Annotated in this window: 44 protein-coding genes and 1 pseudogene (1 of these 45 running past the window's edge); 26 read left to right on the top strand and 19 right to left on the bottom strand. The window is 66.9% G+C overall.

What is annotated here, in order from left to right:
* Positions 1-160: 160 nt before the first annotated feature.
* Entirely contained in the window at positions 161-1,114 is a 954-nt protein-coding gene (locus ACEF39_RS12085) for a helix-turn-helix transcriptional regulator (RefSeq protein WP_500285220.1), read from the bottom strand.
* A gap of 319 nt (positions 1,115-1,433) precedes the next feature.
* Between ACEF39_RS12085 and ACEF39_RS12080 the strand changes: the two genes are divergently transcribed.
* The 7 genes from ACEF39_RS12080 to ACEF39_RS12050 all read left to right on the top strand — a co-directional run bounded on the left by ACEF39_RS12080 (position 1,434) and on the right by ACEF39_RS12050 (position 9,224).
* On the top strand, positions 1,434-2,192 hold the full coding sequence (locus tag ACEF39_RS12080; RefSeq protein WP_500285219.1) for an SDR family NAD(P)-dependent oxidoreductase: 759 nt from the start codon (positions 1,434-1,436) through the stop codon (positions 2,190-2,192).
* A gap of 143 nt (positions 2,193-2,335) precedes the next feature.
* Positions 2,336-2,785 (top strand): MgtC/SapB family protein, encoded by a 450-nt coding sequence (locus tag ACEF39_RS12075; RefSeq protein ID WP_500285218.1) that lies wholly within the window; start codon positions 2,336-2,338, stop codon positions 2,783-2,785.
* A 176-nt stretch (positions 2,786-2,961) separates the two neighbouring features.
* Positions 2,962-4,620, top strand: a complete 1,659-nt coding sequence (gene lldP, locus ACEF39_RS12070; RefSeq protein ID WP_500285217.1) for an L-lactate permease — start codon at positions 2,962-2,964, stop codon at positions 4,618-4,620.
* 52 nt (positions 4,621-4,672) lie between these two features.
* Positions 4,673-5,437 (top strand): transcriptional regulator LldR, encoded by a 765-nt coding sequence (lldR, locus tag ACEF39_RS12065; protein WP_500285216.1) that lies wholly within the window; start codon positions 4,673-4,675, stop codon positions 5,435-5,437.
* 4 nt (positions 5,438-5,441) lie between these two features.
* Positions 5,442-6,581: an FMN-dependent L-lactate dehydrogenase LldD gene (gene lldD, locus ACEF39_RS12060; protein WP_500285215.1), complete on the top strand. Its 1,140-nt coding sequence runs from the start codon at positions 5,442-5,444 to the stop codon at positions 6,579-6,581.
* Positions 6,578-8,284, top strand: a complete 1,707-nt coding sequence (dld, locus tag ACEF39_RS12055; RefSeq protein ID WP_500285214.1) for a D-lactate dehydrogenase — start codon at positions 6,578-6,580, stop codon at positions 8,282-8,284. The genes lldD and dld overlap by 4 nt, the downstream gene beginning before the upstream one ends.
* Before the next feature lie 67 nt (positions 8,285-8,351).
* Positions 8,352-9,224 carry a hypothetical protein gene (locus ACEF39_RS12050; protein WP_500285213.1) on the top strand — a complete coding sequence of 291 codons (873 nt, stop codon included), beginning with the start codon at positions 8,352-8,354 and terminating at the stop codon, positions 9,222-9,224.
* A gap of 49 nt (positions 9,225-9,273) precedes the next feature.
* On the opposite strand, the gene ACEF39_RS12045 is transcribed toward ACEF39_RS12050, so the two are convergent.
* Positions 9,274-9,567: a hypothetical protein gene (locus tag ACEF39_RS12045; RefSeq protein WP_025878511.1), complete on the bottom strand. Its 294-nt coding sequence runs from the start codon at positions 9,565-9,567 to the stop codon at positions 9,274-9,276.
* A 168-nt stretch (positions 9,568-9,735) separates the two neighbouring features.
* Here ACEF39_RS12045 and ACEF39_RS12040 point away from each other — a divergent pair, with 168 nt between their 5' ends.
* Together ACEF39_RS12040 and ACEF39_RS12035 are read left to right on the top strand one after the other, a co-directional pair.
* Positions 9,736-10,398, top strand: a complete 663-nt coding sequence (locus tag ACEF39_RS12040; RefSeq protein ID WP_500285212.1) for a decarboxylase — start codon at positions 9,736-9,738, stop codon at positions 10,396-10,398.
* Between the two features lie 93 nt (positions 10,399-10,491).
* The gene (locus tag ACEF39_RS12035; protein ID WP_500288017.1) at positions 10,492-11,241 is read left to right on the top strand and encodes a CDP-diacylglycerol diphosphatase; all 750 of its coding nucleotides are present in this window, start codon (positions 10,492-10,494) and stop codon (positions 11,239-11,241) included.
* Here the strand turns inward: ACEF39_RS12035 and ACEF39_RS12030 are convergent.
* Positions 11,238-11,843 carry a GNAT family N-acetyltransferase gene (locus ACEF39_RS12030; protein WP_500285211.1) on the bottom strand — a complete coding sequence of 202 codons (606 nt, stop codon included), beginning with the start codon at positions 11,841-11,843 and terminating at the stop codon, positions 11,238-11,240. The two genes, ACEF39_RS12035 and ACEF39_RS12030, sit on opposite strands and share 4 nt — an antisense overlap.
* Positions 11,844-12,062: 219 nt before the next feature.
* On the opposite strand from ACEF39_RS12030, the gene ACEF39_RS12025 reads away from it, so the two are divergent.
* Positions 12,063-14,789: a TonB-dependent receptor domain-containing protein gene (locus tag ACEF39_RS12025; protein WP_500285210.1), complete on the top strand. Its 2,727-nt coding sequence runs from the start codon at positions 12,063-12,065 to the stop codon at positions 14,787-14,789.
* Positions 14,790-14,851: 62 nt separating this feature from the next.
* Here ACEF39_RS12025 and ACEF39_RS12020 read toward each other — a convergent pair whose 3' ends face one another.
* Entirely contained in the window at positions 14,852-15,493 is a 642-nt protein-coding gene (locus ACEF39_RS12020) for a hypothetical protein (RefSeq protein WP_500285209.1), read from the bottom strand.
* A 184-nt stretch (positions 15,494-15,677) separates the two neighbouring features.
* Between ACEF39_RS12020 and ACEF39_RS12015 the strand changes: the two genes are divergently transcribed.
* Entirely contained in the window at positions 15,678-16,838 is a 1,161-nt protein-coding gene (locus ACEF39_RS12015; protein ID WP_500285208.1) for an amidohydrolase family protein, read from the top strand.
* 634 nt (positions 16,839-17,472) lie between these two features.
* On the opposite strand, the gene ACEF39_RS12010 is transcribed toward ACEF39_RS12015, so the two are convergent.
* The gene (locus tag ACEF39_RS12010; RefSeq protein ID WP_500285207.1) at positions 17,473-18,354 is read right to left on the bottom strand and encodes a LysR substrate-binding domain-containing protein; all 882 of its coding nucleotides are present in this window, start codon (positions 18,352-18,354) and stop codon (positions 17,473-17,475) included.
* Between the two features lie 94 nt (positions 18,355-18,448).
* Here ACEF39_RS12010 and ACEF39_RS12005 point away from each other — a divergent pair, with 94 nt between their 5' ends.
* The 6 genes from ACEF39_RS12005 to ACEF39_RS11980 all read left to right on the top strand — a co-directional run bounded on the left by ACEF39_RS12005 (position 18,449) and on the right by ACEF39_RS11980 (position 31,525).
* Positions 18,449-19,150, top strand: a complete 702-nt coding sequence (locus ACEF39_RS12005) for an ankyrin repeat domain-containing protein (RefSeq protein ID WP_500285206.1) — start codon at positions 18,449-18,451, stop codon at positions 19,148-19,150.
* Between the two features lie 49 nt (positions 19,151-19,199).
* Positions 19,200-20,663: an amidohydrolase family protein gene (locus tag ACEF39_RS12000; protein WP_500285205.1), complete on the top strand. Its 1,464-nt coding sequence runs from the start codon at positions 19,200-19,202 to the stop codon at positions 20,661-20,663.
* Between the two features lie 556 nt (positions 20,664-21,219).
* Entirely contained in the window at positions 21,220-26,928 is a 5,709-nt protein-coding gene (locus ACEF39_RS11995; RefSeq protein WP_500285204.1) for an Ig-like domain-containing protein, read from the top strand.
* Positions 26,929-27,014: 86 nt separating this feature from the next.
* The gene (locus tag ACEF39_RS11990; RefSeq protein WP_500285203.1) at positions 27,015-28,199 is read left to right on the top strand and encodes a TolC family protein; all 1,185 of its coding nucleotides are present in this window, start codon (positions 27,015-27,017) and stop codon (positions 28,197-28,199) included.
* Positions 28,180-30,342 (top strand): type I secretion system permease/ATPase, encoded by a 2,163-nt coding sequence (locus tag ACEF39_RS11985; protein ID WP_500285202.1) that lies wholly within the window; start codon positions 28,180-28,182, stop codon positions 30,340-30,342. The genes ACEF39_RS11990 and ACEF39_RS11985 overlap by 20 nt, the downstream gene beginning before the upstream one ends.
* Positions 30,335-31,525: a beta-barrel domain-containing protein gene (locus tag ACEF39_RS11980; protein ID WP_500285201.1), complete on the top strand. Its 1,191-nt coding sequence runs from the start codon at positions 30,335-30,337 to the stop codon at positions 31,523-31,525. The genes ACEF39_RS11985 and ACEF39_RS11980 overlap by 8 nt, the downstream gene beginning before the upstream one ends.
* A 27-nt stretch (positions 31,526-31,552) precedes the next feature.
* On the opposite strand, the gene ACEF39_RS11975 is transcribed toward ACEF39_RS11980, so the two are convergent.
* Complete coding sequence (locus ACEF39_RS11975; RefSeq protein WP_500285200.1) at positions 31,553-32,482, bottom strand: LysR family transcriptional regulator; 930 nt, start codon at positions 32,480-32,482, stop codon at positions 31,553-31,555.
* A gap of 93 nt (positions 32,483-32,575) precedes the next feature.
* Here ACEF39_RS11975 and ACEF39_RS11970 point away from each other — a divergent pair, with 93 nt between their 5' ends.
* On the top strand, positions 32,576-33,772 hold the full coding sequence (locus ACEF39_RS11970) for an MFS transporter (RefSeq protein ID WP_500285199.1): 1,197 nt from the start codon (positions 32,576-32,578) through the stop codon (positions 33,770-33,772).
* A 571-nt stretch (positions 33,773-34,343) separates the two neighbouring features.
* Here the strand turns inward: ACEF39_RS11970 and ACEF39_RS11965 are convergent.
* Positions 34,344-34,997, bottom strand: coding sequence for a response regulator (locus tag ACEF39_RS11965; protein ID WP_500285198.1), 654 nt, complete (start codon positions 34,995-34,997; stop codon positions 34,344-34,346).
* Positions 34,990-38,022 (bottom strand): sensor histidine kinase, encoded by a 3,033-nt coding sequence (locus ACEF39_RS11960; RefSeq protein ID WP_500285197.1) that lies wholly within the window; start codon positions 38,020-38,022, stop codon positions 34,990-34,992. Before ACEF39_RS11960 ends, ACEF39_RS11965 begins: the two co-directional genes overlap by 8 nt.
* A 96-nt stretch (positions 38,023-38,118) precedes the next feature.
* Between ACEF39_RS11960 and ACEF39_RS11955 the strand changes: the two genes are divergently transcribed.
* From ACEF39_RS11955 to ACEF39_RS11925, 7 genes and pseudogenes are all read left to right on the top strand, one after another.
* Complete coding sequence (locus ACEF39_RS11955) at positions 38,119-38,451, top strand: hypothetical protein (protein ID WP_500285196.1); 333 nt, start codon at positions 38,119-38,121, stop codon at positions 38,449-38,451.
* Between the two features lie 115 nt (positions 38,452-38,566).
* Positions 38,567-38,947 carry a helix-turn-helix transcriptional regulator gene (locus ACEF39_RS11950; protein ID WP_500285195.1) on the top strand — a complete coding sequence of 127 codons (381 nt, stop codon included), beginning with the start codon at positions 38,567-38,569 and terminating at the stop codon, positions 38,945-38,947.
* The gene (locus ACEF39_RS11945; RefSeq protein WP_500285194.1) at positions 38,944-39,600 is read left to right on the top strand and encodes a hydrolase; all 657 of its coding nucleotides are present in this window, start codon (positions 38,944-38,946) and stop codon (positions 39,598-39,600) included. Before ACEF39_RS11950 ends, ACEF39_RS11945 begins: the two co-directional genes overlap by 4 nt.
* Before the next feature lie 2 nt (positions 39,601-39,602).
* Positions 39,603-40,029 (top strand): annotated as a pseudogene (locus tag ACEF39_RS11940) (DoxX family protein).
* A 119-nt stretch (positions 40,030-40,148) separates the two neighbouring features.
* Positions 40,149-41,996 carry an amidohydrolase gene (locus ACEF39_RS11935; RefSeq protein WP_500288016.1) on the top strand — a complete coding sequence of 616 codons (1,848 nt, stop codon included), beginning with the start codon at positions 40,149-40,151 and terminating at the stop codon, positions 41,994-41,996.
* Positions 41,975-43,258, top strand: a complete 1,284-nt coding sequence (locus ACEF39_RS11930; protein WP_500285193.1) for an alginate export family protein — start codon at positions 41,975-41,977, stop codon at positions 43,256-43,258. Before ACEF39_RS11935 ends, ACEF39_RS11930 begins: the two co-directional genes overlap by 22 nt.
* Positions 43,252-44,898 (top strand): MFS transporter, encoded by a 1,647-nt coding sequence (locus ACEF39_RS11925; protein WP_500285192.1) that lies wholly within the window; start codon positions 43,252-43,254, stop codon positions 44,896-44,898. Before ACEF39_RS11930 ends, ACEF39_RS11925 begins: the two co-directional genes overlap by 7 nt.
* Before the next feature lie 122 nt (positions 44,899-45,020).
* Here ACEF39_RS11925 and ACEF39_RS11920 read toward each other — a convergent pair whose 3' ends face one another.
* Complete coding sequence (locus tag ACEF39_RS11920) at positions 45,021-45,845, bottom strand: alpha/beta fold hydrolase (RefSeq protein ID WP_500285191.1); 825 nt, start codon at positions 45,843-45,845, stop codon at positions 45,021-45,023.
* A gap of 191 nt (positions 45,846-46,036) precedes the next feature.
* Here ACEF39_RS11920 and ACEF39_RS11915 point away from each other — a divergent pair, with 191 nt between their 5' ends.
* Positions 46,037-46,426: a hypothetical protein gene (locus ACEF39_RS11915; RefSeq protein ID WP_500285190.1), complete on the top strand. Its 390-nt coding sequence runs from the start codon at positions 46,037-46,039 to the stop codon at positions 46,424-46,426.
* A 55-nt stretch (positions 46,427-46,481) separates the two neighbouring features.
* On the opposite strand, the gene ACEF39_RS11910 is transcribed toward ACEF39_RS11915, so the two are convergent.
* The 10 genes from ACEF39_RS11910 to cpaB all read right to left on the bottom strand — a co-directional run.
* Entirely contained in the window at positions 46,482-47,186 is a 705-nt protein-coding gene (locus tag ACEF39_RS11910) for a DUF2968 domain-containing protein (RefSeq protein WP_500285189.1), read from the bottom strand.
* A 100-nt stretch (positions 47,187-47,286) separates the two neighbouring features.
* Positions 47,287-49,437 carry a TadG family pilus assembly protein gene (locus tag ACEF39_RS11905; protein ID WP_500285188.1) on the bottom strand — a complete coding sequence of 717 codons (2,151 nt, stop codon included), beginning with the start codon at positions 49,435-49,437 and terminating at the stop codon, positions 47,287-47,289.
* An 8-nt stretch (positions 49,438-49,445) separates the two neighbouring features.
* Positions 49,446-49,901 (bottom strand): DUF3613 domain-containing protein, encoded by a 456-nt coding sequence (locus tag ACEF39_RS11900; RefSeq protein WP_500285187.1) that lies wholly within the window; start codon positions 49,899-49,901, stop codon positions 49,446-49,448.
* Positions 49,898-50,782 (bottom strand): tetratricopeptide repeat protein, encoded by an 885-nt coding sequence (locus ACEF39_RS11895; RefSeq protein ID WP_500285186.1) that lies wholly within the window; start codon positions 50,780-50,782, stop codon positions 49,898-49,900. Before ACEF39_RS11895 ends, ACEF39_RS11900 begins: the two co-directional genes overlap by 4 nt.
* 5 nt (positions 50,783-50,787) lie before the next feature.
* Positions 50,788-51,717 (bottom strand): type II secretion system F family protein, encoded by a 930-nt coding sequence (locus ACEF39_RS11890; protein ID WP_500285185.1) that lies wholly within the window; start codon positions 51,715-51,717, stop codon positions 50,788-50,790.
* 28 nt (positions 51,718-51,745) lie between these two features.
* On the bottom strand, positions 51,746-52,690 hold the full coding sequence (locus ACEF39_RS11885) for a type II secretion system F family protein (RefSeq protein ID WP_500285184.1): 945 nt from the start codon (positions 52,688-52,690) through the stop codon (positions 51,746-51,748).
* Positions 52,691-52,692: 2 nt separating this feature from the next.
* Positions 52,693-54,042 carry a TadA family conjugal transfer-associated ATPase gene (locus tag ACEF39_RS11880; protein WP_500285183.1) on the bottom strand — a complete coding sequence of 450 codons (1,350 nt, stop codon included), beginning with the start codon at positions 54,040-54,042 and terminating at the stop codon, positions 52,693-52,695.
* Complete coding sequence (locus ACEF39_RS11875; RefSeq protein ID WP_500285182.1) at positions 54,027-55,283, bottom strand: CpaE/TadZ family protein; 1,257 nt, start codon at positions 55,281-55,283, stop codon at positions 54,027-54,029. Before ACEF39_RS11875 ends, ACEF39_RS11880 begins: the two co-directional genes overlap by 16 nt.
* A 28-nt stretch (positions 55,284-55,311) precedes the next feature.
* Positions 55,312-56,670: a type II and III secretion system protein family protein gene (locus ACEF39_RS11870; protein WP_500285181.1), complete on the bottom strand. Its 1,359-nt coding sequence runs from the start codon at positions 56,668-56,670 to the stop codon at positions 55,312-55,314.
* 18 nt (positions 56,671-56,688) lie between these two features.
* Positions 56,689-57,671, bottom strand: partial view of a Flp pilus assembly protein CpaB gene (cpaB, locus tag ACEF39_RS11865; protein WP_500285180.1) — the 3' portion only. Its footprint extends 67 nt past the window's final position; 983 of the gene's 1,050 nt are visible here — the last part of the coding sequence; its start codon lies off the right edge, out of view; it ends in the stop codon at positions 56,689-56,691.

Here is a 57,671-nt window from a genome sequence, read left to right as displayed (position 1 = left end):
CTGGCCGGCAACGTGGCGGTGCGAAAGCGTGTCGACCAAGGTCGACACCTACCGGAACGGATCACCTGCAGGACCGGCGTGGTAGTGCGGCCGCTGGCCGGCAACGTGGTGGTGCGAAAGCGTGTCGACCAAGGTCGACACCTACCAGAGCGGATGGGCGTCAGCCGACCTTCGACGGCCCGGTGCGCCAGCGGCTGGGCACCAGCCCGAAGCGCTTGCGGAATGCGGCAGCGAAGTTGCTGGGATGCCGATAGCCGGTTTCCGCAGCCGCGCGCTCCACGCTCCAGCCGGATTCACGAAGGCCTTGCTCGGCATGGCGCATGCGCTGTTCGTGCAGGTAGTCGAATACCGAGCAGCCATACTCCTGGACGAAGTGCCGGCGCAGCGCGCTGGGGCTCATGCAGGCCAGCTGGGCCAGCTCGACCAGGCTGTGCGCATGGGCGGGATCGTCGTGCAGGAAGGCCCGCACGCGCTCGAGCCGGCTGCGCTGGCCGCTGCGCAGCGTGCGTGCGCCTTCGACGTGCAGGTCATCGGCCTGCAGGCCCACCGTCAGCAGCTGCAGCGCCACGCCTTCGCGCCAGAGTGCATCCAGATCGTCCTGCCAAGGGCTTTCGAACAACTGCGCGAGGGTCGGCAGCATCGCGTGCGGGATGGCCCAGTGCCTGCATTCCAGGTGTGAATCGAGCGCCTGCTGCAGCTTGGGTTGCCGCAGCATGTCCGGGTCCAGCTCGGCCGGGACCATCAGGCTGACGCCGCGCAAGCGCGTATTGCCTGGATGCACACCCACCATCGCAACGTGATCGCGGTGGCTGGTGGTCACCGCGGCGCCGGCGCGCAGGCTGAAGTCGCTGCGCTGCGGAACCTGCACGTCGACCTGGCCCTGCAGCATCAGGCGGATCGCCAGGCCGGGGCGTTCGTGGGCGGTGGCGGTGTAAGCGATCCGGTTGTGTACATCCGACGCGATCAGGCTCATTCCCCCGCGCAGTGTCTGTTCGTGCAGGTCGCCGTGGCCGGCCCACTGTTCTTCGCGCACGTGGCGGGGATCGGCGCGGTAGTCATAGCCATGGCGCTGGCCAAAACGGCGGTAATCGGCAAACGTGAAATATCGGGACATCGCTCGGCGCTCAACAATAAAAGACGGGTGCCGGCGACGATGTGCCCGCACGTTCCCTCGTGCACCTGCAGCGCGGATCGGTCTTGCGCTTTCAGAGTTGGAAAAAGCTACCTGTCATTTTCTCGATCCCCAACGCGAATGCGATGCCGAGTGGGTCAATCGATTTGCAATTACGGCCAAGTTGCCGGTTGCGTTGCAATGCGTGTGCGTACGGTGATCGTGCAGGGAAGCCGCAGGCAGCGCATTCGTCACAAGCGAAGGCGTATTGTGGATTCGGACGGATGTGTCCGTATCGATTTCCCACACATGGAGACCACAGATGATTGATTACCAGCTCAACGGAAAAACCGCGATCGTGACCGGCGGTGTTTCCGGTATCGGCCTGGCGGTAGCGGAAACACTCGCTGCATCCGGTGCGCGCATTTCGGTATGGGACCTGAAGCAGGAAGCGGTGGACGCAACAGTAGCCGCGCTGCTCAGCCAGGGTGCCGAGGCTATCGGCATCGCGTTGGATGTCACCGACGAGGCTGCGGTGGAAGCGGCGGTGCAGCGCACGGTGAAGGAACTGGGCGGCGTGCACATCGCGGTGAACAATGCGGGCATCGGCGGGCCAGCGGCAAGCAGCGGCGACTACCCGATCGATGGCTGGAAACGCGTGGTCGATGTGAACCTGACCAGCGTGTTCCTGTGCCAGCGGGCGCAGATCCAGGCGATGCGTGCGGCGGGCAGCGGCGGCAGCATCATCAACATGGCCTCCATCCTGGGCCAGGTGGGCTATGCCGGCTCGACCGCCTACGCGGCCGCCAAACATGGTGTGGTCGGCCTGACCCAGACGGCTGCATGGGAGCATGCCGCCGATGGCATCCGCATCAATGCGGTGGGCCCGGGCTTCATCAACACGCCGTTGCTTGAAAAGATGGACGCCAAGGTGCGGGCAACGCTGGAAGGGCGGCATGCGCTCAAGCGCTTGGGAACACCGCAGGAAGTGGCGGCGCTGGTGGCCTGGCTGGCCAGCGACGATGCCTCGTTCGCGACGGGTGCGTACTACGCCATCGACGGTGGCTATCTGGCGCAGTAACCGGGTGCGGGGTACGCATGGCGGTGATCAACAGGTCGACGCCATGCCTCGATGAATCCGCGCGGTGAAGAGGGCGTGCCATCGCCTTCACCGCCGTCCCACGGCCCCCGCGCAACGCTCCGGGAAACTTTCGGAGCCTCTCTATGGAACTCACCCAGGACATGTCCATTCTGCTGCGCGTGGCCGCCGCCATGGTCTTTGGCGGCGTGCTGGGCGTAGAGCGCGAGATGGGCAAGCACGCAGCCGGCCTGCGCACGCACATGTTGATTGCCGGTGCCGCCGCGCTGATCGTAGGCCTCGGTGACTCGGTGGCCGAACACTTCCAGCAGGAACGCTACCGCGATCTGCTGCAGGTCGACCCGGTGCGATTGATCGAAGCGGTGGTGGCCTGCGTGGGCTTCGTTGCCGCCGGTACCATCCTGCGCGGCAATCACGAAGACCAGGTCAGTGGGCTCACCACGGCCAGTTCGCTGGTGATGGCTGCGGCCATCGGTATTGCCGTGGGCATCGGCAAGTATGCGATCGCACTTGGTGTCAGCGTGCTGTGCCTGCTGGTGCTGGCGGTGATACGGAGGGTGGAGAAGAAGTTGTAGTCATAATTGGTACGGCCAATAATTCCGTGTAGCCCTATGGTCTAATAGGCTTTCGGCACGATTGGCGGTTCAATTCGCGCCTGTGGTCCGATCATTGGTTAATGTGGTACGACCAATATGTGACGGACACGACGCCCCCACGCGGTGGGGAACCTCCTGTTCCTGTCGAGAGCCCTATGCAGCCCTGGCAACATGTGTACGACCCCGCTGGCAACCTGTGGTTGTCGAGCCTGATCGCGCTGCTGCCGATCGCCTTCTTCTTCATTGCCCTGGCGGTGCTGCGCATGAAGGGCTGGATCGCCGGCACCCTCACCGTGGTCATCGCGCTTGCCGTGGCGCTGCTGTTCTATCGCATGCCCGTTGCGCAGGCGCTGGGCGCGGCCGGCTTCGGCTTCGTCTATGGCCTGTGGCCGATCGCCTGGATCATCATCGGCGCGGTGTTCCTGTACAAGGTCTCGGTCAAGACCGGCCAGTTCGACATCATCCGCGCCTCGATCCTGTCGGTCACCGAGGACCAGCGGTTGCAGATGCTGATGGTTGGCTTCGCCTTCGGTGCCTTCCTGGAAGGTGCGGCCGGGTTCGGTGCGCCGGTGGCGATCACCGCCGCGCTGCTGGTTGGGCTGGGCTTCAAACCGCTGTATGCGGCCGGCCTGTGCCTGATCGTCAACACCGCGCCGGTGGCGTTCGGCGCGATGGGCATCCCGATCATCGTGGCGGGGCAGGTGACCGGCCTGGACGCCTTTGAGATCGGCCAGATGGCGGGCCGCCAGCTGCCGTTCCTGACTGTCATCGTGCTGTTCTGGATCATGGCGATCATGGATGGCTGGCGCGGCGTCAAGGAAACCTGGCCGGCGGTGCTGGTGGCCGGCGGTTCGTTCGCCATCGCCCAGTACCTGACCTCCAACTTCATCGGCCCGGAACTGCCGGACATCACCGCCTCGCTGGCGTCGCTGGTCTGCCTGACCCTGTTCCTGCGCCGCTGGAAGCCGGTACGGATCTTCCGCTTCGATACCGAAACCAGCGCTGAGGCGGCCGCACAGGCAATGGAGGCGCCGCGCCACAGCGTCGGCCAGATCGCCAAGGCGTGGTCGCCGTTCCTGATCCTCACTGCGATGGTCACCGTGTGGAGCATCAAGCCGTTCAAGTCGCTGTTCGCAGCCGGTGGCCCGCTTGAAGGCTGGGTGCTGAAGATTCCGGTGCCGGGCCTGGACCAGCTGGTGCAGAAGATGCCGCCGATCGTCGATGCGCCGCTGAGCTATGAGGCGGTGTATAAGTTCGACTGGTTCTCGGCCACGGGTACCTCGATCATCCTGGCGGCAGTGATCGCGATCATCGCGCTGCGGATGCCGGCCAAGGCTGCGCTGCAGACCTTCGGTGAAACCGTGCGCGAACTGCGCATGCCGATCTTCTCGATCGGCATGGTGCTGGCCTTTGCCTTCATCGCCAACTATTCGGGCCTGTCGGCCACACTGGCGCTGGCACTGGCGCACACCGGCAAGGCGTTCCCGTTCTTCTCGCCGTTCCTGGGCTGGCTGGGCGTGTTCCTGACCGGCTCGGATACCTCGTCCAATGCGCTGTTCTCGGCGCTGCAGGCCACCACCGCCCAGCAGATCGGCGTGTCCGACGTGCTGCTGGTGGCAGCCAACACCACCGGCGGTGTCACCGGCAAGATGATCTCGCCGCAGTCCATTGCCATTGCCTGCGCGGCGGTGGGCCTGGCCGGCAAGGAGTCGGATCTGTTCCGCTTCACCGTCAAGCACAGCCTGATCTTCACCACGATGGTCGGCCTGATCACCCTGGCCCAGGCCTACTGGTTGACCTGGATGATTCCCTGAGCATGCAGAGCAGGCCGACCAACAGCGGCGTGCTTCGGGCCACAATGGCGCCATGAGCACACAACGGGTTTCGGACAAGGTCGCGGCGCAGCTGCGCGCGCTGGTGCAGGAACGGCAGCTGCAGCCGGGCGACAGGCTACCGGCCGAGCGCACGCTGGCGGTTCAGCTGGGGGTCTCGCGCACCGCATTGCGCGAGGCCATCGCGCAGTTGTCCAGTCATGGTCTGCTGACCGCGCGGGTAGGCGGAGGCACTTACGTGAGCGAGCCCGCCGCACGTGCGCGGCAGGCGCTGGATGAACCGCTGGTGCCGTACCTGCCGCTGTTCCAGGGCGACCCGGAATACCGCTTCGATGTGCTGGAAATCCGCCACGCGCTGGAAGGCGCCACGGCCTGGCACGCGGCGCTGCGTGCCACCGACGAGGACCGCGCGCGCATCGCCCAGGCGTTCCAGACCATGATGGACGCGCATGGCAAGGACGACCCCGCCGGCGAAGCCGAGGCCGATGCGGCCTTCCACCTGTCCATCGCCGAGGCCTCGCACAACCTGGTGCTGCTGCAGGTGATGCGCGGGCTGTTCGAGCTGCTGCAGACCAACATCTCGCAGAGCCGCGAAAAGCTGTACACCTCGGCCAGGACCTTCTCGCCGTTGTCCGACCAGCACCGCGAAATGATGGATGCGGTGCTGGCCGGCGATCCCGAACGCGCGCGCGCCGCCGCGCATGCCCACCTCGAGTTCGTGCACACCACGCTGCGCACCCTCGATGACAACGAAGCCCGGCGTGCGCGGGCTTCGCGTCTACCTTCCCCACACGGTTGACCCCATGATCATCTCCGCCTCCACCGATTACCGTGCCGCAGCCGAGCGTCGGCTGCCGCCGTTCCTGTTCCACTACATCGATGGTGGCGCGTATGCCGAGCACACGCTGAAGCGCAACGTGTCCGATCTGTCCGACATCGCGCTGCGCCAGCGCGTCCTGCGCAACATGTCCGACCTGAGCCTGGAAACCGAGCTGTTCGGCGAGAAACTGGCGATGCCGGTGGCACTGGCACCGGTCGGTCTGACCGGCATGTATGCCCGTCGCGGCGAAGTGCAGGCCGCGCGTGCGGCCGACAGCCGCGGCATTCCGTTCACGCTGTCCACGGTGTCGGTGTGCCCGATCGAAGAAGTCGCGCCGGCGATCCAGCGCCCGATGTGGTTCCAGCTGTACGTGCTGCGCGACCGTGGTTTCATGCGCAATGCGCTGGAGCGCGCGCAGGCGGCGGGTGTGACCACCCTGGTGTTCACTGTCGACATGCCGGTGCCGGGCGCGCGCTATCGCGACGCACACTCGGGCATGAGTGGTCCGAACGCTGCAATGCGCCGCATCGGCCAGGCCATCACCCATCCCTGCTGGGCGTGGGACGTGGGCCTGCGCGGACGCCCGCATGACCTCGGCAACATCTCCACCTACCGTGGCAACCCAACGGGCCTGGAGGACTACATCGGCTGGCTGGGCAGCAACTTCGATCCGTCCATTTCGTGGAAGGACCTGGAGTGGATCCGCGAGTTCTGGAAAGGCCCGATGGTGATCAAGGGCATCCTCGACCCGGACGATGCGCGCGATGCGGTCGCGTTCGGGGCCGATGGCATCGTGGTCTCCAACCATGGCGGGCGTCAGCTCGATGGTGTGCTGTCCACTGCACGTGCCTTGCCTGCCATCGCCGATGCGGTGCAGGGCGACCTGAAGATCCTCGCCGATTCGGGTATCCGCACCGGTCTGGACGTGGTGCGCATGCTGGCGCTGGGCGCCGATACCGTGCTGCTGGGTCGCGCCTTCGTCTACGCGCTTGCCGCGCAGGGCGAGGCCGGTGTGGCCCATCTGCTGGACCTGATCGCCAAGGAAATGCGCGTGGCGATGACACTGACCGGTGCGCACCGCATCGCCGACATCGGCCGTGATTCGCTGGTGCGCCTGCCATGAGTGATCGCGATACGGTGCTGGAACAGTTGCGTGCCGCGGTGGGGGACCGCCACGTACTGACCGGCGACAAGGCCACCCGCCGCTTCCGTCGCGGCTATCGCTTCGGCGACGGCCCGGTGCTGGCGGTGGTGCGTCCGGGCTCGCTGCTGCAGCTGTGGCGGGTGCTGCAGGCGGCGGTGCAGGGCGGCGCGGCGATCATCCTGCAGGCAGCCAATACCGGCCTGACCGGCGGTTCCACCCCGGACGGCGATGACTACGGTCGACCGATCGTGCTGGTCAGCACCCTGCGCCTGGCCGGCATCCAGCTGTTGAACGAAGGCCGCCAGGTACTGTGCCTGCCCGGCGCGACGCTGGACCGCCTGGAGCAGACGCTGGCACCGCTGGGTCGCGAGCCTCACTCGGTGATCGGCTCGTCGTGCATCGGCGCCTCGGTGCTGGGCGGCATCTGCAACAACTCCGGTGGCGCACTGGTGCGCCGTGGCCCTGCCTATACCGAGCTGGCGCTGTATGCACAGGTTGACGCGCGGGGCGAACTGCAGCTGGTCAACCATCTGGGCATCGCGCTGGGCGATACGCCCGAGCAGATCCTGCAGCGCCTGCAGGACGGCAACTACAGCGCTGCAGATGTCAGCAACGGTGATGGCCGTGCCGCCTCCGATCCGCGTTACGCCGAGGAAGTACGCAAGGTGGACGCCGATACCCCGGCACGCTTCAATGCCGACCCCAGCCGCCATTTCGAGGCAGCCGGTTCGGCGGGCAAGCTGGCCGTGTTCGCCGTGCGCCTGGATACCTTCGAGAAGGAGGCCGCCGAGGTCTTCTATATCGGCAGCAACCGCACCGACAGCCTGACCGCGATCCGCCGCCAACTGCTGACCGGCTTCGAGCGCCTGCCCATCGCCGGCGAGTACATCCACCGGGATGCCTATGACATCGGCGAGCGCTACGGCAAGGACAGTTTCCTGCTGATCGACAAGCTCGGCACCGCACGCGTACCGGCTGCGTTCGCGCTGAAGAGCCGGGTTGATGGCTGGTTCGAACGGCTGGGCCTGCGCGGTGTCACCGACCGGATGATGCAGGCGCTGACCGGTCTGCTGCCTTCGCACCTGCCCAAGCGCATGGGCGAGTTTCGGCAGCGTTACGAGCATCACCTGCTGCTGAAGGTGTCCGCGCAGGATGCGGCCGCCACCGAGGCGTGGCTGCGCGGCTTCTTCAACGACCATGAAGGCGGTTACTTCCACTGCACGGCGGACGAAGGGCGCAAGGCGTTCCTGCATCGCTTCGCCGTGGCCGGTGCCGCCGTGCGCTACCGCGAAGTGCACCGTGCGCAGGTGCAGGACATTGTCGCGCTGGACATTGCGCTGCGCCGCGACGATGCCGACTGGTTCGAGCAGTTGCCGGCTGATATCGATGGCCGCCTGCTGCACAAGCTGTACTACGGCCACTTCCTGTGCCACGTGTTCCACCAGGACTACATCGCGCGCAAGGGTGAAGACCCGATGGCCATCGAGCATGCGATGTGGGCGTTGCTGGACCAGCGCGGTGCCGAATATCCGGCCGAGCACAATGTCGGCCACCTGTATCCGGCCAAGCCGGCGCTGGCCGGCTTCTACCGCACGCTGGACCCGAGCAATACCTTCAACCCCGGCATCGGCCAGACGTCGAAGGCGAAAGGGTGGGGTGGCTGCGACTGCGAGGGGCACTGAGTCGCAACGCAACGCCTGCGCTACCATCGGTCCCTCGCAAGGACGTGCCGGGGCGCACAGGATGATCATGAATTCCACGCGTATTGCTTACGCCGTGCTGTCTGCACTGCTGCTGGCATCCTCGCTGCCTGCGGCGGCGGACGTCGCGCCCGTTCAACGGGACGCGGCAGGCAACCAGCTGGAGGCGCTGCTGCTGCAGCGCGAGCGGGGAGCGGAAGAGCCCGAGCGCTACTGCACTGCCGATGGCCAGTGGTGCGTGCGGGCGTTGCCTGCAACGGGCGAAGACCAGCCGGCAGCGCTGGAAGTTGCCGAGCGCGCCGGTGATGAAGCCGAACCGCAGATGCGCCACGTCCCCATCGACGTGGTTGACGATGGCGACCTGCGGGTCTGGCCTTTCATCGTGCGCCTGGCGCCCGGCGTGGGTGCAGGCCAGGCCGTGGCCGATCCACAACAGGCAGTACTGCAGAACGTGCTGGTCGGCGGTCTGGTGGAGGCCCGCGCGATGTATTCCGGCGGCGGTGCCGGCGCATCGACTCTGCGACTGGCGCGCATCCGCCATCTCGATGAAGGCATCCAGGTGGACGCCGACGTGCTGTCCGTTGCCTTGTCGGCCAACAAGATGATCCGGGCCTGTTTCAGTGAGCGCGATTTCGATCAGCGCGCTGGTGCCTGCCATGACGAGTACAGCTTCGATGCGAAACTTGCGCTGGCAACCGAAGGGCAGGGCATGCCTGTGCTGCGCTACCGGACCGAGGCGACCAACTATCCGGCCGGGGTATCACCGCAGCGCGACTCGCTGGCCAAGGGACGGTTGAGGAAGAAGGATCTGCGTACCGAACAGGACGCGGAATGCAGCTACACGCGTACCTTCCGCTTCACTTCAGGGGCTTACCAGCCGGATCAGCCGCTGCCGGAGTGCTCGGGCTACACCGAGCCCTGAGCCATGGAGCCGAGCGTATGCCCGGCTCCGCGCTACGGCCGTGACGCGCTTACTCGCAGCGGGTAGCGGTGATGATGTTGTCCTTGTCCACGAACACGCGCAGGCGGTCCTGGCGGATGTCCTTGGTGGTGATGGTGGCCGGGCCGATGGGATTGACCATGCCTGCGCCGCTTTCGCTGGACAGGCGGCGGATGTTCGGTTCGTTGGCGGGCTGACCGATGGCCCAGCCCAGCTGGCTGGCATCGCAGCGGCCACTGCCCTTGACCTCCGGGCCGGGAGTGCTGACACAGGCCGACAGCAACAAGGCCGAGGCGGGCAGCAACAGAGTCAGGCGGATGGTCATGCGGGCGCTCCTGCGCAGGGGATTGGCGGCACGATAGCACTGACCGCGCGAAACCCGGCAGCGTTCGGGTCATTGCCCGCGCGGCCGCCGCGCTGCATAGTGGCCGGCGTTGCTGGCAGTGTGCCGGCGGGCAGACCGGGCCAGTCCGGTGCAGGTGTTGGATCGGGTATGACGGCAGGCAGTTTGCGTGGCAGGCAGAACGCAGTGAAGGCGCTGGCAGTGCTGTCGCTGCTTTGCATGACAGGGGGGGCCGTGGCCGACGAACCGGTCGCAGCGCCGGCTGCCGAAACGCCGGTGTTTGGTGGCTGGCGCAACCTGCAGACCGAAGCCGGTTACCAGCCGGCGCAGCGCAACCTGGCGTTCGCGATGCTGCCGCAGGCCGCCACCCGGGGTGATCGCTTCGCGATCCTCGACCGTGAAGGCAAGCGCGCGGTGTGCTGCCTGCAGGTGGCCAGCGAGTCGCTGGGTGTTGCCGCGCTGCGCGAGCAGTACCACCTGCCGCAGGCCGGGGTGACCGATCTGAGCAATGGCCGCAGCCCGGCGCGCCCGTACCTGCCGCATGTCTATGCGATGCAGCGGGTGGATGAACTGGCCGACTATGGTTTCGCCGATGTTGCCGGTGCCTACAGCGATCTGGGTGGGCTGCTGCTGCCGGACGCGGCCGCGCTGGCCGCCGACGCCAGCGAGGTGCGCCTGGGCGAGGCCCATTATCGCCTGCAGTTCCATCGCCAGCCGCTGGCCGATGATGATGGCGCACTGGACCGCTATACCCTGCAGCCGCTGCCTACGGGTGCACCGGTCGTGGTTGAAGTGCCGTTCGGCACCTACTGATTGCCACATCCCACTGGCTAGAATGGCGCGCGGCGCTGCCTGTCGCGCCTGATCCCGCGAGTTGTTGCCGTGCGATTTCTGCTGCTGCCCCTGATGTTGCTGGCCGGTTGTGCCAGCGTGCCCCCCGCGCCGCCGCCGGCACATTCGGATGCGCTGTGGCGCCTGATCGAGCGTGATTGCCAGGGCGGACAGTCGCCACGGGGTGACTGCCTGCAGGTGCGGCCGGCAGCCGACCACCGCGATGTGCTGGTCAAGGATGCGCACGGCCACTATCAGTTCCTGCTGATGCCGCTGGACAAGGTCAGTGGCATCGAAAGCCCCACGCTGTACCGGCGTGGCGCACCCAATTACTTCGCCGCCGCCTGGCAGGCCCGCACGCGCACCGAACAGGCGCTGGGCCAGCCGCTGCCGCGCAGCGTCGCCAGCCTGGCATTGAATTCGCCACATGGCCGTTCGCAGCACCAGCTGCACATCCACGTCGACTGCCTGCGCGCTGACGTTCTGCAGGCGTTGGAAGAAAATCGCGCGACCCTCGGCACGCAGTGGGCACCACTTCCGGTGCTGTTGCGCGGCCATCAGTACCAGGTACGGCTGCTGCCGGGCGAGGCGTTGACGGCCAATCCGCTCAACCTGCTGGCCTATGGCCTGAGCGGTGTGGACAAGGTTGGCCAATGGAGTCTGCTGGTGGCGGGACGCGAGGACGTGCACGGCGTGCCGGGTTTCATCCTGCTGGCCACGCAGCTGGACCCGGACAGTGGCAACGATGCCAGCGCCGAGGAGCTGCAGGACCATGCCTGCAGCGTGTTGACCGGCGCGGATGCCGCGCTGGAGCGGGTGCGCTAGTTTTCCGTCGGCTGTCGTTGCAGCCAGACGGGGGCAGTCAGCGCGTACAGCTGGCGGTCCTGCCAGCCCTCGGCATCCAGGTGGTGGTCGCGCAGCAGGCCTTCGCGCTCGAAGCCGACGGCCTGCAAGGTGGCGACCACTTCGCTTCCCGTATCGGGCGGCAGCAGGACGAACAAGCGACGGATTCCCACCTGTTCGAACAGGAACGTGCACAGCGCCTGCAATGATGGGTGCAGCTGGCGCTGCTGTGGGCATCCCCCGGCATGCAGCCAGCGCAGTTCGACGCTGCGCGCATGCGCGCAATGCAGGCGCAGGTTCAGCTGGTCCAGCAGCTCACCCACTGCATCGAAGCTGCCCAGCAGCAGATGATCGTTGTCGTGTTGCAGCTGCGAACGCTGCACACCGCAGAGGAAGTGGGCTTCAGCGTCGAAATGGCCAGGCAGGTTGCTGCTGCGTTCGACCTTCTGATAATAGTGGCGCCAGGCGGAAAGATCTGAACGCTGCAGGGGTCGCAGTACGACAGGCCCGTGCTGGAGCAGCAGGAGATGGCGGCGCAGCACCGGTCGCAGCGGTGGCAGGGAAGCAGGGAAATACCGGTTCATGGGGTGGGACGATGACGCACAGCGGCGAGCGGGAACAATGAAACAAGTTGCAAACGCGGTGACGTCGCTGCCTGCGGTCTGATTCGGTTCAGGCATAAGGCCATCAGGGCTGGTCATTTCCGTTGCAACCATCCGTTCAGGACACTTTCGTTACGGGATCGTTATGCGCGCACCGTCGCCAGCGCCCCGGACCACCCGCCCAACTCCCCCAGGAAGCCCATGTCCGCCTCTTCCCTGGCGCTGCGCCCGCGTCCGCTGGTGCTTGCCTTGTCGTCCCTGATGCTGGCCTCGTTGCCGGCCTTCGCGCAGGAAAGCGCACCCACGTCATTGCAGGAAGTGAAGGTCACTGGCTCGCGCATCCCGCGTGCCGGCGTCGAGGGGCCATCGCCGGTCACGGTGATCAGCCGCGAGCAGATCGATGCACAGGGCTACCGCAACGCATTCGATGCGTTGAGCGCGCTCACTGAGAACACCGGCAACGTGCAGGGCGAGGACTTCGGCAATACCTTCACCCCGGCGGCGAACACCATCAACCTGCGTGGCCTGGGCCCCAACCGCACGCTGGTGCTGGTCAACGGCCGCCGCCAGGCCGACTATCCGCTGGCCTACGAAGGCTCGGTGAACGTGGTCAACCTGGCCAACATCCCCAGTGCGTTGATCGAGCGCATCGAGGTGCTGGCCGCCGGCGCATCGGCGGTGTACGGTTCCGATGCGATCGCCGGCGTGGTCAACATCATCCTCAAGGACCGTTTCGACGGCGTGGACGTCAACGTGCGTGCCGGCGGCACCCAGCAGGGTGGTGGTGACAACCAGCGCGTGCAGGTGGTGGGCGGCAGCTCGGGCGAGCGCTGGGAAGGCCTGTTCGGCTTCGAACTGGACGTGCGCAAGGCGATCCACGCGCGGCAGCGCGACTTCATGGATTCGCTGGACGATGATCCCACCGGCAAGGCGCCGCAGCCGACGGCCGTCGCCTATCGCCGCAATGCAGCCACCGGTCGCAACATCGATCCGGGCGTTGCCGGTTGCGATGCGGCCTCGGCCATCTACGGTGGCAGCGTGCTGCGCGCCAACAACCCGCGCCAAGGATGGTACTGCGGCAGCAACGAAGCCGCTGCCAGCTACTGGACCGTGCAGACCGAGAAGCGCAACCTCAACGGCTACGGCCTGCTGACGTTCCACGTCAACGACACCACCGACCTGTTCGCCGATGTCGCCGTGGGCAGCGCACGGATCCACAACAACACGCGCGCACCCACCTGGACCTCGTCACGCAACTATTTCTACAACCAGAACACGGGCAATCTGGAGAGCTGGTACCGCCGCTTCGCGCCGGAGGAGATCGGTGGCCTGCCGCGCAACGCCAATCGCTTCCTGGAAAGCTCGTGGTCGTTCAATGTCGGTGCGCGTGGCCAGATCGGCGACAGCGGCTGGGACTACGAAGCGGTCTACAGCCGTTCACGCTACGAGAACCGCACGCGCCGCCCGGTGCTGCTGGCAGGCATCAACGAGTACCTGCTGGGTCCGCAGCTGGGGGTGCGCAACGGCGTGGAGGTCTATGCGCCGGATCCGTCGCGCCTGTTCCGGCCGCTGACGCCCGATGAGTACGGTCGCCTGTCCGACTACCAGGAGAGCCGCAACGCTGCGTGGCTGCAGACCTTCAGTGCGACGGTCAATGGTCGCCTGTTCGCCTTGCCGGGTGGCGACGCCGCATTGGCCGCGGTGGTCGAAGCGGGCAGCCAGGGCTACCGCAACCGTCCGGACCCGCGCCTGGGCACCGGTGAATTCTGGAACACCAGCGCCGGCATCGGTGCCGGTGGCGAACGTGACCGCTATGCGGCGGGTATTGAACTGCAACTGCCGTTGCTGCAGTCGCTGACCACCACATTGGCAGGTCGCTACGACCAGTACCGCGCCGGTGGCGAGCATCTCGGCAAAGCAACGTGGAGCTTCGGTGTCGAATTCCGTCCGATCGAAAGCCTGCTGATCCGCGGCACCGCGGCCACCAGCTTCCGCGCGCCGGACATGAACTATGTGTTCGCCACCGAGACCCGTGGCTACAACCCGGGCATGACCGACTACTGGCGCTGCCGCACCGCCGGCCAGTCGTATGACAACTGCGACTACAACGGCCTGTCGATCGACTACAGCAACCGCGCCAACCCGCAACTGCAGCCGGAGTCGGCCAAATCGTATGGCTTCGGGGTGGTCTGGTCGCCGCTGTCCGGGCTGGATTTCAGCGCTGACTACTACGACATCCGCATCGACAACGAGGTGACCAGCCTCGACACCAGCCGCATCCTGCGGGATGAGGCCGACTGCCGGCTGGGTCGCACCCTCGGCGGCGAAGCGCGCGACATCGGTTCGCCGCTGTGCCAGGACGCGCTGTCCCGGGTGATCCGCAACCCCTCCAATGCCACCGTGCAGCCGGACCAGGTGACCCGCGTACTGATCAACCCGATCAATGCGGCGTCCGAATCGGTGCGCGGCATCGACCTGAAGGGCAACTGGCGCTTCGATGCGGGCCGCTATGGCCGCTTCACCACGCGTCTGGCTTACACGCTGGTGCTGGAGCACGAGTACAAGCAGTTTGCCGATGACGAAGTGCGCGACATCCGCAATTCACTGGATGACTGGCAGTGGCGCAGCAAGGCCAATGGCAGCATCACCTGGAACCAGGGCGACTGGACCGCGACGATCTATGGCAACCGCTATGGCTCGTTGCCGAAGAGCGATGGCAGTGGCCGCATCGGGCCGTACATGACCTACAACGCCAGTGTGTTCCGCCAGTTCGGCGAGAACCTGACACTGGGTGTGATCGTCAACAACCTGCGCGACAGCCGGCCGCCGGCGGATAGGAATGGGGGTGGTTGGCCGTTCTATCCGGTCGGCAACTACGACCCGTATGGCCGTCAGTTCTGGGTGGAGCTGGATTACCGGTTCCGTTGATCGAAGCGGTAAACGAAAGGCCCGGCAATGCCGGGCCTTTCTCTGTTCAGTTCGTTGCTGGATCAGGGCAGTGCCTGCACCAGATATGACTCGATGACGTAGCTGAAAGGCTGCTGCTGGCGGTCGCGCAGCAGGGCGCGCACTTCCAGGATCACGCCGTGGTCGCCTTCGCCGCGCGGCGGCCAGAAGGTCTGGTCGGTCACGGTCTGGCGCTGGAAGCCGAGCGGGCCGACCACGCGGCCAAAGGGCTCGTCGGTCGTGTCGAGCACCTGGTTCATGGCCGGGCTGAGATGATCGGGCAGGTACCAGTTGTCGGCCTCCGACAGCACCCGGCTGCCGCAGGCCAGCTGCACGCGGCGGTAACGCAGTGGCGTAGAGGCATCGGCGCCCAAGGCCTGCAGCACGTCGGCCGGCGCGGGCTTGTCCTGGCCATGCACGCGCACCGCGCGGACCCGGGCCTGCTCGGCCAGGCCGTGCTCGGCGCACCAGCTTTCCAGGGTGGCGGTGGCGCTCTGGCCGGTCAGCACGCGCTGGTGCAGCACCTCGACCAGCGCAGCCGAGGCGATCCGCTGCTGGCCCGGCGGCGCCTGCAGGGGCGCGCTGGCGGCGGCATCGGTGGCGGACAGGCTGGCGATCGGGGCGGCGGCCAACAGGGACGCGGCCTGCCAGCGGCGAAGACGATCGTGGCGGTAGGGCGGGCCCATGCGGTATCACAGCGGAAACAGGCGCCCATGTTACCCGTTCAGGCGTGCATCCGGCGTCCCTGCGGCGCACGGTCGCGGGCGGGATTCATCGTGCTTGTGAATGCATGACATGCAGATATTTCGTTGGCCGATGGCAGCGGCGGCGGGCAGGATGGCGCCAGTGTTGGCTTTCCGGGAGAACCTGATGACCCTGCAGTTCATCCATGGTGGCGTCGATCGCGACGGTACCCCACTGCATTTCCACGTCCATGATGGCCGTTTCGTCGGCATCAACGGCGATGATGCCGCAGCAGAGGGAGCCGAAAGCGTCGACCTGACCGGCTTTACCGTTCTGCCTGGACTGGTCGACGGCCATATCCATCTGGACAAGAGCTTCGTCGGCGACCGCTGGCATCCGCATCAGCCGGTGAGCAGCCTGCGTGAGCGCCTGGCGGTGGAAAAGGCCGCGATTGCCGCCGCTGCACCGATGGCGGACCGTGCCGAGGCGCTGATCCGCCAGTGCAGCGGATTCGGTACGGTGGCGATGCGTTGCCACGTCGACATCGATGGCAGCACCGGCCTGCACCATCTGCAGGCCGTGCGCGAGGCGGCGCTGCGCTGTGCCGACATCATGCGCATCCAGCTGGTGGCGTTCCCGCAGGCGGGGGTGATGTCGTGCCCGGGTACGGCGGCGGTTCTGGAACAGGTGATTGCTGCAGGGGTGGAAGTACTGGGTGGCATCGATCCGAGCACGCTGGACGGGGATGCCGACGGCCAGCTGGCGTTGCTGTTCGGGCTGGCCGAGCGCTATGGCGTGCGGCTGGACATCCATTTGCACGAGCCGGGCGAGACCGGGCTGGCGCAGCTGCTGCGGATCGCGGCGCGCACGCGTGCGTCGGGCCTGCAGGGCAGGGTGGCGGTCAGTCACGCCTATGCGCTGGGTGAGGTGTCGTTGGCGCGGGCGCTGCAGGTGGGTGAGGCGTTGGCTGCCGCAGGCGTGGCGATCATGAGCAACGCACCGGGCGACCATCCGTTCCCGCCGTTGCGCGCACTGCACGACGCGGGTGTACGCGTGTTTGCCGGCAACGACAACATCCGCGACTGCTGGTGGCCCTACGGCAGTGGCGACCTGCTGCAGCGGGCGATGCTGCTCGGTTACCGCTCCGGCTTCTACACCGATGCGGACCTGATGCTGGCGCTGGACATGGTCACCACCCATGCGGCGACGGTGATCGGGTTGCCGCAGTACGGCATTGCAGACGGTCTTCCGGCCACCTTCGTGGCGGTACGTGCCGATCATGGTCCGGCTGCGGTGGCAGGGGTGCCGGTGGAGCGCCGCGTGGTGGTCGACGGTCGCTGGCTGTAGCGGCCGGGCGGCGCCCGGCACCCATTGGGAGTGCCGGCCGCTGGCCGGCAACTTCAACAGCAACAGCCGAAGCAACAGCCGCATCCCGTGGGAGGGCGGGGCGGTGTCGGATTGCGGGGACGCCGCAAGTACGTCCCTGTAGGCTTGGCCGCGGCTTGCTCGTGTGCGCAGTCCTGCACACACGGCAAGACCGGGGTTGGGCGTCCTGCCCAACCCGCCCGAGGCATGCCTCGGGCCCATGCCGCGGACACCCCGCAATCCGACACCGCCCCGCCTTCGACAGTTTTTCGGTGTCTGGTAGATCCACGCCATGCGTGGATGAATCTCCATCGAAATCGAATATTTCGACAATTGAACGAAAAGCATCCACGCGTGGCGTGGATCTACGTCTCGACCAAGGTCGACACCCACCAAGAGCAGGCCATGCCATTCCGACAAATCGCGGAGATCTGTCGAAGGCGGGGTGGGTCCGGTTGCGGGGGTGTCCGCGGCATGGATGCCGCGGCCAAGCCCCAAGGACGGGTTTACGGCGTCCCCCGCAACCGGACCCACCTCGCCATCCCACGGGTAGCCCGCTTTTGACGTTGACGTTGACGTCGCTTCGGCGGGTGCAGGGCGCAGCCCTGCCAACCTTTCACTCCGGCTCGCGTTGCACCTGCCGCCAGAGTTCAGCGGCCAGCGCACGCACCGCGTCATCGGCATCGGCGCGATGCAGCAGGCCGATCTCGTAGTTGTCGACCACCGGTAGATCGCGCTCGCCATCGATGATGCGGTGTTCGCGGTTGACCGCGCGCCGTGGCAGCAGGCTGATGCCGATGCCGTCCGCCACCGCACCCTGGATGCCGCTCAGCGAGGAACTGGTGAACGCGATGCGCCAGCGCAGACCCAGCGCTTCGACGGCCTGGATCATCTCGTCGCGGTACAGCCCGCGTGGCGGGAAGGTGACCAGTGGCAGCGGGTCCTGCTGCAGGCTGCTGCTGCGCAGGCTGTCGATCCAATGCATCGGTTCGCGCCGGCAGTGCACGGCCTGGCGGGTGTTGCGACGCTGCTTGACCAGCACCAGATCCAGCTCGCCATGGTCGAAGCCATGGGCCAGATCACGGCTGAGGCCGCTGCTGATTTCCAGCTTGACCTGCGGGTGGCGGCGACTGAAGGCGGCCAGCATGCGCGTGGTCTGCGGGTTCACGAAGTCCTCCGGCACGCCGATGCGCACCGCGGTCTCCACGGTGGCACCGGCCAAGGCCTGGGCCAGTTCCTCGTTCAGATCCAGCATGCGCCGGGCATAGCCCAGCAGGGTGTGGCCGGCATCGGTGGGATGCACGTCGCGGTGGCCGCGCTCAAGCAGACGGTGACCGGCGAGCTCCTCCAGCCGCCGCACCTTCTGGCTGACCGTGGACTGGGTTGAATGCAGGCGGGTGGCCGCCGTGGTGAAGCTGCCGCAGTCGGCGACCATCACCAAGGCACGCAGCAGGTCCAGTTCGAACACTGTTCTATTCGATTTGGCACTGTCTTGCATTTGAACATTTCACTTCTGGATACCCGTGCCGACTTCTACCATGCAGGGCAGAGGCCGGCAATGGCCGGCGCCATCGCGCATGAGGAGAGTCACGATGCACCACCCTCGCTCCCGGCAGCGCCGTTCGGCATTGGCCCGCATGCTGCTGCTGTGCCTGCTGGCCATGGTCATCCCGGCGTGTACGGCGACTTCCCGAAGCGACGCCGATGCGCAGCTGCGCGATGCCGCCAGCCGCGGTGATGCCCGCGCCGTGCGCGAGGCACTGGATGCGGGTGCCGATCTGGAGGCGCGTGACGGCCAAGGCCGCACGGCCCTGCTGCTGGCCACCCACGGCAACAACGTGGACGCGGCGCGTGAGCTGATCGAGGCCGGTGCCGACGTCAATGCCAAGGACACGATGCAGGACAGCGCCTACCTGTACGCTGGTGCGCGCGGCCTGGATGAGATCCTGGCGCTGACCCTCGCGCACGGTGCAGACCTGCGCAGCACCAACCGCTATGGCGGTACCGCGCTGATTCCCGCTGCCGAACGCGGCCACGTCGCTACCGTGCGTACGCTGCTGCGCGCCGGCGTGGCGGTGGACCATGTCAATCGCCTGCACTGGACTGCGCTGCTGGAGGCGATCCTGTTCGGTGATGGCGGTCCGCGCCACGTGCAGATCGTGCAACTGCTGCTGGACGCTGGTGCCAACCCCGAGCTTGCCGATGGCGACGGCGTAACGCCGCTGGCGCATGCCCGGCAACGCGGTTACGCCAACATCGAAACAGTGCTGCGCCAACACGGCGCGACACGCTGACACCTGTCCCTTCCACCCGCACGTTGCCGTGCCCACCAGGATGCTGTCCATGTTCCGTTCCCATCCGTTGTCCCTTGCCGTCCTTCTTGCGGTTGCACCGCTGTCGGCGTCTGCCGCCGAGCGCGCTGACTTGCTGATCCGCAACGCCACGGTGGTCGATGTCGAGCACGCGCGCAGCGTGCCCGGGCAGAGCGTGGTCATCCGTGGCGAGGACATCGTCGCGGTCGGTCCCGATGCGCAGGTGCGCAGCCAGTGGAGCAGCAGCCGCCAGATCGATGCCAAGGGCAAGTACCTGATTCCGGGCCTGTGGGACATGCACGTGCATTTCGGCGGCGGCCCGGCGCTGGTGGAAGAGAACAAGGCACTGCTGCCGCTGTACATCGCCCATGGCATCACCACGATCCGTGACTGCTCCGGTGATCTGCCGCAGCAGGTACTGCAGTGGCGCGGCGACATCGCCAACGGCACGCTGTTCGGTCCGCGGCTGCTGACGTCGGGTGCGAAGATCGAAGGCATCAAGCCGGTCTGGAAGGGCACGATCGAGGTGGGCAGCAAGGCCGACGCGGACAAGGCGATCGAGCGCCTGCAGCACGACAAGGTCGACTTCGTGAAGATCACCGACAGCACGCTGACCCCGGAACTGTTCCTGTACTCGGCCAGCGCGGCGCGCAAGGCGGGCCTCAAGGCCTCGGGCCATATTCCGATGGCGTTGACGGTGGAACAGGCCGTGGATGCAGGCCTGGCCTCGATCGAGCATCTGGACTATGCCTTCAAGGCTGGCAGCAAGGACGAGGCGCAGATCGCGGCCGATTTCGGCGCCGGGCGCATCGATCGCGCCGAAGCCAACCGCCGGCTCGACGCCAGCTTCGATCGCGAGACCGCGCTGCATGCCTACCGTGATTTCGCCAAGCGTGGCGTATTCGTGACGCCGACCCTCAACGGTGGCCGCATCCTCGACTTCCTCGACCAGGATGACCACGCCAACGACCCGTATCTGGCCTATATCGGCCCGGGCCTGCGTGCGACCTACACCTGGCGCATCGAACGCGCGGCCAAGGCCACCCCGGCGCAGATCGAGGCGCGCCATGCGCAGTACCACCAGGTGGCTGCGGTGCTGCCGCTGCTGCAGGAAGCGGGGGTGACGATCATTGCCGGTACCGATGCCGGCTTCCTCAATTCGTTCAACTACCCGGGCATCGGCCTGCACCAGGAACTGCAGTTGTTCGTGAAGGAAGGCCTGAGCGCACCGCAGGCGCTGTCGGCCGCGACCCGTTCGGGCCCGGCCTGGTTCGGCCAGATGCAGCGCTATGGCGGCGTCGCCACGGGCAAGGCGGCCGATCTGGTACTGCTGACGGCCAACCCGTTGCAGGACATCGCTGCCACCGAAAAAATCGACAGCGTGATCCTGCGCGGTGACGTGTACGATCGCGCGGCGCTGGACAGGATGCTGGCCGACACCAAGGCCAAGGTCGCTGCATGGAGTACCGAGTCAGCGGCCAAGTCCTCGCCCTGACTGGATCATGGCAGCAGCCAGAGGGCGGGATGCGGCGTGTATGGCACGCGCGCATTCCCGCCATTTTTCTTGTGCGCTGCGCAATTTCGGCTGCACCGCCCAGCAACCGCACGGTAGCAGGCCCAGTGAAGGCGTGATGCAATTCACATAATTGATGTGAAGTGTTCTTGATATACGCGCTCTACACAGAATTTCCATGCAGCGTTCACCTCCTTCCCGTGTATATCGCCTCCATCGGGCGGGGGAAATGATGGTCGACGTCCGACGGCCCTGACGGCGTTCACACGCGCGCGTTGGCGATTCCAGACAAGAGGATTGTCGTACATGCATGTGGACCACGCGCCCAGATCGTAATCCGCCTTAGTGGCATTGCCGGACGCACACGTCGCTGCATCCGGTTGCGTCCGTTCCCGAAGCTTCGTTTACCCAGCCGCGCTCTGCGCAGGCTGTGGATGGCTTCATCCAGACATTCTTCGAACTGCCGTGCCAGCGCCATCGCTGTGCGTGTCGTTGTTCTGCGCATGGCGGTGTCCCCCATCGATCAGAGGACCGTCCAATGGCTATTCGCGTCAAGGTTGTTCCGGTCAGTGAAACCATCTCCGCCGATACCCCGGCCACCACTGTTGCCAACAACGTAGTGGTGCTTCGACAGAGCAGTGACGTCGCACTGAACATCGATCCGGATCAAGTCGCCGGCTACGTAAAGGATGGCCAGGATCTGGTGGTCCAGCTCAAGAGCGGCGAGAGCGTGCGCATCGCAAATTTCCATGTCGATGGGCAGGCCCCGAGCCAACTGTTCCTGGTCGACGAGGAAAAGCTCGTCGCGGTTGACCTTCCGGCAGCAGCCAGTGACGGCCCGCTGGCCGCGAGCTACCTGCCGCAGGACACCCCGGCCGGATTCGATTCAATGACCGCTGCCGGCGCTGCCACGACCGGCGGTGGTGTCAGTGGCGCGATGATCCTGGGCGGGCTTGCGGCAGTGGGTGCGGCGGTCGCGCTGGCCAGCAGCGGCGGTGATGGCGGCGGTGATGGCGGCGGTGGCGGAACGTCACCCCCGCCGCCGGCGCCAACGCCGCCGGATACCACTGCACCTTCCACCCCGACCGCGCTGGCGGTCAGTGCCGATGGCCGTACCTTGACCGGCCGCGGCGAAGCGGGCGCTACCGTGCGAGTGGACAGCAACGGCGACGGACGACCGGATGCAACCGGCACCGTGGGCGCCGACGGCCGCTTCAGCATCACGCTGTCGCCGCCGCTGACCAACGGCGAACAGATCACCGTAACCTTGGCCGATGCGGCTGGCAACGTGAGCGGACCGGGGCAGGTGACCGCACCGGATTCCACGCCGCCTGCCGCTGCCACCAACGTGGTGGTGGCCGACGACGGCAGCAGCGTGAGTGGCAATGGCGAACCCGGCGCGACTGTGGGTGTGGATACCAACGGCGATGGTCAACCGGACATCACCGGTGTGGTGGGCAGTGATGGCCAGTTCACGCTTCCGCTGGATCCGTCGCTGACCAATGGTGAAACCGTCAGCGTGGTGGTTACCGACCCGGCCGGCAACAGCAGTCCGCCGGTGTTGGTGCAGGCGCCGGACTATCCGGATGCCCCGCTGCTGGATGCCAGCAATGGCAGCGTCATTTCCGGCACGGCTGGCGCCGGGCTGACCATCGTGCTGACAGACGGCGATGGCAATCCGATCGGCCAGACCGTGGCCGATGCCAATGGCGACTGGAGCTTCACGCCGCCCACGCCGCTGCCCGATGGCACTGTTGTGAACGCGATTGCCCAGGACAGCGCGGGCAACAACAGCCCGACGGCCTCGACCACCGTGGACGCCGTGGCGCCCGCTGCGCCGGTGGTCGACCCGAGCAACGGCGTAACCATCAGCGGTACGGCCGAAGCCGGCGCAACCGTGACCCTGATCGACGGCAGTGGTAACCCGATCGGCCAGGTCGTCGCCGATGGCAGTGGCAACTGGAGCTTCACGCCGGGCACGCCGTTGGCCGATGGCACGGTGGTCAATGCCACTGCGACCGATGCGGCCGGCAACACCAGCGGGCCGGGCAGCGCGACCGTGGATGCGGTGCCGCCGGCCGTGCCTACCGTCGACCTGAGCAACGGCAGCAGCCTGAGCGGCACTGCCGAACCGGGCAGCACCGTGACCCTGACCGACGGCAGCGGCAATCCGATCGGCCAGGTCATCGCCGATGGCAGTGGCAACTGGAGCTTCACGCCAGGCACGCCATTGGCTGACGGCACCGTGGTCAACGTGGTGGCCGAGGATGCCGCCGGCAACAGCAGTCCGGCAGCCACCGTCACGGTCGACGCCAGTGCGCCTGCCGCGCCGGTGCTCAATGCGAGCAATGGCTCGGTGATCAGCGGTACCGCCGAGGCCGGCGCGACCGTGACCCTGACCGATGGCAGTGGCAATCCGATCGGCCAGGTCACTGCCGATGGCAGTGGCAACTGGAGCTTCACCCCGGGCACGCCGCTGGCCAATGGCACGGTGATCGTCGCTACGGCGACCGATCCTACCGGCAACACCGGCCCGCAGGCTGCCACAACGGTGGACGCCATGGCACCCGCTGCACCGGTGGTTGATCCCAGCAATGGCGTGACCATCAGCGGCACCGCTGAAGCGGGTGCAACCGTGATCCTGACTGACGGCGGCGGCAATCCGATCGGTCAGGTCGTCGCCGATGGCAGCGGCAACTGGTCGTTTACACCTGCGACTCCGCTTGCCAACGGCACGGTGGTCAACGCGGTGGTCCAGGACGCGGCGGGCAACATCGGTCCGCAGGCCACCACCACAGTAGATTCCCTTGCCCCAGCGGCGCCGGTGGTCAATCCGAGCAACGGCAATGTGCTTGCTGGTACCGCCGAGGCGAACAGCAGCGTCACCTTGACTGATGGCAGCGGCAACCCGATCGGCCAGGTCATTGCCGATGGCAGTGGCAACTGGACGTTCACTCCAGCGGTACAACTGGCCAACGGCACGGTGGTGAATGCCACTGCGACCGATGCGGCCGGCAATACCAGCCCTCCCGGCAGCACCACGGTCGATGCGTCGTTGCCGTCGATCCCGCAGGTCGACCCGAGCAATGGCTCGGTCATCAGTGGCACCGCCGACGCCGGCAACACAATCATCATTACCGACGGCGGTGGCAACCCGATCGGGCAGGTCACCGCCGACGGCAGCGGCAACTGGTCGTTCACCCCCGGAGTACCGCTGCCGGACGGCACGTTGGTCAATGTGGTGGCCCGCAGCCCTGGCGGCACTGACAGTGCGCCGGCGGTGATCACGGTCGACGGTCTGGCGCCGGCGGCGCCGGTGATCGACCCGAGCAACGGGGCAGAGATCAGTGGCACCGCCGAAGCGGGTGCAACCGTGATCCTCACCGACGGCGGCGGCAACCCGATCGGGCAGGTCACCGCCGACGGCAGCGGCAATTGGAGCTTCACGCCGGGCACGCCGCTGGCCGATGGCACGGTGATCAATGCCGTGGCGCAGGACCCGGCCGGCAACACCAGTGGCCCGGCCAGCACCACGGTCGACGCGCTGGCGCCAGCTACGCCGGTGATCGCCCCGAGCAACGGTACGGTGATCAGCGGTACCGCCGAAGCGGGTGCAACCGTGATCCTCATTGACGGCGGCGGTAACCCGATTGGTCAGGCCACCGCCGACGGCAGCGGCAACTGGAGCTTCACGCCGGGCACGCCGCTGGCCGATGGCACGGTGATCAATGCGGTGGCGCAGGACCTGGCCGGCAACACCAGCGGCCCGGTCAGCACCACGGTGGATTCGGTTGCGCCGGCCGCGCCGGTGATCGACCCGAGCAACGGGGCAGAGATCAGCGGTACCGCCGAAGCGGGTGCCACCGTGATTCTGACCGACGGCGGCGGCAACCCAATCGGGCAGGTGACGGCCGACGGCAGCGGCAACTGGAGCTTCAGCCCAGGCACGCCGCTGGCCGATGGCACGGTGATCAACGCGGTGGCCCAGGATCCGGCCGGTAATACCAGTGGCCCGGTCAGCACCACGGTGGATTCGGTTGCGCCGGCCGCGCCGGTGATCGACCCGAGCAACGGGGCAGAGATCAGTGGCACCGCCGAAGCGGGTGCAACCGTGATCCTCACCGACGGCGGCGGCAACCCGATCGGGCAGGTCACCGCCGACGGCAGCGGCAATTGGAGCTTCACGCCGGGCACGCCGCTGGCCGATGGCACGGTGATCAATGCGGTGGCGCAGGACCCGGCCGGCAACACCAGTGGCCCGGCCAGCACCACGGTCGACGCGCTGGCGCCAGCTACGCCGGTGATCGCCCCGAGCAACGGTACGGTGATCAGCGGTACCGCCGAAGCGGGTGCAACCGTGATCCTCACTGACGGCGGCGGTAACCCGATTGGTCAGGCCACCGCCGACGGCAGCGGCAATTGGAGCTTCACGCCGGGCACGCCGCTGGCCGATGGCACGGTGATCAATGCGGTGGCGCAGGACCCGGCCGGCAACACCAGCGGTCCAGCCAGCACCACGGTTGACACGGTGGCGCCAACGGCACCGCTGCTGAGCATCAGCGCCGACGGCGCACTGCTGACCGGCACGGCCGAACCCAACAGCCAGGTACGCATCGTTGTGAATGGCGACACCGCCAACGCGATCACGGTGAACGTCGACGGCAGCGGCAACTTCACACTGCCGTTCTCGCCAGCGTTGGTCACGGGCGAGCTGATCGTCGGCGTCGCGGTGGATGCTGCGGGCAATATCAGTGGCCCGGCAACGATCAATGCGCCGGACCTCGCACCGCCGGCCATCAGCGTGCCGGAGTCGGTCGACACCTGGATCAACGCCGCTGAAATCGGCGACGGTATCCAGGTGGATGTCACGGTCCGCCCGACGATGCAGGTCGGGCAGGTCGTGACGGTGAAGTTCGCCGGACAGAACGGTTACGAGGCCGAGGTCAGCCATACCCTGACAGCAGGTGATATCGCGGCGGGAACGGTGACCCTGACCTTGACCCCGCCCGGCGGCCAAGGGCCGTTCCCGGAAGGAGCCTCGACGATCACGGCCGATATCAACGGCGGTGCCGCATCCGCGCCGGTGGCGTTCAACATCGACACCGTACCGCCGGCCACACCTGTGCTGTCGCTGGTGGGCAACCTGCTGACCATCTCCGCGGAGCCCGGTACCGAGCTTACCGTCACCGTGAATGTGGGCGGGGTGACCGCAACCGCTACGGTTACCGCCGACAACAGCGGGCTGGCGTCGCTCAATCTGCTGACCGACCTGGACATCGACTTCGGTTGGGACCAGTTGCTGAATGCCCAGGTCGGCGTGGTCGGCCGCGATCCAGCCGGCAACCCGAGCAATGTCGCCAGCATCGGCGTGGGTACCAGCATCGAGCAGCCGGTCACGATCGGCAACTTCGGTGTTGATGTCAGCCTCAACCCGCTCGACCCGCGGTTCGGCCTCAGCGGAACCACCGAGCCCAACTCCAGCGTGGTTATCCGCGTGATCACGCCGGCGTTGAATGTGGAGCTGCTGCCGATCCAGGCCGACGCGAGCGGGAACTTCTCGTTGAACCTGCTCAGCCCCAGCGTGCTGACCCAGCTTGGGTTGAACATCACCGACATCCTCAACCTCGGCTCGCAGATCTCGTTCAACGTGGTGTCCACCGACACCAATGGCAACGACAGCGCCGCCTATGGCATTACCCTCAGCCCGAACGGGCTGTCGCTGAACATCGGCGAAATCGACGTCAACGGTACCTCCGGCGACGATGTACTGTCCGGTGCCGACGGCAGTTCGGAGCACATCAACGGCAGCGACGGCAGTGACCTGATCTTCAACGTGGGTACCGGTGACCATGTGGTGGCGGGCACCGGCAATGACACGGTCCAGATCACCGCGACCAACTTCGTCAGCATCGACGGCGGCGACGGGTTCGACACGTTGCTGCTGGCCAACGGCATCGACCTGGACTACAACGCGGTCGGCGTCGGCACACTCAGCAACATCGAGCGCGTCGATCTGGGCACGGGCGACTCGGGCAGCGTGCTGACCCTGACGGCTGCGGAGATGGATGCCATCACCGATGGCAACAACACGCTGCAGATCACCGGCGAGAGCAATGACACCCTGAACGTGGTTGGCGCGGTGGACACGGGTACCACGCAGCTCATCAACGGCATCACCTACGACGTGTACACCTTTGGCAGCACCACGCTGCTGGTTGAAGACAACACGGTGCAGGTGGTGGCCTGATGCAGCAACGCCCGTGTGGGAGGCGGTGGGTGGGAGGAGCGTTCGCGCTCCTCCTGCTGGCGGGAGTTCCCGCAGGAACCTGTGCAATGAGCGTAGAGCAGGCGGTACAGGCGGGGCTGGCGATTCATCCCAGGGTCCGCGCGGCGCTGAGCGAAGCCGAGCGGGCCGGGACCGATGTGAAGATCGCGCGTGGCGGCTACTTTCCTGCCCTGCAGGTGTCGGGCGGGCCGCAGGCGGGGCACATGTCTGAAATGGTGTATGACGTGACGTTGTCGCAGATGCTGTTCGACTGGGGACGCACCCGTAGCCAGGTGGCTGCAGCATCGGCGACCGAGCGGCGCTATCTGGCCGCGCTGGAGGTTGCCCGCGACGATGCGGCACTGGACATCATTGAAACGTATCTGGATGTGCTGGTCGCGCGTGAGCGGGTGGCGGCAGTGCGCGACTTCCTGCAGCGCATCGAGGGCGTGCGTGGCATGGCCCGGGATCGCAGCGGCAGCGGCTATGCCGATCGCACCGAGCTGGACAGGGCCCAACTGGAATTCGCGCGTGGCCAGGACCAGCTCGCGCTGGAAGAAGGCGCACTGCGCGATGCCGACAACCAGCTTGCGTTGCTGCTGGGGCAGACCCCGGGGCAGCTGCAGGTGCCGGTGCTGTCGGCGGACGCTCGCCCCTGGCAGCAGGAACTGGAAGCGGCGATCGATGCGGCGCCACTGCTGCGCGAGTCCAGCGAGGACGCGGCCGCAGCCGAGGCCGAACTGGCGGAATCGCGCGCCGCGCTGAAGCCGCAGTTGAATGTCGAGGCGTCGGCGCTGCGCCGGGAGATCGGTGGCCAGATGGAAAACGACTCGGTGGTCTCGCTGCGGCTGCGGATGGACGTGGTGAGAGGACTCAGCAATTTCCAGCGCCCGGCGGCGGCACGGCAGCGCCTGGAAGCTGCGCGCTGGTCGGCCGACGCCACCCGTCGCGACCTGCGCCGCAAGATGCGCACGCTGTTCGACAACGGCGATGCGCTGGTGCTGCGTGAACAGGCATTGCAGCAGCAGGTGGATGAGTCCAGCCGGGTTGGAACCCTTTACCACGATCAATTCCAGGTCGGGCGTCGCGACATCATCGATCTGCTCAGCGTACAGCGTGAGCGGATGGAGGCCGAACGGCAGCTGGCTACGCTGCGCATGGAGCGTATCCGCATCGATTACCGCGCGGCGGCCCAGGTCGGGCAGCTTGGCGAACTGCTAGGAGGGAGGACCCATGCAGACGCCGCGCATTGAAGTGGCCGGTGGCAGCAGCAACCTGCCACGCGACCCACTGCAGGATGGCCTGTTGCTGCTGTGCGCGCGGCTCGGACGACCGCTCGGTGCCGCCGAACTGGTCGATGGCATCGCCCTGGAACAGGGGCGCCTGCCGTTGCAGCGGGTGCCGCGTGCGCTGCGCCGCGCTGATCTGAATGCCCGCGTCGAGGCTTTCGATCTGGTTGATATTGATGACTACCTGTTGCCGGCACTGCTGCTGTTGAACAATGGCAACACCGTTCTGCTGACTGCCCTGGAAGACGGCCAGGTACGGGTGGAAGTACCGCAGGCCGACGGCGGGGCGCAGGCGATGGCATTGCCGGCCCTGCAATCGCTCTACAGCGGTACGGCCGTGTTTGCCAAGCCCCGCTTCCGCTCTGACGGGCGGGTCGGCAGTTTTGCCGCCGGTGATGACCAGCACTGGTTCTATGGACCGTTGCGGCAGTTGTGGCGCTCCTATGCGGAGGTGGGTGCTGCCGCGTTCGTCGCCAACCTGCTGGCCATCGCCACGGCCATTTTCGCCATGCAGGTCTATGACCGCGTGGTACCCGTGGCAGCATTCGACACGCTGTGGGTGCTGGCCAGTGGTGTTGCCGTGGCCGTGGTGATCGAAGGCGTGCTGCGGGTACTGCGCGGACAGTTGCTGCAAGTGCTGGGCAAGCGCATGGACCTGCAGTTGGGCACACTGCTGTTCGCCCGCGTTCTGGGCACCCGGGTAGCAGCAAAGCCCGCTTCGATGGGCGCGTTCAGTACCCAGGTGCGTGAGTTCGAGGGCGTGCGTGACTTCTTCACCTCGTCCACGGCGGCCTTGCTGAGCGACCTGCCATTCGTTTTTGTGTTCCTGCTGCTGATCGCCCTGATCGGCGGCCATGTGGTCTGGGTACCGATCGTGGCCTGTGTGCTGATGGTGTTGCCGGGTTTGCTGGCGCAGCGGCGGCTGGGTGAGCTTTCGCGGCAGAACCTGCGCGAGGGCGCGATGAAGAACAGCATACTGCTGGAGGCGTTCGAGCACCTGGAGACGGTCAAGGCCACGCGTGCGGAGGGCCGCAGCCTGAAGCACTGGGAATCCCTTACCGCGCAACTGGCCGGTACCGCGCTGAAATCCAGTACGTTGACGGCCAGCATCAGTCATGGTGCTGCGGTGGTCCAGCAGCTGTGCTACGTCGGCGTGGTCGCCTTCGGCGTGTACCGCATCCACGACGGTGCGATGACGGTCGGTGCACTGGTGGCCTGCTCGATCCTGGCTTCGCGCGCCGTCGCGCCGCTGTCGCAGGTCGCGGCGGTGCTCGGTCGCTGGCAGCACACCAAGGTGGCCATGGAGGGGCTGGACCAGTTGATGGGTGCTGAACAGGAACGGCCACAGGGCGCGCGCTTCGTGCACAAGCCAAGGTTGCAGGGGGCGTACCAGTTGCATGAAGTGCGGCTTGCGTTCGGCGAGGGCGCATGGGTGGTCGACGTTCACGGGCTCTCCATCGCGCCGGGGCAGCGTGTGGCGCTGCTCGGCGGAAACGGCGCCGGCAAGTCCAGCCTGTTGCGCTTGTTGTCGGGATTGGTCACGCCGCAGCAGGGGCGGATGCTGCTCGATGACGTGGCACTGTCGCAGATCGATCCGGGCGACCGTGCACGCAACATCGGCTATCTGCCGCAGGATGTGGCGCTGTTCCACGGCACGCTGCGCGAGAACCTCAATCTGGAAGGTGCTGCCTGGCGCGATGAAGAGCTGCTTGAGGCGTTGGACGCAGTCGGTATCGGCCCCTTCGTCCGCGGCAATCCACTGGGCCTGGATCAGATGGTGCTGGGCAACGGCAGTCTCTCCGGTGGCCAGCGCCAGGCGATCGGGCTGGCCCGGGTGATCCTGCAGGATCCTCCCATCGTGTTGCTGGACGAACCCACCGCCGCGTTCGATCAGCACAGCGAAACCCATGTCGTGCAGTTCCTGCAGCGCTGGCTAGGTCAGCGCACGCTGGTGCTGACCACGCACAAGCGCAGCATGCTGGCTCTGGTGGAACGGGCCGTGGTGATGCGTGACGGCAGGATCATCATGGACGGGCCGTTGGATCAGGTCGTGCAGGGCAACCAGGTACAGCCGATCGCCGCCGTCGCTGGAGGGCACCATGGCTGACCGCCGGAGGAATGCGCAACGGCTGCGCCGAGACCTGGCCGACCCGCTGCTGGCGGCCACCCATCCGGTGTACCGCCCGCTGCTGTGGGTGCTGCTGGCAACAGTGGCGATCGCCGTGCTGTGGGCGGCGCTGGCCCAGTTGGACCAGGTCACTCGAGGCGAAGGCCGGGTTGTGCCGTTCAGCCGCATGCAGAAGATCCAGAGTCTGGAGGGCGGCATCCTCGACCGGTTGCTGGTGAAGGAAGGCGACCTGGTGGTGGTGGGGCAACCGCTGGTGCGGCTGGAAGAAACCCACTTCCGCACCAACTACGAAGAGTCGGCCAACCAGTCGCAGGTGCTGCGCGCGGCCATCGCCCGCCTCGAGGCTGAGGTCCTGGGCAAGGGGACCATCGAATTTCCGGCTGACATCCCCGGTGACAGCGCGCTTGCAAGATCGGAGCAGGAGCTCTACCAGTCGCGTCGCGCCACACTGCAGCAGAGTTCGGCCGCCATCGGCCAGCAGCTGGCCATCGCCCGTGACCAGTTGCGCATCGTCCGTCCGCTGGTGGCGCGCAACGCGGTCAGCCAGATGGAGGAACTCAAGCTCGCCCAGGAGATCGCTACGCTCTCCGGAAAGCTCAGCGAGCTGCGCAATACCTATTTCCAGGACGCCTATACCGAACGGTCCAAGTTGAAAGCAGAGCTTTCGTCGCTGGAGCCCATCGTGCACCAGCGCCAGGACCAGTTGCGGCGCACCGAGATCCTGTCCCCGGTGCGTGGGCGGGTGAACACGGTGCTGATCAACACCCGCGGGGGTGTCATCCCGCCGGGAGAGCCCATCATGGAGGTGATTCCAGTGGAGGAGCGGCTGTTGGTGGAGGCGCGGATCAAGCCGCGCGATGTGGCTTTCCTGGTCCCGGGCATGCAGGCGAAGGTCAAGATCACGGCGTACGACTACACCATCTATGGCGAGCTCAGTGGCACCGTGGAGCAGATCAGCGCCGATACGATCGAGGAGGACACGCCACGCGGCAAGGAGTCCTTCTACCAGGTGCTCATCCGCACCGACGGCAGCCAGTTGCGGCGGCATGGCGAGGTCCTGCCGATCATCCCCGGTATGGTGGCCGACGTGGATATCCTGACCGGCAAGCGCAGTGTGCTGAACTACCTGCTGCGACCGCTGATCAAGGCAAGGTTGAACTAGGCGGCAGCTTCCTGCGCCGCCCGGCTGTCACTTTGCTGCCGGCCGCATGCCATGCAGCTGCGGCAGCGCGGCTTTCATCGCGTCGATGAAGGCGCGCAGGCGCAGGGGTTGCTGTCGCGCAGCGGGGAACACCAGATGCACCGGCAGCGGTGGTGCCTGCCAGTCCGGCAGCAGCTGCACCAAGCGTTCTTCTGCCAGGTCTTCGGCCACCAGCCAGGCTGAAACCAGCGCCGCACCCAAGCCGGCGCGTGCGGCCTGCTGCACCACGAACAGGTTGTCACTCAGCAGGCGTGGCGTGATCGACAGCGTATGCGCGCGGCCCTGCGCGTCGTGCAGCAGCAGACGTTCGCGGTAGTAGGTGACCAGCGAGATCCACGGCAGTGCCTGCGCTTGTTTGGGCGTGGTGATCGAACCCGCATCGGCCAGCGACGGTGCGGCCACCACGATGCGCGGTACTTCGGCCAGCGGCAGGGCGACCACGCGCGGTTCATCGACCGTGCCGACCCGCACCGCGCAGTCGATGCCTTCGGCGATGAAGTCCGGGCGGCGGTCCTCGAGGATCCACTCCAGGCTCAACTGCGGATGCCGGGCCAGGAAGTCGAGCATGGTCGGCAGCAGCTGCGCCTGGCCGAATGCGTGCGGCACCATCACCCGCAGGCGACCGCTGAGCATCTGGGCCTGGCCGTGCAGCTCGGCCTGCAGCGCTTCCCATTCGTCCACCACCCGCTGTGCATGGCGTTGGCAGCGCTGGCCGTCCTCGGTCAGCAGCAGGCCGTGGGTAGACCGTTGCAGCAGGCGCAGACCCAGTTGTCGCTCCAAGGCTTGAAGCCGACGGCTGACGGTGGGCTGGGTGGTGCCCAGTTGGAGGGCAGCAGCAGAAAGGCTGCCGCTGTCCACGATACGCAGGAAAGTACGCAGCAGGTCCAGGCGGTCGCCGCCCGAGGCAAGTTCGTTCATGCGCATGGCGTATGACAAGTATGTAGGTGAGCCTACTACAGGCGTACTACGAATACAGGCACCCTACGTTCCACTTCTTTCCCGGATGCCCCCATGGCCACTCCCTCGATCTCAACCATCACCACTGCGCCCAGCGCCGCGCCCGCCCCGTCATTGGTGCTGGCCATGGCCGCCGGCGCGGGCTTCTCGGTGGCATCGCTCTATTACAGCCAGCCGATGCTGGGCCTGATCGCGCAGGATCTGGATGCGGGCGAGCGCGCCGTGGGCCTGGTGCCGACCCTGACCCAGCTGGGCTATGCGCTGGGCATCCTGCTGCTGGCTCCGCTGGGCGACCGCTTCGACCGGCGCAACCTGATTCTGTTGAAGTCGGTGCTGCTGGCGTTGGCCCTGGGTGCGGCCGCCTTGGCCGGTCAGTTGCCGGGGCTTCTTGTTGCCAGCCTGCTGGTGGGGCTGATGGCCACGCTGGCGCAGGACATCGTGCCGGCCGCCGCAGTGCTGGCGCCGGATGCGCAGCGCGGGCAGGTGGTGGGCAGGGTGATGACGGGCTTGCTGCTGGGCATCCTGCTGTCGCGCGTGGTCAGCGGCGTGGTGGCCGAAGCCTGGGGCTGGCGTGTGCAGTTCGGCCTGGCTGCACTGTCCGTGTTGGCGATGGGCGCGGTGATGGCACGGGCATTGCCGCACTTTGCAGCGACCAGCACGCTGCGCTACCCCGCGTTGTTGGGCTCGTTGCTGGCGCTCTGGCGCGAGCAACCGCAGCTGCGCCGCGCCGTGGCCAGTCAGTCGCTGCTGGCGGTGGGCTTCAGCGCGTTCTGGTCGACGCTGGCGCTGATGCTGCATGCACGGCTGGGTCTGGGCAGCGCCGCCGCGGGTGCATTCGGTATTGCCGGTGCTGCGGGTGCGTTGGCTGCGCCGGTTGCTGGCCGTTTCGCCGATCGCCTGGGCAGCCCTGCGGTAGCGCGGTTGGCGATTGCCGTCGCGCTGGCAGGCTTTGCCCTGTTGCTGGCCGAGTCATGGCTACCGGCCGCCGCGCTGCTGCCGTTGCTGGTGGTCAGCGCGTTGCTGTTCGATTTCGGTTTCCAGTCGGCGCTGGTTGCGCACCAGACTCTGGTCTACAGTCTGGTGCCGCCGGCGCGCAGCCGCCTCAACGCGCTGCTGTTCACCGGCATGTTCATCGGCATGGCCGGCGGCGGTGCATTGGGCAGCCTGGCGCTGGCGCAGTGGGGATGGCAGGGCGTGGCGTGGCTGGCAACGATCTGTGCTGGTGGCAGCCTGCTGATCCGCCTGCGTTGAGGGTGTGTTCGGCAGGGCTGCGCCCTGCACCTGCTGTAGTGCCGGCCGCTGGCCGGCAACCTCAACAGCAACAGCAACAGCAACAGCGGGTATTCCGTGGGGGGCGGGGCGGTGTCGGATTGCGGGGACGCCGCAAGTACGTCCTTGTAGGCTCAGCCGCGCCATCCATGGCGCGGATGCCCCGCAATCCGACACCGCCCCACCTTCGACAGATTTCCGATGTCTGATGGATCCACCTCATGCGTGGATGAATCTCCATCGAAATCGAATATTTCGATAAGTGATCGAAGAGCATCTACGCATGGCGTGGATCGTGTCGACCAAGGTCGACAGCTACCAACAGCAGCCCAACAGCAGCGGGAAATTGTCGAAGGCGGGGTGGGTCCGGTTGCGGGGGCGTGAGCGCCATGGATGGCGCGACCGAGCCTCCATGGATGGATTCACGGCGTCCCCCGCAACCGGACCCGCCCCGCCATCCCACAGGAGGCCAGCTTTTGCTGTTGCTGTTGCTTCGGCTGTTGCTGTTGCTTCGGCCTCTGCGGGTGCCGGGCGCAGCCCGGTCGAACCCCCTTCACTCTTGGCCGGTGTCATCCAGGCTGATGATTCCGCGGCGCAGGGCCTGGGTTACCGCGTGGGTGCGGTCGCCGACGCCCAGCTTGTCCATCAGGCTTTTCATGTGCGCCTTCACCGTCTGCTCGGAAATCTGCATGCGTTCGCCGATGCGCTTGTTCGACAGGCCGCCGGCCACGTGGCGCAGCACTTCGGTTTCGCGTGGCGACAGCCGGTCTTCGACGACATGCGCGGCGATGCTGGCCGCCACCTCTGCCGGTATTGGGGCGCGGCGGCCGCTGGCCACGGTGCGGATGGTGTCCACCAGTTCGTGGCGGAGCGTGTCCTTCAACAGATACGCGCTGGCCCCGGCCTGCAGTGCACGCACCGCACGTACATCGCCACGGTAGGTCGTCAGCACGATGATGCGGGCGCGTGGATCAAGCGCGCGGATCCGCACGATCGCTTCAACGCCGTCCATGCGCGGCATCTGCAGGTCCATCAGCACCACATCCGGTTGCAGTTGCTGGTAACGGGCAAGCGCCTCTTCGCCATCGGCGGCTTCGCCGAGCAGGCGGAGGTCTGCGTGCGTGCTCAGCAGTGCCGCCAGTCCATCGCGCAGCAGGGGGTGGTCATCAACCACCAGCACGCCGATGGGAGGAGGGGATTCAGTCATGGGTGGGTCTGCTCCAGGGCCAGCGCCAGCGCGATGGACGGCGGTGATATAGGCGACGGGCGGGCACGGACAGCGCGACTTCAGTACCCAGTCCCGGACGGGTCCACAGCTGCAGTTCCGCGCCCAGCCGCTGTGCGCGTTCGCGCATGCCCTGCATGCCCCAATGGCCGCGGCCGGCATTCTCGTCGGCAATGCCGACACCATCATCGCGTACGTGCAGCAGGAAACAGCGGGTGCCGTAGGACAGCTCCACTTCGATGGCACGGGCCTGCGCATGCCGCAACGCATTGCGGATGGCCTCGCGTCCGATCAGGAACACTTCTTCGGCCGCATCGGTCTGCAGGGGCGGTGGGCTGCCTTCCACGGTCAGGCGCAGCGGATTGGTGCCTTGGCCCGCGTACTCGGCGTGCACATCGGCCAGCGCCGAGGCGAGGTCGTGACCGGCAAATGGTCCGTCACGCAGTGCGTTGACCCGTTCCCGGCCTTCGGCAAGATTCTGCTCGGCCAACTGCATCGCCGCCTCCAACTGGGTGCGTACCGGCTCCGGCGTCTGTGCCGATTGGCTGATGGCATGTAGCCGCAGGATGAGCCCCTGGCTGCCTTGCAGCAGGGTGTCGTGCAGGTCGCGTGCGATGCGTTCTCGTTCGCCGTTGCGCTCCTGCAGGCGGGCGCGGAACAGCATCGCGAGCTGGCCGCTGCGGATGCGGACGGCCAACATCAGCACGGCCAGCACCAGCACTACGCACAACAACTTGAACCAGATGCTCTGCAGGAACGTGGGCGCGATCCGGAACGTGCGGCTGGCTGGCGCGCGGCTCCAGATGCCGTCCTCATTGGCAGCCTCCACCTCGAAACGGTAATGACCCGGCGCCAGATTGGTGTAGTACGCGCGCGTGCTGCTACCAGCGTCCTGCCAGCCGTCGTCCACGCCGGACAGGCGGTAGCGGTAGCGATTGCGCTCGGGCCGCGCCAGCGACAGCGCGACATAGTCGATCTGCAGCTGGGAGGTTCCGGCCGGCAGGCGCAGCCCCTCCTGCAAGGGGGCCTGGGTGGTGCCATACAGCACATCACCGATGCGTACCCCAGGCGCCATGGTGTTGATGTGCGGCTGCAACGTGTCCAGCCACGCCAGGCCCTGGTTGGTGGCCAGCCACAGCAGGCCGTCGGCGGCCAGTACGGCGGTCGGGATGGGGCCGCTCTGCAGGGCAATGCCGGGCATGCCATCGACAGCATCGAACAGGCGCGGAGCGACCGGCTGGCCGTCGCGCAGCGCGCTGCGCAGGGTGGCGACTTCGAGCCGCACCAGGCCGCGGCTGCCGTTGAGCCAGAGCCGTCCCTGCGCATCGGCGACCATGCCGGTGATGCCTTCAAGGATACCAGTCGTGTTCGTGCGCACGGGCAGGAACCGGCCGTTGCGCAGGCGCGCGGCCAGGCCCGCCTCACCGGCAACCAGCAGTAGATCGTCATGCTGAAGCAGCGCGGTTATCGGGCCGACCGACAGTCCCTGTGCCGCGCCGAACGTGGTGATCAATGCGGCATCCAGGCTGCGCAGCGTGCCGTCGGAATAGCCAAGCAGCAGCGCGCCGTCGCTGGCGCGCGCCAGCGATGAACAGGCCCGCTCGGGCAGCCGTGTCTCGCGTCGCCAGCGGTTATCCGCGTAGTGCAGCACCGCCTGCTCACCGGCGCAGACCCAGGCCTGGTCATCGTCGGCGAACAGTAGGGCATGCAGGGGCTGACCGGTGAACGGTGGGGGCAGGGGAATACGTGTGGTGTGGCCGCCGACAGTGCGCGCCAGGTTGATCCAGTCGAACTGCCAGACCGGTGTGGGCGCCCGCTGGGCGGCGGCCTGCAACTGCGCCGCGCTTTCGGACAGCAGCGGGCGCTGCAGGTCGAACAGCTTGAGGTCTTCGCCATAGCCGTACACGCGGCCGTCGCTGCCGCTTACCAGCGAGCGGTAAGGATCGCTGGGGCCGACGGCCAGCGTCTGCACGCTGCGGGCGCGGAAGCGGTTGAGGCCGAGGTTGGTGCCGACCCACAGGTTGCCTTCGCGGTCAGCGATGACCGGCACCGCCGAGGTCGCGGTGAGGCCCTGCGGTGTGTCGAAGCGCTCGATGCGCACGGCCTGCTGGCCATCGAAGGTGACGCGGGCGACGCCACCTTGCGGGCTCATCGTGGCCCACAGTGCGCCATCGGCGGTGAACTGCAGCCGCGACGCGACCAGGTCCGGCATGCGCCGCGCTTCACGCTCGTTGGGTGGCAGCAAGCCCTGCGCGTTGGCCAGTGGCGAAGTGCCGCGGATGCGGTCGGCCAGCCAGATCTCGCCCTGCGGGCTTTCCACCAGGGTCGCCATCTGCGAGACGGCGATGCCGGTGTTTTCAAATGCGGTCTTTCCCGCCAGGCGCTTCCAGATGCGCAGGTCGGCCAGTACCCAGAAGGTGCCGTGGCTGTCCTGCAGCAGCCATTGCACGCGACGTTGTGGCACGCCTTGATCGGCGGCCGGGGCCTGCCAGCGTTGCCCGTCGAACCAGCGCAGGCCACCGTTGACTGCCGCCCACAGGCGTCCATTGCGGTCATGCGCGAAGCGCGGCACCACGCCTACCGGCACGCCCTGCGCTCGCCCGAAACTGCGCAGCCGCTGCGGCGAGAACTGGCTGATGCCGGCCTGGAAATAGCCGATCCACAGGCCGCCGCCCTCGCCGTCGAGGCCGAGCGTGACCATGTTGGTGGAGGGGAAGCTGGCACCCGCCGGAGGCGTCTGCCGTTCGAAACGGCGACCGTCGAAGCGGTACAGGCCCGAGCCGGTCGCCAGCCACAGCATGCCCTCACGATCCTGGGCGATGTCCCAGATATCGCCGGGTGCCCCTTGGCCCACCCGCCAGGCGGTGTGCTGGTAGCCGGGCATGCCGTCGCTGATCACCGGATGCTGTGCAGCGAGCACGGGCAGGGCGATCGACAACAGCAGGCACGACAGCAGCGCCGGCAGGCGACGCGGGAGAGGGATGATGTGGCCACGCATGGTGTTCATTCTGGCAGGTGCAGGGCAGGCGCAGGTGACCCGAATGGGGTAGGCGCGATGCAGTGGCGTCGGCTATCACGCCGACATGGAAGATGGAGGCCGGCAATGCAACGCTTGTATGTGATGTTTCCCGATCGCGGCCCGGGCCTGGGATTGTTGTGGCTGAGAGTGTGCGTGGCCAGCGCGCTGTCGCTGCCAACCACTGCTGCAGGTGGGTCGTGGTGGCTGTGCCTGGCGGCAACGGGCCTGCTGTTGCCCGGCCTGTTGACGCCGGTGGCGGTTGCGCTGGCGGTGTCGGTGCTCTATTGGCAGGGCGCGGCGCTGCCATGGTCGCTGCTGCCGTTGGCACTGTTGGTGCTGGGGCCGGGCGCCTATTCGCTGGACGCGCGCCTGTTCGGCCGGCGACGGTGGCGACGGTCACCTCCCCCGATCGGGTGAGTGTTGACCTCGACCGTTGGGGGTAGGGCGCCGACGGCTGGCACCGCACCATGGGCCACCCCCGCTGCGGCGCCCCAGCATGGTTACCGTCCTTCCGCCAGCCGAGCCGATGCCCATGCTGGCGCCCCAGCAGTCGGCCGCCCTGCAGCGTGCGCTGCGCTACATCGATGCGCACCTGTCACAGCCGCTGCGGGTCACCGAACTGGCCGAGGTCGCCTGCGTGAGCCGTTTCCATCTGGTGCGCCTGTTCCGCAGTGGCACTGGTGCCAGCCCGCTGCGTTACGTGCGTCGACGGCGCATTGAACGTGCGCGGCAGCTGCTGGCGACCCACGGGCAGTCGATGACCTGCCTGGCCCAGCATCTGGGCTTTTTCGACCAGAGCCATTTCGTCCGCAGCTTCCGTGCCGAGACCGGCTGCAGCCCCGGCCAATATCTGGCCGGTGATGCGGCGCTCGCACGTCCCCTTGTTGTTTCCTCCACTGGAGTCCACCCATGAGCCTTGCCACCGCCACCCCCGCCAAAGCACTGCTGTCACCCACCGACCACGCCCTGATCCTGATCGACTACCAGTCGCAGATGGCGTTCGCCACCCACACCATCGACATCTCCGCACTGCGCAACAACGTGTCGTTGATCAGCAAGGGCGCAAAGGGCTTCAACGTGCCGGTGCTGCTGACCACGGTGGCCGAGAAGTCGTTCTCCGGCCCGATGTTTCCGGAGCTGCCGGCGATCTTCCCGGGCCAGGCCGTGTTCGATCGCACGTCAATGAACACCTGGGAAGACCAGCCGGTGATCGATGAGGTGAACCGCATCGGCAAGCGTCGGCTGGTGCTGGCCGGGCTGTGGACCAGCGTCTGCATCGTCGGCCCGACGCTGTCCGCACTGGAGCAGGGCTTTGAGGTCTATGTGGTTACCGATGCCTGCGGCGATGTGAGCGAAGAGGCGCACGAACGCGCGATCACCCGCATGGTGCAGGCCGGTGCAGTGCCGATCACCAGCGTGCAGTACCTGCTGGAACTGCAGCGGGACTGGGCGCGCGGTGAAACCTACGACCTGACCACCGGCATCGCCCGCGACCATGCCGGCGGCTATGGCGTCGGCATCCAGTACGCCAAGACCATGTTCGGCGCCCAGGAAGGCGGGCACTGAGCGTGCGCGATGGCCATGGCCTCGACCTGGCCTTGCTGATCCTGCGGGTGGCAGCGGGAGGATTCCTTGCTGCCGCACGCGCTGGGAAAACTGTTCGGCTGGTTCAACGGGCCGGGCCTGGCGGGCTTTGCTGGCGAACTGCGTGGCTTCGGCCTGCCTGCGGCGGCCCCGCTGCCACTGCTGCTGGCGCTGCTGCAGGTGGTGGCCGGCACCGCAGTGATGCTGGGCTGGCAGGCCCGGATTGCCGCGGTCGTGGCTGCTGTGTTCATCGCCTTCACCGCACTGCTGGCACTGCCCAAAGGCTGGTTCTGGATGCGCGGCGGTGCCGAGTATCCGTTGTTGTGGACGCTGGCATTGCTGGCCATCGCCCTGGCAGGGCCCGGTGCATGGGCGGTGGATGCCCTGGTTCTGTCTGGAGACATCGCATGAGCAACGAACCTCTCGATCCTGGCCGCCGCAACGTGGTGCTGGCCACCGGTGCCGCGCTGGTGCTGGGCCTGGCTGGCGGTACCGCCACGGCCATTGAATCCCCTTCCAAGGAGCGTCGCATGAGCACGCTGGTCATCCGCAACGCACGCATCACCACCCTCGATCCGCAGCAACCGCATGCGCAGGCATTGGCGGTGCAGGAGGGGCGTATCGTCGCCGTCGGCAGCGACGAACAGATCATGCGCGACTGGGGCAGCGAAGCTACCCTCATCGATGCACAGGGACGGCGCCTGGTGCCGGGCCTCAATGACAGCCACACCCACCTGATCCGCGGCGGCCTGAACTACAACCTGGAGCTGCGCTGGGACGGTCTGCGCTCGCTGGCCGATGCGATGGCCATGCTGAAGGCGCAGGTTGACCGCACGCCCGCGCCGCAGTGGGTGCGTGTGGTCGGTGGATTCACCGCGACCCAGTTCACCGAGAAGCGCCTGCCGACCCTGCAGGAACTGAACGACATCGCCCCGGATACGCCGGTGTTCCTGCTGCACCTGTACGACCGCGCGCTGCTCAACCGTGCCGCGCTGCGTGCCTGTGGCTATACCAAGGAAACCCCGGATCCGCCCGGCGGACAGATCGTGCGCGATTCGCTGGGCAACCCGACCGGCCTGCTGCTGGCCAAGCCGAACGCACTGATCCTGTATGCGACCCTGGCCAAGGGGCCGAAGCTGCCGGTCGAGTACCAGGCCAATTCGACCCGCCATTTCATGCGCGAGTTGAACCGCTTGGGCATCACTTCGGTGATCGACGCCGGCGGTGGCTTCCAGAACTACCCCGAGGACTACCAGGTCATCGAGCAGCTGCACCGCGACCAGCAGCTGACCGTACGCATCGCCTACAACCTGTTCACCCAGAACAAGGGCAGCGAGGTCAGCGATTTCCGCGGCTGGAGCGAGATGCTGCAACCGCGCCAGGGCGATGATCTGCTGCGCCACAACGGTGCCGGCGAGATGCTGGTGTTCTCGGCAGCCGATTTCGAACTGTTCAACGAGCCGCGACCGGAGCTGCCGCCGGAGCTGGAGCCGGAACTGCATGACGTGGTGAAGCTGCTGGTGGAGAAGCGCTGGCCATTCCGCATCCATGCGACCTACGACGAGAGCATCAGCCGCATCCTCGACGTCTACGAGCGGGTCAACCGCGAGGTGCCGTTCGATGGCCTGCACTGGTTCATCGACCACGCCGAGACCATCACTCCGCGCAACATCGAGCGTATCCGCGCCTTGAACGGCGGCATTGCCGTGCAGCACCGCATGGCCTACCAGGGCGAGGCGTTCGTGCAGCGCTACGGCGTGCAGGCGGCGCGGCACACGCCGCCGGTGAAGCGGATGCTGGCCGAGGGGGTGCCGGTTGGCGCCGGTACCGACGCCACCCGCGTGGCCAGCTACAACCCCTGGGTGGCACTGTCGTGGCTGGTGACCGGGCGCACCGTCGGTGGCCTGGCCCTGTACGGCGATGAAAACCTGCTGGAGCGCGAGCAGGCCCTGCGCCTGTGGACGCAGGGCAGCGCGTGGTTCTCTGGAGACGAAGCGGTGAAGGGCACGCTGAAGGAGGGCCAGCTGGCCGACTTCATCCTGCTGTCGGCCGACTTCTTCCGCGTCGATGAGCAGCAGATCGCCGACATCACCAGCCTGTTGACCGTGGTGGGTGGCCGCATCGTGCATGGCGACGGGGACTACGCCGGGTTGGCGCCGCAGCTGCCGCCGGCGATGCCGGACTGGTCACCGGTGAACCGGTTCGGCGGCTACCACGTCGGCGGCGCCGCCACTGGGCTGGCGGCGGCCCATCATCACCATCACGGCGCAGCCTGCAGCACTCACGGTGCGCACGGGCATGCGGCCCGTCATGCCGCGCCAACCGATGACCTGACCGCGTTCTGGGGCGCGATGGGATGTTCGTGCTTCGCGTTCTGACCCTGGCATCACTGGCATTGCCATCGTTGGCGCTGGCCTGCGACGGCGGCGCCTGTACCGCGGTTGGCGATGGCCAGTTGCAGTGGGATGCATCGCTGCGCCTGCGTGGCATGTACTACGACCCGACCCGGTTCGGCGTCGGTGGCGGCGAGGATGGCTACGGCCTGCTGCGTGCGCTGGCGTCGGCCACCTTCGCCCGCGATGACTGGCAGGCGAAGCTGCAGCTGGGTGCACATGCCGAGCGCGGCAAGGCCGGCGGTCCAGGTCGTACCGATCGCGGTGCGTTGGACGTACAGCAGGCGTACTGGCGGTTGGCCGGCGCTGGCATGCACGTGCAGCTGGGCAGGCAGGAAGCGGGCTATGGCAGCTCGCGCCTGCTGTCGGTGCGCGATGGGCCGAACATCCGCTTGGCCTTCGACGGTGCGCGGGTGGGGTGGCAGGGCCGGCTGGGCGCGCTGGACCTGATGGCGTTGCGTCCGGTCGAGAACCGTCCCGGGGCGTTCGATGACCGCGGTGAGCACGGTGCACACCTGATCGGTGTCTATGCGACGACGGCGCAGCGCACAGGCGGCAGCCAGTGGGATCTCTATCTGCTGGACTACCGTCGCGGGGGCGCGCGCTTCGCTGCAGGCAGCGGAATTGAGCGGCGGCAGACCCTGGGCGCGCGCTGGTTCGGTCAATCCGGTGCGCTGGACTGGAACACCGAACTGGTGGTGCAGGGCGGTGAGCTGCGGGTCGTGAGCGGCGATCTGGACATCCGCGCGTGGACTCTCGCCACCGATACCGGCTGGCGTTGGGCAGAGTTGCCGCTGCAACCGCGCCTGGGCCTGAAGGCCGATATCGCCAGCGGCGATGGAGATCCGCGAGATGGTCGGCTCGGTACGTTCAATGCATTGTTTCCCAAGTCCGCCTATTTCAGCGAAGCCAGCCTGTTGGCACCGGCCAACCTGATGGATCTGCAACCGACGCTGGCGCTGCGCCTGCATGACGCGGTGACCACCGAGCTGGGTGTACAGCTGGCCTGGAAGCAGCGGCGCGCCGATGCGGTCTACACCACGCCGGCACCGTTGGCAGCGCTGCCCGGCAGTGCCGGTGGCGCACGCCGCATCGGTACCCAGTACAAATCCGAAACCCGCTGGCAGGTCAATGACCGCTGGCAATGGCAGCTGCAGCTGGCCTGGGTCGACGCGGGCCCTGCACTGAAGCAGGCCGGTGGCCAGGACACGCTGTTTGCCTCACTCGTTGGAGCATGGCAATGGTGAACGCATCCGCGTCACAACACTCCCCGCAGGCCGATGGCGCCTGGTCGCCGCTGAAGATCCGCATGTTCCGTTCGATCTGGCTGGCGATCCTGGCCAGCAACATCGGTACCTGGGTCAACGACGTGGCTGCGGCCTGGGTGATGGCTGAACGCACCGGCTCGGCGTTGATGGTGGCACTGGTGCAGTCGGCAACCACGGTGCCGATCGTGCTGCTGGCGCTGGCTGCGGGCACCCTGGCCGATATTGTGGACCGCCGGAAATACCTGCTGTTCACCCAGGGCTGGATGCTGCTGGTGGCGGCAGCGACGGCGGTGCTTACGGCGATGGACCTGCTGACACCACAGCTGCTGGTGCTGCTGACCTTCTGCATGGGCTGCGGCGCGGCGATGGCGATGCCGGCGCAGGCCGCGATCGTCTCCGAGCTGGTGCCGCAACCGATGTTGGCTTCGGCGGTGGCACTCAACTCCATCGGCATCAACATCGCGCGTTCGATCGGCCCAGCCATCGGCGGCGTGATCGTGGCCCAGCTGGGTGCGGTGTGGGCCTTCGGCTTCAACGCCGTCACCTTTGCGGCAATGTTGTTCGTGGTGTGGGGCTGGAAGCGTGATCCGAAGGCGTCCAGCTTGCCTCCGGAAGGGTTCGGTGCCGGGCTGAAGGCGGGCCTGCGCTATGCCAGCCGTGCCGGACGGCTGCAGGCGGTATTGATCAAATCGGCCGGCTTTTTCTTCTTTGCCGCAGCGATGAACGCGATGCTGCCCGTGGTGGTGCGCGGACAGATGCAGGGTGGGGCGGGGCAGTACGGCGTGCTGCTGGGTTGCATCGGTATCGGTGCGGTGGGCGGTGCGCTGCTGCTGCCGAAGCTGCGGGCCAGGCTCGACCGTGATCTGCTGGTGCTGCTGGCCACCTTGTCCCTGGCTGCAAGCCTGGCCGGCCTGGCGCTGACCCGTAGCGGGTACGTGTTGCCGCTGGTGATGCTGGTCAATGGCTTTGCCTGGATCACCGTGCTGTCTTCGTTGCAGATCGCAGCTCAGACAGCGGTGCCGGCCTGGGTGAGAGCACGGGCGCTTGCCCTGTACATCATGGTGTTTTCGGCCGGCATGGCGGCGGGTGGCCTGAGCTGGGGCGCGCTGGCGCAGCGCACATCGCCGGAACTGGCATTGCTGGTAGCCGCTGCAGGCGCGGTCATCGGTGGTCTGCTGGTGTGGCGCGTGCGCATAGCCGGTTCCGAAGATCTGAACCTGAGTCCGGCCGGCCACTGGCCAGCGCCAGAGCTGTCGGTACCAGTGTCGAATGATCGTGGACCGGTGCTGGTGACCGTCGAATATCGCATCGATGCCGCCGATCGCGCCGCGTTCCAGGCGCAGATGCGCACGCTGGGGACGATCCGTCGACGCGATGGCGCCGTGGTCTGGGGCGTGGTCGAGGATGTGGCGACCCCGGGCATCCATTTGGAATATTTCGTGGCGGCGTCGTGGTTGGAGCACCTGCGCCAGCATGAGCGCATCACCGCCGACGACAAGGCGATCCAGGAGGCGCTGCGCGCGTTGCACCGCGGTGAGCGTGCCCCGGTGGTGCGTCATTTCGTCGGTGGCCATGATCCGCTGCCGGCGGCAGCGCTACATCACCACAGCGACATCTGATGGCCCCGTGGTAGGGCCGGCCGCTGGCCGGCTGGGCGTGGTTCTGATCGGGGGTATGAGGTTGCCGGCCAGCGGCCAGCACTACCGTAGGAGCGGCGGCGCCGGAGCGCCGCCGCGATAGCTCATTTACGTGCGAACGCCAGCAGGTCGGCGTTGAACTGATCGGCATGGGTCAGGGTGAGGCCGTGCGGTGCACCGGCGTACACCTTCAGTTCGGCGTTGCCGATGATCTGCGAAGACAGCTTGGCCGAGGCGTCGAACAGCACGATCTGGTCATCATCGCCGTGTACCACCAGGGCCGGCACGTCGATTTTCTTCAGGTCGTCGGTGTAGTCCACTTCCGAGAACTCGTGGATGCAGTCGTACTGGCCCTTCACACCGCCCAGCATGCCCTGCAGCCAGAACGAATCACGCATGCCCTCGGTGACGCTGTTGCCATCACGATTGGCCCCGAAGAACGGCGTGGCCAAGTCCTTGAAGAACTGCGAACGGTCGCCGCTGGTGCCTTTGCGGATGCCGTCGAAGACCTCCAGCGGGGTGCCGGCCGGATTGTTGGCGGTCTTCAACATCAACGGCGGCACCGCCCCGACCAGCACCACCTTGGCCACGCGCGTGCTGCCATGGCGGCCGATGTAGCGGGCCACTTCGCCACCGCCGGTGGAATGGCCGACCAGGATCGCGTCTTTCACGTCCAACGCATCCAGAACGGCAGCGAGGTCGTCGGCGTAGGTGTCCATGTTGTTGCCGTCCCAGGTCTGGCTAGACCGGCCATGGCTGCGGCGATCGTGGGCGATCACCCGGTAGCCATTCTGGCCCATGAACAGCATCTGCGGGTCCCAGGCGTCGGACGACAACGGCCAGCCATGGGCGAATACGACAGGCTGACCGGTGCCCCAGTCCTTGTAGAAGATGCGGGCGCCATCGTTGACGGTCACGAAATTGCTCATTGCAGGTTCCTTGGCGGAAGGGAGGGAAGGCGCCGGCGGGTTCGCCGGCGCCTGCGGCAGTACAGCGCACGATGTGCCGCCTGCATTGCACGGCTGTGGCGGATTGACGGCTCACTACGATGACGCGACTCGCTCTGGCAGCGGGCCCGTGCTGATGGCCACCATGGCCATCGGACGCGCGAGGGCCAGCCATGAAGATACCGAGATGGGGAGTGCTGCCCGGACTGCTGTGGGCCGTTGTCGCGGTGGCGCAGACCAACGTTTACAAGTGCATCGATGGTGGCCACCCGGTCTATCAGCAGACGCCCTGCCAGGGGCGGGCAGAGTGGCGCTGGGAAGTGCCTGCTGTGGAGTCGAAGGCGCGTGGGCCGCTACCTGCTGCCGTGCAGCCTGCCCGCCGTGGCGCCACACGGATGCCACGGCGCGGGCGCGCGCAGGGCGCACTGATATCGATCACGGCCGACCCGCAAGCCTGCGAGCGGGCGCGCCAGCAGCAGGTGAAGACGCTGGCCAAGCCGCGCAGGCTCGATTACCTGCAGCGTAGGCAGCTGGATGACGCGGTGCGCGAAGCCTGTCGTTGAATACAACGAAAAACGGCACCCGAAGGCGCCGTTCTGGTCTGCAGCTGGGTAAGCCTCAGCGGCCGTCGCTGGCGGCGGCCGGCACCGCGGTCGCATCCGGCTTGGGCAGGCTCAGCTCCGGGTTGCCCTGTTCGGCCTGCAGGATCAGGATCCGGCGCTGCAGCGCATCGAGCTGGCTGTTGGTGCTCCGCACGTCGGTGCTCAGGCTGACCGCCTGTTGCTGCGCCTGCTGCAGCGCTGCGCTGACCTGCGCCGACTGCGCCTGCTGCTGTTCCATTTCCTGCTGCAGGGTACGCAGGCGTTCTTCGTTGTAGGCCACCAGCCGCTCGGTGTAGCGCTTGCCGGCTTCCAGCCGGGTGGTGTCGATGTAGACCTGCGCCAGCTGTTCGGACTGCTGCGCGAAGGTGCGGTAGACACGCTCGGCGTTGTCGACGGCATCGGTCTTGATCACCCGCCAGAAATTCTTTTCCTGGAACAGGGCCACGTAGTAGGTCAGGGTGTTGGCGTTGAACAGCAGGCTGGCGCCGTAGTTGCCGTTGTAGGTGGTACGCAGCTCGGTGAGTTGCTGCGAATCCATCAACTGCTTGAGTTCGTCGACGGTGTTGCGTACCACCGGTGCGGCCTTGGCCGGGTCGACCGTGGCAGCGCGATCACCACGTGCGGCCAGCGCCGACGGCGCCACCGCGATCATGGCCATGGCCAGCAGTGCTGCGCCGCGCGGATGCCGGGCGAAGACGGTGCCCCCTGAAGTTTCTCGCATGTCTAGACCATCCACGGATGTAGTGTGGGTTGAGTTGAAAGTGGTTCCCCGCCGCGAGTCTAGCATGGGCACCGACGCCGCCAACCCGCGCCCGCGCGGGTCAGAAGACCAGCTGCGCCGAGCTGCACTGGATCGACTGCATGCTGATATCGGTGCGGCCCAGTTCCAGCCCGAGCAGGCTGGCCAGGGTGTTGGTCAGCAGGGTGCCGACGCTGTTGAGCACCGGCTTGAGCGCGGCCAGCACCGGATTCAGCAGCGCGCACAGCAGGCCGCTGCAGGTCACGTTGTTGCCCGGAGTGGTTACCCCGCCACCATTCTGGCCATCGAGGAACCCGGCCGGGGCGGTCTGGATGTAGGACGCCAGGTTGGTGCGCACGCAGCCGTTGTAGTCGATCAGGTTGCCCAGCAGGCTGTCGCAGCGGTTGATCAGCAGCCCACCAACCAAGGAGCCCAGCAGGCCGTCGAGCAACCCGAGGCCCTGGCCGGTCACGGTGGTGCGATAGCCGGTCCACACCGAACCATCTTCCCAGCAGGTGGTAAGGCCAAGCAGGCAGGGCTTGGGTACGCCTTTGGTCACTGTCCAGTTGCCCAGCGGTGCGAGGTTGCGTGATGGATCGCCATCGCGCAGCAACGGAATCACCTGGTCCACGTTGTAGCGCCCGCCGCTGGGGAAGGCGGCCTGCAGGTAACGGTCGGCCAATGCCTTGGCGGTGTCATTGGCGCTCATGCCCTGCTTGGGTGAACTGAGCATGCCCGACAGCACGCGCAGCAGTTCGTTGACCAGATCGGACACGGCGCTGCCGACGGCCAGCGGATTGATCCGGGTCGAGCCGGTCTGGCCGGCAGCCAGGGTCAGGCTCTGCGTGCTGGTCAGCGCCGGCAGGGTGATCCTGTCGTTGATCAAGGGTTGACCCAGCAGCTTCAACAACTGCTCGTTCTGCAGGGTCGCGTCACAGACGTTGCTCTTGGAGAAACGATCGGCCGCATTGACCTTGCCGACGCAGGCACGCAGCACCGAGGAATCGACCTGGACGGTGGCCGTGGGTGGCGCCGCGCCACACTGGATACTGGTCAATGTTCCCATCGCATTGGCCACATCCACGTGCAGTGGCAGATGCAGCCGGGTGCCGAGCAGGTTCAGCAGCGGACCGATCGCGAACAGGCGGTCGCTGTCGACGTCCACCATCAGCCGCACCTGCGCGTTGTACGCGCGTGCGCCGACACCGCCGATGGCGATCGACGGCGGCTCCACCACGCCGGCCTTGACGTCGATGCCCAGCAGGTTCAAGCCCTGCACCTGCACGCCATTGCCATCGTTGGCGATGGAGATCGCGGCGGTGACAAGATCCAGCACATTGACCCGCGATTCCAGCGCGCTGCCGATGGTGCCGTCCGGCGAGATCACCTGCGCGAACAGACCGCCGCCGCCGTTCTGGCTGCCCAGAAGAATATTGAGCTGGTTGATGTCCAAGCGGGTGCCGACCAGGTTGGACAACGCCTGCAGCTGCACGCCGACGGCGGTCTCGCGGCCGACTACCGTGGCAGTGGCATTGACCAGCTGTGCCAGCGAGATGCGATTGATCGACAGCAGCCTGTTGAAGTCGGCCACGCTGAGGTCAGCGGTGACCGGAATGCCGAGTGCCGCCAGCAGCCCCGATGGAGTGATGGTCGCCTGCGCCAAACCGTCGTAGGACAGCACCGTCGCGTTGGTGACGTCCAGGCCGACCAGGCGGAGGGTCGCCATCAAGGGTGAGTTGCCATTGGTGCGCAGCAGCTGCGAACCCACCGCGAACACTGCAGTGGGTTCCGAGCGCTTGGCCACGGCCTGCACGCGCAGGGTGGGCAGCGTGCGGTTCTGGCCGAAGAACGGCAGCACGCCGCGTTCGGCAACGACGCGCACCGCATTGCGTGGATTGCTGGCGTCCACGCTCGGGCTGAAGTGGTCCGCCGTTTCACGGCTGGCATTCCAGTTGCCGCACTCGATCTGCACCTGCCCACGGAAGCGGTTCTGCGCGAGAGCGCTCTGCCGGGCAGCACTGTTGTCGGCATTGCTGGCGTTGCACAGGTCCAGCCGTTGTGCGCCCGCCAGAGCAGCAAGATCGACTACTTTCTGTGTATCGCGCTTGGCCCAGAACAGGAAGCCGATCTCGACCAGGCCGAGCATTGCCAGCAACGCGATCATCACCAGCATCATGGTGACCGACATGCCGCCGCGCGGGCGACTGAAGCTGATGTGGCGTGCTCGGTTCATGGCAGACCTCAGCGTCCGGATCGGGAGGTTCCTGCAGACTTGGCGACATCGGTTTCGAAGAATTGCGGGATGTCGTACTGGAAGCTCTTCAGGTAACGCGCGTAGCTGGATGTAGCCTGGTCGCCAAGAATCGGCAGGCGGGCGCCGGCAACCTCGCCGGAAGCCTGCAGGCGGAACAGGCTGCGAGTGGTGTCGCCGATCTGAGAGGTGTTGGGTCGCAGCGGCGTGCCACCGAAATCAGGCTTGGCTGCAGGGACTGGCGGAGTCGGTGGAGCCTGTTCCGGCGATACGTCCACGGTGGCCAGCGGCTCGCTGTGCAGGGGAGCGGCTGTCGACGCGGGCGCCGCACCACCCAGCATCTGCCCGGTCAACGGTGGCTGCGGCGTCTGCGCCTGCACAACCGCAGCAAAATACAAGCCGGCAAGCGTCGGCAGCAGGCAGCGGATCAGCGGTGTCGGGGTCATGGCGTGTTCCCGGTGGGATGGTCGATGGTGCCGAAGCGCTCCAGCATCGAGGGCGGCAGTCGTGACGGGTCGCGTTGGTCGCGGCCATCACGGCGGGGCTCAGCGGCCAAGCGCGGGCCTGCGGTGGCGGGGCTGACGGTTGCGGAGGCAACCGGTCGCGTCGCTGCTGCCGCTGCAGCAGTGGCTGCTGCCTGGCGTTGCTGCAGCCGCGCGCGGATCTGCTGTGCCTGCTGTTCGACGCTGCGGCGCGTCTGCTCGCTGAAGCTGGCCTGTTGGGCCAGTCGTTCGACGGTGGCCTTGTCGCCACGCAGCAGCGCCCACAGGGCGAGATTGGCGGTGGCCTTGATGTTGCCCGGCGACAGTTCCAGCGCCTTGGCCAGCGGCTCGCGTGCCTGTTCGAAACGACCGGCGCGCAGGCGTGCATAGCCCAGGTCGCCCAGGTAATCGGTGTTCAGTGGGTTCAGCTGGGTGGCACGTGCCAGCGCCTGTTCGCCGCCGTCGTCATCATCACGGAGGGCGGCGATCAGGCCGATGCCATGCGCGGCGGCTGCGGCCTGGGGGCCATTTCCGAGTTCGCGGTACAACGACAGCGCGGCCTCGATCTGGCCGGTCTGGCGAAGTGCATCGGCCTGCAGCAGGCGCAGTGCCGGGGTATCGCCGTAGCGCTGGCGGAAGGCATCCACGTGCGCCAGCGAGGCGTACCAGGCGCCCTGCTGCTGCATGCGCTGGATCAGCTCCAGATAGGCGTTGCGGCTGTCCTGCGGGGCCGGCGTAGGCTCGGCCAGGCTCGGCGCACGCAGGTACTTCGGCGTGGTGGAGCTGCAGCCGGCAGCGGCGGCAACCAGGGCAAGCAACAGGCAGGCGGGGCGCAGGACAGGCATGAAGGTCATCCCATTTTCGACAAGGTAGTGGCCAGCGCGACCAGCGCCGGTCCGGCCAGCACCAGCATCAGTGCCGGCAGCAGGGTCAGCATCATCACCACGGTCATCTTCACCGAGAGCTTGCCGACCTTTTCCTTCAGCGCGTTGCGGCGCTGCTCGCGCAGACGGATGCTGAACTGGCGCAGCGGTTCCTGCACGGCACCGCCGTGCGCGTGCACCTGCAGGATCAACTGCACGAGGCTGGACAGGTCGTCGTCGCCGTATACATCGCTCAGCCGTCGCAGTGATTGCGCGCGCGTGCGTCCGTGGGTGTAGGACACATTTGCTTCCTGGAGTTCCCCGCCCAGCACCGGCAGTGCGTCGCGAAGCTTGTCGCCCAGTGTCTGCAGGCTCTGATCCATGCTGAAGCCCACGCCCTGCAGCAGGCGCAGCAGGTCGATCAACAGCGGTAGTTCATTGTTCACGGCACGCCGCCGCCGCTTGACCCACGCACTGAGCGCGAACTTCGGCAGCAGAAGGCCGGCAGCGAGCGCGCCGATCACCACCATGATCCTGGACAACCCCGTGACATCGCTGATCGCCAGCGCGATACCCAGCACCAGCACCGCCAGCAGCAGGCGCAGGCCCAGGTAAATGGCCGTGCCGCGTCGGGTATTCCAGCCGGCCAGGTCCAGCAGCAGGCGATCTTCACCGGCCAGCAGCGCTGTTTCCAGGCGGCCGCCGCTCAGCCCGCGGCCGAACTGCTCCAGCCAGCCGAGTGAATCCTTGCGTGCGTCGGCGGCGGCTTCTTCGCTTTCGCGCGGACGCAGCGCTGTTTTCAGCGTGGCCTCGCTGCGGTCCTCGCGCTGGCTGCGCACCCAGCTGCCCAGCCCGAGCAGGGCCACGCCGGCGGCCAACACCAGCAGGGCAGCCACGAACCAGATGCTGGCGCTCATTGGATGCCCCCTGCGTGGACGGGGATGTTCATAGTGATTTGGCCAGGCGATACAGCAGGAAGGCGCCGGTCAGTTCCATGCACAGGGCGATCAACAGGATCTTGTGGCCCAGCGGATCGTGCAGCACCGGCTGGAAGAACTCGGGGCTGGAGATCGCCATCAACACGGCGCTGGCCGGGGGCAGCAGGCCCAGTACCCACGCCGACATGCGGGTTTCAGACGTGGTGGCAGCCAGTTCCTGCTGGGCCTGTTCCAGGTCGCGCATGAAGTCGCCCATGCGCTGCAGGATCTGGTCGGCACGGCCACCGATGCGCACGCTCACGCCCATCACCACCGCCAGCACCTTCAGCACGTCCATGCGGTAAGGCTGTGCGGCCAGGCTGAGCGCGCGGTCCAGGTCCATGCCGCCACGGGCATAGCGCACGGTGGTGTCGAGCAGGCCACGCAGCGGGGCGTTGGTCTGCACCGAGGCGACCTGGAAGGCGGCCTGCAGGCTGTTGCCGAGCGCGGTCAGGCGCACCAGGTTGTCGAGGAAGTCCGGCAGCTGGTGCAGCAGCTGTGCCTGCAGCTTGCCGGTGCGGCGCATCAGCCACAGCCAGCAGCCCAGCAGGTACAGCAGCAGGGTCAGCGGGAACATCCAGGCAGTGCCCAGGCGCAGCACTGCGAATGCGGACAGGGCGATGCCCGGCAGCAGCATCAGCAGTGGCAGCTTCCAGCCCGGTGTCAGGCCGGCACGTTGCAGCTGCCCGTCCCAGGGCAGGGGGCGCCGACCCGGTGGTGGCAACGGTGCCTGCCGTGCCGCGTCGGTGGCGGTGTTGGCGCCAGCGCCGGTGCCGCGCGCCAGCTGCTGCTCGGCATGCTGCAGGGAGGCCTGGCGCTGTTGGCGGGTGCTGGCTGTGCCCCACAGCCACACGGCCAGCGCCAGCAGCACCGACACGATGCTCAGCACACCCAGCAGCAGGCCGGTACTCATGCTCAGAAGTCTCCGTACAGGGATTCGCGCAGCAACTGCCGGAATGGTTCCAGCTTGTGCGAATGCGGCTGGAAGCCCAGGCCGATCCAGCGATCGATTTCCTTGCCGCTGCCATCGATCTGCACTTCGTGGCGGAACATCTCCTGGGTGGTGATCAGGTTGTCGCTTACGCCGGTGATTTCGGTGATCGACACCAGCACGCGGCGGCCGCTGCCCAGGCGCGAGATCTGCACGATGAAGTCGATGGCACTGGCGATCTGCCGACGCAGACTGTCTTCGCTGCCCTGGAAGCCGGCAAAACCGGCCAGCATCTCGATGCGGTACAGGCAGTCGCGTGGCGAGTTGGCGTGGATGGTGGCCATCGATCCGTCATGGCCGGTGTTCATCGCCTGCAGCATCTCCAGCACCTCGGCGCCACGCACCTCGCCGACCACGATGCGGTCGGGACGCATGCGCAGGCTGTTGCGCACCAGGTCGCGGATGCTGACCGCGCCCTGGCCCTCGGCGCCACCGATGCGGCTCTCCAGGCGCACCACATGCGGGTGATTGAGCGAGAGCTCGGCGGTGTCTTCCACGGTGATGACGCGTTCGTTGGCCGGCACATAGCTGGCCAGCGCATTGAGCAGCGAGGTCTTGCCCGAGCTGGTGCCGCCGGAGACCAGGATGTTGCAGCGGCCCAGCACCATCGCCTTCAGCAGCGCCTGCATCGGTGCATCGAAGGTGCCCTTGGCCAGCAGCTCGTCGGGGGTGAAGGGGTCCTTGCGGAACTTGCGGATGGACACCATCGGCCCGTCCACCGCCAACGGCGAGATGATCGCGTTGAGGCGACCGCCATTGGGCAGGCGCGCATCGACCATCGGATTGGAATCATCCAGGCGGCGGCCGAGCGGGGCGATGATGCGGCGCAGGATGCGCAGCAGGTGGGTGTCGTCGGTGAAGCGCTGTGGCGCGCGTTTGAGCTGCCCGCCCTGGGAGACATGCACATCCTTGAAGCCATTGATCAGGATGTCTTCGATGGTGGGGTCATGCAGCAGGTCATCGAGCGGGCCGAACCCGGTCAGCTCCTTGACCAGGCCTTCGGCCACCACCTGCATTTCTTCTTCGTTGATGGGAATGCGCCATTCCTGGATGAAACTGACCGTCTGCACCTCCACCCAGCGGGCGATGGTGTCCGGGGCCCAGGAATCGATGTCGATGCGTTCGTCTTCGATGCTGTTGAGCAGGTGCTCATGTGCGGCCGACAGCACCTTCTGGTACTGCTCGGTCTGTGCGAACGGCAGGCTGCCCGGTGCATGTTCCGGCACCGGGTTGCGGGCGACAACGTGCGGGAACGGGGTCACTTTGTCTTCCATTGCGATCCACCCAGGGCAAGGGCAAGTCTTTCCCGCAGGCCGTGCGCCTGGACCGGGCAGGCAGCCGGATCCAAGCGTTGCACCAGCGGGGCGAGGGCACGCAGGTACGGGTCGCGCGGCGCATCCTGCAGCAGCAGATGACCGTGGCTGGCGGCCGCGCGTACCCGAGGCCGCTCGGGCAGGGTGGCCAGCAGCGGCAGCTCGAAGCGGCGCGCGATCTGTTCGGGGCTCATGCCACTGTTGTCGTCGTGGCGGTTGATCAGCAGCTGCAGTCGCTTCTCGCGATCGCGCTGGCCGGAAAGGTGCTTCAGGGCGTGGTCCAGCGATACCAGGGTGGCTATCGATGCGTCAGCCACCAGCCAGATTTCATCGGCCTGTTCCAGCAGCAGTGGTGGCAACTGCCGTAGCGGGCAGCCACCCGCATCGCACAGCACGCTGGCAAACACGCCGCGCAGTCGTTGCAGCAGCGCGCCGGGATCGGACGGCGGCAGCGCGTCGCTGCCACTGGCGCGATCAAGCAGGACCAGGCCGCTGGGATGCCGGGCCATTGCCGTTCGTGCCAGGGTGGCATCGATGCGGCTGGCATTGCGCAGCGCATCTTCGTAATGGAAGCGGCTGTCCAGGTTGAGGTATAGGGCGAGGTCGCCAGCCGGCTGCGCCAGATCCATCAGCAGCCCGTCCCGCACGGCTGCCTCGCCCTGGGCCAGGGTATGGGTCTGTTGTGCGAGCACCGACAGATGTGCGGCCAGGGTGCTGGTGCCGACGCCGGCGCGCACGCCCAGCAGCACGATCAGCCGCGCCTTGTGCGCCTGCTGTGCGCTTGCGGCGGAGCGCGGTGACAGGGCGCGACGCAGGGCGGCCTCGATGCCGGTGTTGTCACTGTCCAGGTCCAGCACATCGCGCAGGCCGGCGCGTAGCGCCATCACCACGCCTTCAACCTGGCCGGCGCTGGTGGCGCCTACCGCCACCAAGGTCAAGTCCGGTTGGGTCTGCTGCAGCTGCTGCGCCAGCACCGTCGATGCCGATGCATGCTCCGGGCGGAAGTCGAGCAGCACCAGGTTCTGCGGGCCACGCTGAAGGTCCTGTGCCGAGGTCGGCTCGCCGCTGTCCTGCCAGTGCAGTGCCGTGGCCGGCGGCAGCTTGGCAGCCAGGCGCGGCAGCAGTTCGCGGTCGATCCCGTACAGGACCAGGTTCATCGGTGGTCCTTGCGGGTGCAGCGGCAGGGCAGTGGCGTAGGGCATGGGCGTGGTACCGGAGACGTCATGTGGGTCAGCGCGAGAAACCGGGCACGGGGTCGCGGCTGATCGGGCCAAGCAGCCACGCGCCCCATTCGGGCATGTTCGGCTTGGCTTCGCGATCGCCGGGCAGCGGCAGTACGGTATTGCGGGCAATCGGCTGTACCAACCGCGGCGTGACGATGATCACCAGTTCCTTGTCCTGGCGCTTGTAGTCGAAGTTGCGGAAGAACGTACCGATGATCGGCAGGTCGCCGAGCAGGGGAATCTTGTTGACCGTCGACGCCACGGTGGAACTGACCAGACCACCGATGACGAAGCTCTCCCCATCGCCAAGCTCGACGGTGGTATCGGCGCGGCGGGTGGTGATTGAAGGGATCTGCACGCCGTTCAGTGCGATCGAATTGGTGTAGTCCAGGTCGCTGGCTTCCGGTGCAACCTTCAACGCAATGCGGTTGGGTGAGAGCACCGTGGGGGTGACGGTCAGGCCGATGCCGAACGGCTTGTAGGTGACCGTGGTCGTGCCAAGTCCCTGCGGCTCCAGGATCGGCAGTTCGCCACCGGCCAGGAAGCTGGCGCTCTGCCCGGACAGCGCAACGAGGGTCGGCTCGGCCAGTACGCGGGCCATGCCGTTGGCCTGCAGCAGGTCGACGTCGGCGTTCCACAGGCCCTTGGTCGAACCAAACACCAGCCGGAACGCCGAGGAGATCGGCGATTCGCTTTCGTTGCTGGACTCGCCTTCCTTCATGCCCGGGAGGATGCCGGTGTTGCCTGGCAGCTGCCCGCCCGGTCGGGCGAATCCATAGGCGAAACCACCGTTGCGGTTCTGGAAGTTGATGCCGATCTGCTTCAGCGCCGTCTTGTTGAATTCGACCACCTTGACCTCGACCTGTACCACGCCGCCGCTGCTGATGGTGGAAGCGTCGGTCAGGCTGCCGTCCTTGCCCAGCGCCATCACTGCGGTCTTCTGTTCCTGCATGTGCGCCAGCACGCTGTCGCTGCTTCCCTGCAGGAGTCCTTGGTAGTCCTGTTGGGTGAACACCAGCCCGTTGGGGCCTGTATCGGCCGCCCCCTGCACAGCACTCTGTACGCGCACCTGCACGCGCTGCGGTTCGCTCTGCTTGCGGTGCCACAGCAGCAGGGTGGTGGTGCCCGGTGCTTTGCCGACCAGCAGTGCCTGGCGTGCGCCGCGCAGCATCACGATGTCAGCCACGCCGGGGTCGGCGATGGCGACCCGTTCCAGGTCGGCCGGCAGTGTCCATGGCCGCTGTTCGCGGGTCTGCAGCAGCAGATCGTCGGCAGCCACGCTCGCACCCGGTGCCAACAGCACCAGCAGCAGGGCCAGCCAGCGCTGGCGGACAGTGGGGCGTAGGCGGTGGCGACGTTCAGTCATGTGTGCTCTCGGCAAGGGTCAAAGTGAGCCACGGGGGGCGGCAGTGTCGCCACGGATGATTTCGATGCCCGCCGGTCGCGGTGTCGAGCGACGTGGCGTCGGTGCGCGCGCCGGCGTTTCGTGAGCGCTGCGCTGTACGCTGCCGCTGCGGCCAGCCAGTGCGTCGCCATCCAGTCCAGCGTAGGCGTGGTTCTCCGGTCGCTGCAGGGCCTGCTGCTGTTCGTCGTCCAGGCCGCGCACCGGGTCCAGCACGCCGCGCGCCTGCGGGAACAGCGCCACGTCCGGCAGGCCGGTATCGGCGGGATTTCGCAGGGCCAGGAACAGCTTGCCCTGCTGCGCGCCGAGCAGGAGGCGGTTGGCGTCGGCCACCGGTACCGCCAGCACCGCGGTGCGTGCTGGTTGTGTGGCATCGCTGCCGTTTCCGTTGCTGTGGGCGCTGCTGGAACCACTGGTGATATCGGCCGCGCGTGAGTCGCTGTTGGCCGTGGCCGGTGCCTCACCCTGTGCAGTGCCGGGTGCCACCGCAATGTCCTGCTGACCGTAGCTGAGCACGCGCAGGCGTGACAGCAGCAACCGCGTCTGTGCGATGTCCTGCTGGCCGTTGTAGCTGGTAGCGGCGCTGCGCAGGTTGAGGAACACGTCGACGAAATCGCCGGGCAGGATCCGGTTGCCTGCCGCGACCAGCTCATCGACCGGCACCGCCAGTGCCCGTTCGCCCGGCCGCAGCTGCAGCGAGAAGCCCTGTGCGAGCAGGCTGGTGCCAATCGCGCTGCCTTCGCTGATGTCCTGCACGGGCACCTTGCCAACCACCGCCGCCAGGTCGGTCACTGCCCCCGGCACTTCTGCAGTGTGTTGCGTCAGTCGTACGCCATTGGCGCTGATCGGCTCGCCGGCAGGTAGCCGCGCGGTAGCTTCAACGACACTGAAGGTCTGCGCATCGGCCTTTACGATCGTGCTCGGATTGTCCGCCGAGGCCGCAGGCTTGCGTCCGATCACAAAGG

This window comes from Stenotrophomonas indicatrix (assembly GCA_041545745.1).
Taxonomy (GTDB): domain Bacteria; phylum Pseudomonadota; class Gammaproteobacteria; order Xanthomonadales; family Xanthomonadaceae; genus Stenotrophomonas; species Stenotrophomonas indicatrix_A.
The sequence above is the reverse complement of the archived record's forward strand: the minus strand, read 5'-3'. Positions and strand labels throughout refer to the sequence as shown.

Bases quoted from the DNA above. Each gene is read 5' to 3' on its own strand.
- ACEF39_RS12080 (WP_500285219.1), top strand. From the start codon at position 1,434: ATGATTGATTACCAGCTCAACGGAAAAACCGCGATCGTGACCGGCGGT.
- ACEF39_RS11915 (WP_500285190.1), top strand. From the start codon at position 46,037: ATGAAGATACCGAGATGGGGAGTGCTGCCCGGACTGCTGTGGGCCGTT.
- ACEF39_RS11985 (WP_500285202.1), top strand. From the start codon at position 28,180: ATGCAGACGCCGCGCATTGAAGTGGCCGGTGGCAGCAGCAACCTGCCA.
- ACEF39_RS11895 (WP_500285186.1), bottom strand. From the start codon at position 50,782: ATGCCTGTCCTGCGCCCCGCCTGCCTGTTGCTTGCCCTGGTTGCCGCC.
- ACEF39_RS11925 (WP_500285192.1), top strand. From the start codon at position 43,252: ATGGTGAACGCATCCGCGTCACAACACTCCCCGCAGGCCGATGGCGCC.
- ACEF39_RS11970 (WP_500285199.1), top strand. From the start codon at position 32,576: ATGGCCACTCCCTCGATCTCAACCATCACCACTGCGCCCAGCGCCGCG.
- ACEF39_RS12035 (WP_500288017.1), top strand. From the start codon at position 10,492: ATGTTGCTGGCCGGTTGTGCCAGCGTGCCCCCCGCGCCGCCGCCGGCA.
- lldR (WP_500285216.1), top strand. From the start codon at position 4,673: ATGAGCACACAACGGGTTTCGGACAAGGTCGCGGCGCAGCTGCGCGCG.
- ACEF39_RS11960 (WP_500285197.1), bottom strand. From the start codon at position 38,022: ATGAACACCATGCGTGGCCACATCATCCCTCTCCCGCGTCGCCTGCCG.
- ACEF39_RS12075 (WP_500285218.1), top strand. From the start codon at position 2,336: ATGGAACTCACCCAGGACATGTCCATTCTGCTGCGCGTGGCCGCCGCC.
- ACEF39_RS11885 (WP_500285184.1), bottom strand. From the start codon at position 52,690: ATGAGTACCGGCCTGCTGCTGGGTGTGCTGAGCATCGTGTCGGTGCTG.
- ACEF39_RS11905 (WP_500285188.1), bottom strand. From the start codon at position 49,437: ATGAACCGAGCACGCCACATCAGCTTCAGTCGCCCGCGCGGCGGCATG.
- ACEF39_RS12030 (WP_500285211.1), bottom strand. From the start codon at position 11,843: ATGAACCGGTATTTCCCTGCTTCCCTGCCACCGCTGCGACCGGTGCTG.
- lldD (WP_500285215.1), top strand. From the start codon at position 5,442: ATGATCATCTCCGCCTCCACCGATTACCGTGCCGCAGCCGAGCGTCGG.
- lldP (WP_500285217.1), top strand. From the start codon at position 2,962: ATGCAGCCCTGGCAACATGTGTACGACCCCGCTGGCAACCTGTGGTTG.
- ACEF39_RS11900 (WP_500285187.1), bottom strand. From the start codon at position 49,901: ATGACCCCGACACCGCTGATCCGCTGCCTGCTGCCGACGCTTGCCGGC.
- ACEF39_RS11870 (WP_500285181.1), bottom strand. From the start codon at position 56,670: ATGACTGAACGTCGCCACCGCCTACGCCCCACTGTCCGCCAGCGCTGG.
- ACEF39_RS11945 (WP_500285194.1), top strand. From the start codon at position 38,944: ATGAGCCTTGCCACCGCCACCCCCGCCAAAGCACTGCTGTCACCCACC.
- ACEF39_RS12015 (WP_500285208.1), top strand. From the start codon at position 15,678: ATGACCCTGCAGTTCATCCATGGTGGCGTCGATCGCGACGGTACCCCA.
- ACEF39_RS12005 (WP_500285206.1), top strand. From the start codon at position 18,449: ATGCACCACCCTCGCTCCCGGCAGCGCCGTTCGGCATTGGCCCGCATG.
- ACEF39_RS11910 (WP_500285189.1), bottom strand. From the start codon at position 47,186: ATGCGAGAAACTTCAGGGGGCACCGTCTTCGCCCGGCATCCGCGCGGC.
- ACEF39_RS12050 (WP_500285213.1), top strand. From the start codon at position 8,352: ATGAATTCCACGCGTATTGCTTACGCCGTGCTGTCTGCACTGCTGCTG.
- ACEF39_RS11880 (WP_500285183.1), bottom strand. From the start codon at position 54,042: ATGGAAGACAAAGTGACCCCGTTCCCGCACGTTGTCGCCCGCAACCCG.
- dld (WP_500285214.1), top strand. From the start codon at position 6,578: ATGAGTGATCGCGATACGGTGCTGGAACAGTTGCGTGCCGCGGTGGGG.
- ACEF39_RS12045 (WP_025878511.1), bottom strand. From the start codon at position 9,567: ATGACCATCCGCCTGACTCTGTTGCTGCCCGCCTCGGCCTTGTTGCTG.
- ACEF39_RS11995 (WP_500285204.1), top strand. From the start codon at position 21,220: ATGGCTATTCGCGTCAAGGTTGTTCCGGTCAGTGAAACCATCTCCGCC.
- ACEF39_RS11975 (WP_500285200.1), bottom strand. From the start codon at position 32,482: ATGAACGAACTTGCCTCGGGCGGCGACCGCCTGGACCTGCTGCGTACT.
- ACEF39_RS12040 (WP_500285212.1), top strand. From the start codon at position 9,736: ATGACGGCAGGCAGTTTGCGTGGCAGGCAGAACGCAGTGAAGGCGCTG.
- ACEF39_RS11955 (WP_500285196.1), top strand. From the start codon at position 38,119: ATGCAACGCTTGTATGTGATGTTTCCCGATCGCGGCCCGGGCCTGGGA.
- ACEF39_RS11920 (WP_500285191.1), bottom strand. From the start codon at position 45,845: ATGAGCAATTTCGTGACCGTCAACGATGGCGCCCGCATCTTCTACAAG.
- ACEF39_RS11950 (WP_500285195.1), top strand. From the start codon at position 38,567: ATGCTGGCGCCCCAGCAGTCGGCCGCCCTGCAGCGTGCGCTGCGCTAC.
- ACEF39_RS12020 (WP_500285209.1), bottom strand. From the start codon at position 15,493: ATGGGCCCGCCCTACCGCCACGATCGTCTTCGCCGCTGGCAGGCCGCG.
- ACEF39_RS12010 (WP_500285207.1), bottom strand. From the start codon at position 18,354: ATGCAAGACAGTGCCAAATCGAATAGAACAGTGTTCGAACTGGACCTG.
- ACEF39_RS11930 (WP_500285193.1), top strand. From the start codon at position 41,975: ATGTTCGTGCTTCGCGTTCTGACCCTGGCATCACTGGCATTGCCATCG.
- ACEF39_RS12000 (WP_500285205.1), top strand. From the start codon at position 19,200: ATGTTCCGTTCCCATCCGTTGTCCCTTGCCGTCCTTCTTGCGGTTGCA.
- ACEF39_RS11980 (WP_500285201.1), top strand. From the start codon at position 30,335: ATGGCTGACCGCCGGAGGAATGCGCAACGGCTGCGCCGAGACCTGGCC.
- ACEF39_RS11890 (WP_500285185.1), bottom strand. From the start codon at position 51,717: ATGAGCGCCAGCATCTGGTTCGTGGCTGCCCTGCTGGTGTTGGCCGCC.
- ACEF39_RS11935 (WP_500288016.1), top strand. From the start codon at position 40,149: ATGAGCACGCTGGTCATCCGCAACGCACGCATCACCACCCTCGATCCG.
- ACEF39_RS11875 (WP_500285182.1), bottom strand. From the start codon at position 55,283: ATGCCCTACGCCACTGCCCTGCCGCTGCACCCGCAAGGACCACCGATG.
- ACEF39_RS11990 (WP_500285203.1), top strand. From the start codon at position 27,015: ATGAGCGTAGAGCAGGCGGTACAGGCGGGGCTGGCGATTCATCCCAGG.
- ACEF39_RS12085 (WP_500285220.1), bottom strand. From the start codon at position 1,114: ATGTCCCGATATTTCACGTTTGCCGATTACCGCCGTTTTGGCCAGCGC.
- ACEF39_RS11965 (WP_500285198.1), bottom strand. From the start codon at position 34,997: ATGACTGAATCCCCTCCTCCCATCGGCGTGCTGGTGGTTGATGACCAC.
- ACEF39_RS12025 (WP_500285210.1), top strand. From the start codon at position 12,063: ATGTCCGCCTCTTCCCTGGCGCTGCGCCCGCGTCCGCTGGTGCTTGCC.